Raw genomic sequence first — 55,808 nt, 5'->3', positions numbered from 1 at the left:
AAGCTCGATCCTGAAAATGATCTACGGCAACTACCGCTGTGATCAGGGTCAGATCCTGGTGACTGTTGGTGATGAGATCATCAACGTTGCAGATGCGGAGCCGCGCCAGGTCTTGCAGCTACGGGACAACACAATCGGTTATGTCAGCCAATTCCTCCGCACGATCCCGCGCGTGTCTGCTGAGGAAGTGGTCGCTGAACCACTTATTGCCCAAGGCACAAGCGAAGCGGAAGGGCTCGATACGGCGCGCAGCCTGCTCTCCCGGCTGAATGTTCCCGAGCGGCTATGGAAGCTCCCACCAGCAACCTTTTCCGGTGGCGAACAACAACGGGTGAACATTGCTCGCGGTTTCATCGCGCACTACCCGATCCTGCTCCTTGACGAACCCACCGCCTCGCTGGACGCCGCGAACCGCGCCGTTGTTGTTCGCCTGGTGGAAGAGAAGAAGGCCAAAGGCGTTGCCATGGTAGGGATCTTGCACGATGAGGATGTCCGGCAGGAAATTGCCGACCGGATCATCGACGTCACCAGCTTCAGCGCCGACGTGGCTGCTCAACCGAAATAACTTGCCCGGAGCGATGGCATGTCACAGAACAGTCATCGCTTCTGGTTAAGGGCTTTGCTTCGGCCAAGTCCGGTCTCCTAATTCGCGACTTTTTCCATGCGCTACGCCATCTATTTCGCAGCCGACGCTGACGCACCGCTCATGCAGCTGGGCAACACCTGGTTGGGCCGTGATCCCTTCACCGGATCACGCCTGCAGCAACCTTCCATTCCGGGCCTGGATCCCGCTCGCTTCGAATATCTGACAACCAGCCCCCGGCGGTACGGATTTCATGGCACGTTGAAAGCCCCATTCTCGCTTGCAAAAGATGCAACAGAAGACGCCTTGATCGCTGCCTGCACGGGTTTTGCAAAGACAGTGTCTCCCTTCGATCTGAAGGGACTCAGCGTGAATCAACTTGGCAAGTTCCTCGCGCTGACCCCGGCGCAGGCAGAGCCAGATCTGGAAGCCTTTGCGTCTCTTTGCGTGCGCCAGTTTGAACCGTTCCGCGCGCCTTTGAGCGCCGAGGATCTGGACCGGCGGCGCCAGGCAAACCTCACGCCCAAACAGGACGCATATGTCGAGGCCTGGGGCTATCCATATGTTTTCGACGAGTTCCGCTTCCACATGACGCTGTCCAACAAACTGGAGAGCGACGAGGAGGCCTCGCTCTTGGCACGAACCGCGGAAACGCATTTTGAAGCCGTCACCGCAACGACACTTACCTGCCGCCACTTCGGTCTTTATGTCGAACCAGAGCGCGGCGCCGCGTTTGAGGTCCACCGCATATTTGAACTGATGGGCCCGCAAAGCCCTATCTCTGCGCTTAAAAACACGCTGGCAAACTCCAACGAGGAAGTCTTATGAGCACGCATCCGAAACTCTTCAAAAATGCCAAGCTGGTTCTGGCGGAAGACGTGATCAACGGCTCTCTGACCGTTGATCAGGACGGCCTGATTTCCGATATCGGATCAGCAACTGAGGCCGTGGGGCACGACTGTGAAGGCGATTTCCTTCTGCCGGGCCTGATCGAGCTGCACACCGATCACCTCGAAGTTCATTATGCTCCGAGGCCGAAGGTCCGGTGGAACCCTGTTGCGGCCGTTCAGGCACATGATGCCCAGATCGCCTGTGCCGGCATAACAACCGTGTTTGACGCCCTTCGCGTTGGCATGGATGAGGATGACGACAGCAACGATACCATGAAGGTTGCGGACATGCGGGCCCTCGCAGATGCGATTGAAACGGGTCAAAAGGAAAACCGACTGCGGGCCGATCACTATATCCACCTGCGCTGCGAAGTCTCCGCGCCGGATGTCATCCGGGCCTACAACTACTTTGATGGGGATGACCGCGTCCGGCTCGTCTCCCTGATGGACCACACACCCGGTCAGCGCCAGTTCGTGTCGCTCGATTCCTACATCAGCTACTATCAGGGCAAGCGCGGCTTCACCGACGAGCAGATGGCCGAATTCATTGAAATGCGCAAAGCCAGGGCCGACAAGAACACCCCGGGCAACCGTAAGGCGATTGCCGCACATGCGGACAAAAATACAATCGCAATTGCCAGCCATGATGACGCGACCATTGCCCATGTTGATGAAGCGATTGCGCTGAACACCAAGATTGCGGAATTCCCGACCACAGTGGAAGCTGCCAAAGCCTCGCATGAGGCCGGCATGGCCGTTTTGATGGGCGCACCGAACGTTGTGCGCGGAGGCTCCCACTCCGGCAACGTATCGGCCCGTGAACTGGCAGAAGCTGGGTATCTGGATGTTCTGTCGTCAGACTATATCCCGGCATCCCTCCTCCAGGCTGCGTTCCAGCTTGCGGGCGAGATCGATGGCATCACCCTGCCAAAGGCGGTTTCAACAGTGACCTCAACACCGGCGACTGCCATTGGTCTTTCCGACCGCGGAATACTGGAGCCCGGCAAACGGGCAGATCTCATTCAGGTCAAGCTGGTTGGCAATGTACCGATCGTGCGCGGTGTCTGGCGCGAAGGCCGCCGTGTTGCCTAACGCTCAAATGCACGCGCAGGACAAACTCGGCCCGGGACGGATGGTTCTCGTTGTAGGCCCGAGCGGGGCAGGCAAAGACACGCTCATGGCCGCCTTGAAGGACCGCCTGAAGGGCAACGACAGCGTTGTTTTTGCCCGCCGCGCGGTCACCAGGGATGTCGACGCCAGCTCAGAGGATCACGACACACTGACCCGGTCGGAGTTCGAGACCCTTGTCACAGCCGGAAACGTGGCACTGTCCTGGGAAGCCCATGGATTGGGGTATGTGATACCCCAGTCTTTTGACCATGCAATTCAGGACGGCAAAACGGTGATCGCCAATGGCTCTCGCAAGGTGCTGCAAGAAGCCTCAGACAAATATGAAACGGCGGTCGTCCTTCTGATCACCGCCCCAGTCGAGATTTTGGCCGGACGCCTTGCCGCCCGGGGCCGGGAAAGCCGTGAAGACATCGAGGCCCGTTTGAAACGGGCGGATCTGGAACCGCAGAACGTTCCGAACCTCATCCGGATCGAAAACACCGGCACCATAGAGACGGCGGTTTCCGCAATGATGACGGCACTCAAGATCCAGAGTTAGTTCTGGCCCTGGCCTTGCTCCGGCTCTTGCGATTTCTGGCGCCCGAAAACGTTGCCCAACAAGCCGGGTGGCAGCCCAAAGCCTTCTTCGACGGCCTTCAGGACGTCTTCGTCGTTAACGTCCCCTTCGATCACTTTCTCGATGTCGATCTGGGTTTGACCACCAGTCGCCCGTTGGATCACCTGATTGGCGGTATCGGTCAGGCTTTCTGGCACATCCGCTTCGCCCTTCAGGATCGAGATCAGTTCACCACCGACTTGTTCCAATTGCTCGTAGGCCGCCTGCGGATTTTCCAAGATGCCCGCAATGTCAGGATAAATGCGCGGATCACTCCAGGACCCATCCACCACGATCGGTACACCCAGCCCAGCCATTTTCTTGTCGGTGCCTTTCGGGCGCGGCATGGGAGCCTGGCCTTCCAGTGTCGCCACAATTCTTGGCTCCACACGCCAGGACAGCCGTTGATTCGGCATATCCGTGGTGCCGCCGCCGCTCATGCGGATCAACGGCCCGATCAGAGACAGGTCACTGGTGGTCGCAATTCCGTTTTCGATCTGAAAAGAAGCCCCGAGCGAAGAAAAATCCGTCTTCTCGGAAGGGCTCGCCTGCCATCCAAGCAAGGTCTCAACTGAGAGGCTGCGCACCATCTGCGGAATATTGATCCCGCGGATTGCGCCGTCTTCAAACATGTAGCTGGCAGTGCCTTTGAGGTTCTGAACCATCTGCTGCTCGCTGGCACCTGACGTTGTTACATCCAGGCCAATGAGCGTTTTGCCTTCGATCCAGGTGAAGTCCGCCGCGTCCCGAAGAAGCGGATAGGCATTGAGGCCGGAGAGGTCAAACTTTGCCGACAATGCAGGTGTTGCAGCTGCGCCATTCAGCCTGACGGAGCCCGTGCCTGTGCCGTCGTAAAGCGACAGTTTCTCAAGATCCGCCGTCAAAACTCCATCCTGGATCGCAACCGAGAGAGCGCTTTGTCCAATCCGGATCTTGTCCATACGGATCTCGTTTGCAGTTGCCTTGAAGTCGACATTCGCTGCTCTCAGGCCCGAAAAATCGATGGGCTCAGTGCTCCAGGATTTGCTCGCCGGAGGTGCCGCCGCCGCTGGTGCCGAACCACTGCCGCTGCCAGATTGAGCCGCGGGTTGTCCGCCGGCCGATCCACCGCCAAGGTAAGGATCCAAGACGAGCTCGCGCAAATCAAGACGCGCCGTCACCGTCGGCTTGCCGCCCAGGGTCACACGGCCATTGGCTTCGCCGGAGGTTTCATCCAGCGTGAAGCGTGTCTCCTCAAACGAAATCGTGTCCCCTTGAAACCCGAAAATTCCGGACGCACTGAACGCCCCCAAGCCACCACCAGCCGCCAAGGGCTGCCCCATCCAGGCCATCAAACCTCGAAGGTCGGCCGTTTGCATCCGAACTGCACCATCCACGGTGCTTGGCAGTTGAGCGGAACCATCAAATCCAACGCTCAGCCGATTGCCCTTGAGAGAGACAGAAACTCCGCCGGATTGGCCTGCCAACAGTTTGGACGTATCGGCTTCACCAGTCAGACTGAACCCTTCTCCGCGCCAGGTCAGTGCACCGCTTGCAGACAGTGGGGCTTCAAGTCCTTGCATCTCTAGAGCAAGAGACAGTCCGGTAATCCGGTCGGCTTCCGGGTCGCCGCCCACAGCATCTGCCAAGCCAAGTCCGCCAATTTCGCCTTCGGAGATGTTGACCGATCCGTTGACGTCCAGTCCGGCCAGCATTTCTTCACCTGTCAGGCCAACCGTTTGAAATGCCAGATCGGCGCTCAACAGCCCGCTTGCCGGCAGCTCCTGACCGGCGAGAAGCAACAAATCCGCAATCGACCCGTCTTTCAGGACAAGCCGGCCGGAGACTTCCGGCACCAATCCAGAGAGATCCGCATCGGCCGCACCGCCTAGGGAAAGCTGTCCCAATTCCAAATGAAGATCTGATACTGAAACGGCTGCTTCAGAGCCCAGCACCTGTGCATCAAACTGGTAGGCGCCTGGATCCGCATCCAGCGACTGACCGCCCAGCGCGGCCAGGGTTTTCAACGAGGGCCCTGACGCCGCAATTTCCAGTTGAGCGCGCACAGGCTCCAGCCCCGTGGTCCCCTTGAGAGTGATGGAGTTTTCCGACGAGGTCAAAGCCAAATCGACCGGCACCTGGTCGCCGGACGCCAATCCCAGAGGGTTGGACAACGTGCCGGAAATCTCGAGAGGAACGTCCTGAAACTGGAAATCGGAGGTAAGCTGGACATCCCCGGTTAAGTCCGGTGCAGCGAGTGCAAGGTTGAGGGCCTGAATGACAAATTTCTGATCTGCCGTGGCATCAATGTATGTCAGCTGACCGTTGGTGATCTGGAGACTATCGACACCAATGCTCTCCAGATATCCCTCACCGCCGGAACCGGCCGCGTTGTTCTCTGCAACGCTGTCCGGCGCGGATTGTAAACTATCGCTTGCCAGAGCGCTGGTTTCTTCAGCTTCGCCGGTCAGAACTTCTAATGACCGGCGCGGTGCCCAGCTGGTGGCGCCGTTTGCGTTCTTCTCGAGATAAATCAGCGGTTCGTCGAGCGCGATGCCGGTGACTTTCACATTGCCCGACAGCAGACCGGACCAGGCGAGACCGAAGTCCATGCGTTTGGCTTTGGCGAACTCAATGCCATCTGCGCCAGCGGCACCGGAAATACCAATATCCTCCGCCGTCAACTGAAAGCCGGGAAAGAGTGACAAGGAAACAGGGCCATCGAGCCGCACGCGCCAACCGAAGCGGTTGTCTATCTGTTGGACCACCTGCTGCTTGATCTGATCCTTAGGCAGGAAAAACGGAACCACAAGAAGAGCGGTGACAACCAGAAACAGGAAGCTGCCCAGACCGATCAAAAGCCGTTGCATATCAATGTCTCCTCGTGGCGAATCGCCACAATGTAGACCAAACCGACCGACAACATGCCGGTAGATTTTGACAAAAGGTGGAAAAACGGCGGTTTATCAGGAATTTCCGTTGTAAGGCAAGTTTGGCAGGACCGATTTGGTCTGCTTAAATCCGGAAAGCCGTCATGTGGTTGTCCCACGCAAAACCGGCAGGCCGGGCCAGTATTTCCGCCCGCTCTACTGGATCTGAGAGATAAGAAACGCCACCATTTCCATCGGAGATTAGAAAACTTCCCTGATCGATAGGTGCGACACCGCACCCATCAGCGATGTTTTGGTGGCCAAGATAGGCTCCGGTCTCCGCATTCCAGAACAAGGTCTTGCCGCCACGCGGCGCTGATGTTGCGACGACACTTTGATCCGTGGTCGCCGTCACAGACCCGATATAGTTTTCAAGCTGGCCCACAAGCTTCCCGGGCAGGTCCAACAAAACCGGCGCTTCATCCCTTGAAATGACGGCAACCAGCGGCGGAGTGTCTGTCTTCGAGCCTTCAAACTGCCCACCAACCCAGGCCCGGCCTGCCCCGTCCAAAGCCATGTGACGCAAAGACAACTGGTGCAGGGATTTATCCAAACGATGCTCTGCCAGCAGGTCTCCGGTTTTGACATCCAGGAACACCACGGATGGCGACATTGTCTCCAGATTTAGCTTCTCGCGCCCGTGTTCGGGGTGCGTTTCAATCCCGCCGTTCGCAACGATCAGGGCATTGCCATCCGGGCTCAACAGAACCTCATGCGGGCCGATGCCGTGACTGTCGAATTCGCCCAGCCGGGTAATGGTCTCTCCGCTCACGTCATAGACGCCGACAACACCGCGAGCAGACGCAAAATCATTTTCCGCCGCGTAGAGAATTCGCCCGTCCTTTGAAAAACAGCCGTGCCCGTAAAAATGCCGGCCGGGCGCAGCAACGATTGTCTGCATTGGCTTGCCGGAAAATGGCCAGGCAACGATCGCGAAGGTTCCCGGACGGCGGGCAAACGCGGCTAGGCAATCTTCTGTATCGGACACCGCAATGCCGTGACCGCGCCCGGGCAGTGAGATTTCCGCCTGGATCTGGCCCAGATCGTCGAGCACGGCTATGCCATATCCGCCCGCAGACTTTTTGAAAGCGCTGGCAAAGAGCGGTGTATCTGAAGAACTCAGCAAACTCGCCCCGAGGCTGGATCCAGAAAAGGCCGGGAGCGCAGCCAGTCCGCCTAATGCGGACAAAAACCCGCGCCTGGTAAACTCGACCGGCTTAGTCGCCATCAAGGGCATTGAACCCTCCGGCCAGTCCCAACGCGCCCGCGACACGCTCACCAACAAGCCGCTGAAGGGAATTCAAAGAGATGACCAAGAGCGAAAACTGGCTATGGGCACCAGATGCTTCAAACGTCTCCCGCAAAGGCGACTGGAGCTGATTGAGTGTTTTCAAGGCGTTTTCGAACTCAAAGGTCATCGACCCGATCAGCCAGGCGTGTTCCTCCGGCATCATGGGTTCGAGATCCATGCTCTGGATCGCGTCCAGAATGCCGTTCATTTCGGATGTCAGAAATACAACGCCATTGCCGGACCGGGAGAACGGGATCCGGTTCGGCCTCGCCTTCTCTTCCGAGCTTCCAAGCGCAGGTGCAATGTTTTGATCCCGAACGACGATCAGCGCCGTGGACAGCGTTTGAAACACATCTTCCAAGGCTTCCTGATCGGTCTGATAACGGGCGTTGTTGCCGCCTGTTTCCAGAAGAGTTTTCGAAAAACCATCCGCATCGAGCCAGGAGAGCATGACGTCCCGGGCAATGTCGGCAATATTCTCGGAGATGGCCAGCGCATAAGAACACGTGAAGTCCCCGCGCTCCCCCTCTTCGCCCAGCACGACGGCGCCGGTCTTGTCGAATGCAATCAACTGAAGCGCTGTCAGCCCTTGCAAAGCAACACTTTTTTCCGACAGGCTTTCCGCCGTCCTTACGCTCTCATCTTGACCGCCATAGAGCTTGCGGATCTGCCTTTGCGCAATGCCGCGTGGATCCGGCTGGAAGGCGAGACGGCTGATGCGGTCGTCTTCAATCAGGGGGCCAAGCCGCAGGAAATGGATGCGGGCAAACTGACTAACAGCATCTGAGAACACAACCTTGAAATCCGACTTCGCCTCATCCGTCGGTGCTTGGCAGACCTCTTTGACCGCCTCCGGCAAGCGGCTTGCAACATCAGCAAAAATCCTGGCTTCAGGCTGAATGTAACCGGCAATCATCTTCTCGATCGGCTGCGTAAGATCAGCAGCAAGTGCCGGCCATGTCATCAGGGCCGCAGCCGCGGAGACAAGAATTCGCTTCATTACAGGGACTCCAGAAACCGGATGAGAGAGACGCGGTCGTCCGGCTCCATAGCGACCACCTGATTGCGGGCAGCTTCCGCTTCCCCGCCGTGCCACAGAACCGCTTCGAGCAAATTGCGCGCCCGGCCATCGTGCAGGAAACGGGTATGATTGTTGACCGTTTCCGTCAAGCCAATGCCCCAGAGCGGCGGGGTCCGCCATTCGCGGCCCGTTGCATCGCCAACCGGGCGGTTGTCGGCCAGACCTTCGCCCATGTCGTGCAGCAAGAGATCCGTATAGGGCCAGATCAGCTGAAACTGATGCGCCTTTGTTTCTGCATCACGGCTCGTGACAAACTTCGGTTGATGGCACTTGGCGCAGCCAACGTCGTAGAACAGCTCTTTGCCGCGCAGAACTTGCGGATCAGATACATCGCGCCGGGCCGGAACTGCCAGGTTCTCCGAATAGAATGTCACCAATTCCATGACCGGATCTGGCGCTTCCGACACTCCGAGATGCGCCTGTTCGCCGTGCAGCAAAACCTGGCATTCGGTCTGGCGTTGTGTGCAATCGCCATAATTGTCCGGCTTGTCAGGCGAACTGATGCCGATATCGCCAGAAAAGGCGCCAGCCGTCTGATCACGGATGTTCGGGTTGGACGCCTTCCAGCCGAACCGGCCGATGGCCAGCTCGCCTGTCCGGCCATCTCGAACCCGGCTTACCTTGCCGGAAATTCCGTCTCCATTCAGATCATCAGGATCCGCCAGGGCTTCAATATCCCCGGGGTGAATCGCCTGAAGCAATCCGAGACCAATCATCGGCGGTGCGACCCGCGGCGAGATCAAGGTTTCGGGATGCATGTCGCCGAATCCGAGATCCCGGATCCTGTAGAAGGGCTTTTGCAAAGTAGCCGTCTCGCCGCCATTCAGCGGCACCACGATCTCTTCATGTTCAATATCGAAGCGCCCTTCCCCGGCAAGGCCTGGGACAGCAAATGCCTGAAACTGCCCGCCATATGTGGGCTCTGGGATGCGGAGCAGTCTTTTGTCCTGAAGGGCCGCCCGTTCTTCATCGGTTTGTGGCGGAATGGAAATGCGCAGAAAGAGGGAAACAGCCTCATCGCCCGGACGCGGCGGCCGCCCGCGGCCATCCTTCAAGTGGCAGCCCTGGCAGGAGCGCGCATTATAGAGGGGCCCCAAACCGTCGGACGCCTTGGTCGACGCGGGCGACGAGGCCCAGAGCTTCTTGAAAAGCCCGTTGCCAACCTTGAAATTTTGCTCTTGCTCGAACGTCAGATTTGCAGTGGCATGAGAAAAAGCATCGCGGTTGATGCGCTTTCGGGACGTGCCTGCCCCGCCTTGCATCTGTTCAAACGCTTCGGCCTTGGAAAAATCGTCGGGGAAAGGGAGTACGTCTGAAACCTTGGCCCGGTCTTGCTCTGACAGATCATCGCGATGGCTCAACTGCCCATCGGCCAAGGCGGTCTGGCCAATCAGGCCCGCACATAAAACAGCAGCGCCCAAAATGGCACTTTGTCCTCGGACAGTCATAAGGTTCGCATCCTGATTTACGCCCGCCCGAGCCCCAATTCCGGCAGGCAATAATGGCGGGCAGCAGAGCCACCCGCCATTAGGGTCTTACTCAAAAACTGCAGTCGGGTTGTCCAGGCTGTCGGAGCCTTCGAAAGCAATCTCATCAAGTTCGAGAACTTTCACGACACGCTCGATCGACGCGGTCTGGTCAACCAGCGCATCAACAGCAGCCTGAACGACGGCGTTGCCCTCGTCGTTGCCTTCGCCGATCATCTGATCATACGCTTCACCAGCTTCGGCGCGTGCTTTCATCGCTTCGAATGCAGCCAACGTGGCGTCCAGCTTAGCCTGCATTTCTTCGGCCAGAGCCGGATCTTTCGCCGCGACCATCTCTGCAAGGGATGCGCCCTTCACATCGTTGCCGAGCGGGCTCTTGTATTCACCGAAATAGACGTTCCGGATGCCGACAACATCGTTGTAGTGCGACATGTGCGTGTTGTCGGAGAAGCAGTCATGCTCTTCTTCCGGATCGTGCAGCATGAGGCCAAGCTTCATCCGCTCACCGGCCAGTTCGCCATAAGAAAGAGAGCCCATTCCGGTCAGAATGGTCGCCAGACCGCCGGCTTCCCCCTTGCCGCCCAGTTCTTCGCGCGCAGCTCCGCCCGGTGCCCAGGCAGCAACCATTTCCTCAAGATCGGTAATCAGAAGTTCCGTCGCAGCTTTGAGGTATTGCGCACGACGCTCGCAATTGCCACCCGTGCAATTGGCTGCATCGAAATCACTGGCCGGACGATTTCCGGCACCCGCATCTGTGCCGTTGAGATCTTGCCCCCAAAGCAGGAATTCGATGGCGTGGTAACCTGTGGCCACGTTGGCTTCCACTTCACCTGCTTCCTGCAGGGATTCGGCCAGAAGGGCCGGCGTAATCTCACTGGCATCGATGGTCTCGCCCCCAACTTTCAGTGTCGGATTGGCGATCACGTTGGCTGCATAAAACGCGTTCTCTTCTGAATCCTCTCCATAGGAAACGTCGACATAATCGATCAGTCCCTCATCCAGCGGCCAGGCGTTCACCTTGCCTTCCCAATCGTCGACGATGGCATTGCCGAAACGGTAGGCTTCTGTCTGCTGATACGGGTTGCGAGCTTCGATCCAGGCTTTGCGCGCCGCGACAAGGTTGGCGTCTGTCGGCTCGGCAATCAGCTTGTCGATCGCACTCTGCAGCGTTTTTGCTGTTTCAAGAGAGTCGGAATACTTGGCAAAGGCAATATCGCTGTATGTGCCGAGCACATCGGCAGGCGCTGCGGCCATTGCAGGCGTTGCCAGAAGGGTTGTTGCCGCAAGAAGCGCGCGCGTGAAGGATTTCATTGGAGTGTTCCTAAATCCGGGGCAATGCAGCCGGCCGGAAACCCGATCTGCATGCTTTTTTGAAAAATCCGCAGCGCAATCCTGCGCCGCCCGGACAGTGAAAAACATTTCATGAATAAAAAAGTCAAGTTATAAACTTGAGAAAAATCAATAGATTAGAATGATTCCAAAAAAGTTGAAGGTCAAAACCCACTTTTCTGCACTATTCAAAAGTTTTAAACCGCTTCCCAACTGTTTGATGCTAAACATGGAATAAGCCCAGTCGGGCAAAGAGAGAGTTTGAGACTACGTAGTACACCTAAGTGCACTGCCGAATGGCTGGTCCGCCGGCCAAACAACAGGGACTGACCGTATGCTGAACGCGCTGAAGAGTTTCGTCCGGGAGATCACGTTCGGAGACAGTGGCAAGAAAACATTTGCCGAGGACGACAAGCGGCTCGCAGCAGCCGCACTGCTGTTTCACCTGGTAGACATCGACGGCATCATCGAAGACAGCGAAAGCGAGAAACTTCGGCAGATCCTGCAGGCGCGTTATGAGCTCTCGGACGAAGAGACCAGCGAACTGATCGCAGCGGCCAAACAGCGCGATGAAGAGGCGGTCGACCTTTACGGCTTCACCTCCGTTTTGAAACGCACGACAGACGAAGCAGAACGCCTCGCCATCATCGAGATGATGTGGGAAATCGTTTATGCGGACGGCCACGTGCATGAATTTGAAGACAACACTATCTGGCGGGTTGCCGAGCTGCTGGGAGTTTCGTCCCGGGACCGGATGACACTGCGCCACAAGGTGGCCAAAACCGCGCCGGAAGCTGACGAGGCTTGAGGCTCACAAATCTTAAGGCTTTATCACAATCGCGGCGCAACCAAACCGCGCAAGAGACTCGATTTTTTCAAGCTGCTCGCTAATATTGGATCTATGGATTTTTCTTCGAACCACGGAACGTATCGCCCCAAAGTGCTGATTGTCCTGCACCAGGAACATTCCTCGCCCGGACGGGTGGGGCACGAGCTGGTGAAACGCGGTTTTGCACTCGACATTCGTAAACCCCGCTTCGGTGACAGCCTCCCGGATACCATGCGCGACCATGCCGGCGCCGTTATCTTTGGCGGACCGATGAGCGCCAATGATCCGGACGGGTTCGTTCACAAGGAAATCGACTGGATCAAGGTTCCGCTTCAGGAAGAAGCGCCGTTTCTCGGCATTTGCCTTGGTGCGCAGATGATGGTGAAGCAGCTTGGCGGCACCGTTTCCGGTCACCGGGATGAGCTGGTTGAAATCGGCTACTACCCGCTGAAACCAACCGATGCGGGCAAAGACCTGATGGATTGGCCCAAGAAAGTGTACCAGTGGCACCGGGAAGGGTTCAATCTGCCGTCGGGCGCGGATCTGCTGGCAACCAGCCCAACTTATCCCAACCAGGCCATTCGCGTTGGGCCGGCGGCATACGGGATTCAGTTCCACCCGGAACTCACCCACCAGATGATGGTGAAATGGACCACAAAGGGCGCTCCGAGGATGGAACTGCCCGGCGCACAGCAACGCCGCGACCATTTTGCTGGCCGCTTCGTCTACGACACCGCGGTTCGCGCCTGGCTGGACCGGTTTCTGGACCTTTGGATCGGCACCGCCGAAGCCCCTGTTCAGCACAACCGCTTAAAAGCAGCCGAGTAAGCCGCTCTTTGCATCGCTTTGAGGAGTAAAAGGGCCGCTTGCGCGGCCCTTTATTTATGCCTCGAACACCACCAGGAGGTCTTTGGCGTCGATCTGGGCACCTGGCGTGACGAGCACTTCGGAGACCTTGCCATCGCGCTCGGCGTGAAGGGCGGTTTCCATCTTCATGGCTTCGATCGAGACGAGCACATCTCCGGCCTTAACCTCCTGTCCGGCAGCAATCGCAACCGTGGAGATGACGCCCGGCATTGGTGCACCAACATGGGCCGCATTGCCGTCTTCGGCCTTGCGCATGGCAGCAGCCCCGACAGCACCATGCGCCCGGTCCGGAACCTTGACGTTGCGCGGCTGGCCGTTGAGCTCGAAGAAGACTTTCTTTTCGCCCTTCTCATCGGTTTCGCCGATCGCCTGACAGCGGACCACAAGCGTTTTACCTGGCTCCAGATCAACAAAGATCTCGTCGCCTGATTCAAGACCGTAGAAATAGACCGGCGTCGGCAGCACGGAAGTCGGTCCATATTGCTGCTGCGCCTTGTCGAAGTCGGTGAACACCTTCGGGTACATCAGATAGGATGCCAGCTCCGTATCATCGATGTCATGACCCGTTGCGGTCGCGGCGGCTGCCCGTTCAGCTTCAAGGTCTGCCTCTTCCAGCAGGGACCCAGGGCGAACGGTAATCGGCTTTTCCCCTTTCAGCGCCTTTTCCTGAATTGCCTTCGGCCATCCGCCCGGAGACTGCCCGAGATCACCGTGCAGCATCTTCACAACACTGTCCGGGAAGGCAACATCCTTGGCCGGGTCTTCAACATCGGCAACGCTGAGCCCCTGGCTCACCATCATCAGCGCCATGTCGCCAACAACCTTGGAGGATGGCGTTACCTTGACGATGTCGCCAAACATCTGGTTGGCATCGGCATACGCTTGCGCAACTTCGTGCCAGCGGGTTTCCAGGCCGAGGGACCGTGCCTGTTCCTTCAGGTTGGTGAACTGGCCGCCTGGCATTTCGTGGAGGTAAACCTCTGAAGCTCCAGAGCGAAGGTCGCTTTCAAAGGCCCGGTATTGCGCGCGAACGGCTTCCCAATAGAAGGAGATCTGGCGGATTGTCGCCGCATCAAGGCCCGTATCCCGATCCGTGCCCCGCAGCGCCTCCACAATAGATCCAAGGCACGGCTGCGACGTCAGACCGGACAACGCATCCATGGCCGCATCGACTGCATCGACCCCGGCTTCGACGGCTGCCAAAATGGTGGAGGCCGCAATGCCGGAGGTGTCATGGGTATGGAAGTGGATCGGCAGGCCGACCTCTTCTTTCAGCGCTTTCACCAGGATCTTGGCCGCCTGCGGCTTCAACAACCCTGCCATGTCCTTGATGCCGAGGATATGGGCACCGGCTGCTTCCAGTTCCTTCGCCAGATTGACGTAGTATTTCAAATCATATTTCGGACGCGCACTGTCCAGCATATCGCCAGTGTAGCAAAGCACGCCCTCGCAGAGTTTTCCGGTTTCCTGGACCGCATCCATGGAAACGCGCATGTTCTCAACCCAGTTCAAGCAGTCAAAGACGCGGAAGAGATCCACGCCGTTTTCGGCCGCCTGATGGACGAAGAACTTGACCACATTGTCCGGATAGTTTGTGTAACCAACCCCGTTGGAGCCCCGCAGCAGCATCTGAAGCAGGATATTCGGCGCACGTAAGCGGATCTGATGCAGCCGTTCCCAGGGGCTTTCCGTCAAGAATCGCATGGACACGTCGAAGGTCGCACCGCCCCAGCATTCCAGGGAAAAGAGCGTCGGCAGACCGGTCGCATAAGCATCAGCGATGTTGACAATGTCGTGGGAGCGCATGCGCGTCGCCAGCAGCGACTGGTGGCCATCACGCATCGTCGTGTCGGTGAGAAGCGCCCGTTTTTCCGACTTCATCCACTCGGCAAAGCCTTTCGGACCAAGCTCGTCCAGCAATTGGCGCGTACCCTTGGGCTTGTCGTCGCCGAAATCCGGCACGACTGGAGCAGCCGCATCCTTCACCGGCCGGACCCGGTCCTTGGTTTCCGGATGTCCATTGACCGAGACATCAGCAATATAGGTCAACAGCTTGGTTGCCCGGTCTTGTCGCTTTGTTTGTTCAAACAGCGCAGGTGTGTCGTCGATGAAGCGCGTCGTATAGGTTTGGGCGCGGAAATCGGCGTGATCGATGATATTTTCCAAAAACACCAGATTAGTCGCAACACCGCGGATCCGGAACTCACGCAAGGCGCGGTCCATGCGTTTGCGCGCATCTTCGGCCGTTGGCGCCCAGGCCGTCACTTTTTCAAGAAGCGGATCATAGAACCGGGTGATCACCGCCCCTGAATAGGCGGTCCCGCCATCGAGGCGAATACCGAAGCCGGTCGCGCCGCGATACGCGGTGATGCGGCCATAATCCGGAATGAAGTTCTGCTCCGGATCTTCCGTGGTGATCCGGCATTGCAGCGCATGACCGTTGAGGCGAATGTTCTCCTGCGCCGGGACACCGCTCTCCGGCGTTCCGATCTTTTCACCATCGGCGATGTGGATCTGTGCCTGGACGATATCGATGCCGGTGACTTCCTCGGTCACCGTGTGCTCGACCTGCACCCGGGGATTGACCTCGATGAAATAGATCGCGCCCGTGTCTGCATCCATCAAGAACTCGACAGTGCCCGCGCCGCGATAGTTCACCGCCCGGCCAATTTTCAGACCGTATTCGCAAAGCTCTGTGCGCTTGGCATTATCGAGATAAGGCGCTGGTGCCCGCTCGACCACCTTCTGGTGGCGCCGCTGGATCGAGCAATCCCGCTCGAAGAGATGAACAACGGTTTCACCGTCCCCAAGGATCTGGACTTCGACGTGGCGCGCCCGTTGAACCAGTTTCTCCAGATAAATCTCGTCCTTGCCGAAGGCGGCCTTGGCTTCCCGCTTGGCAGCCAGCACTTCCTTTTCAAGGGTCGCTTCATCCGGAATGACGCGCATGCCCCGGCCACCGCCGCCCCAGGACGCTTTCAGCATCACCGGGTAGCCGATCTCCAGAGCTTGTTTCTTGATCTCATTCAAATCGTCAGGAAGCGGGTCCGTTGCCGGCATGACCGGCACGCCAGCCTCGATTGCCAGGTTGCGGGCGGCCACCTTGTTGCCCAGACGGCGCATTGTCTCGGATTTCGGTCCGATAAAGGTGATCCCGGCCGTTTCGCAGGCGTCCACGAATTCCGGGCTTTCCGACAACAGGCCGTAGCCCGGGTGGATGGCATCAGCGCCGGAATGTTTGGCAACACGAATAATCTCGTCGATGGACAGATAGGCCTCGATCGGGCCAAGCCCCTTGCCGACCTGATACGCCTCATCGGCCTTGAACCGATGCAGAGCCAGTTTGTCTTGCTCGGCATAGATCGCAACGGTCTTCAGACCGAGTTCGTTGGCAGCCCGGAAAACCCGGATTGCAATTTCAGACCGGTTCGCAACGAGAATTTTTCTTATCGCCAAACGCCCACTCCCCCTAATAATCCGCAACATGCAAGGCACATTTCGGCAAGATTTCTACTTACGTCGAAGCCAATTGAAAAGGGGCAGCATGCTTGTCCTTTTTCCAGAAAGTGAAATATTTTTGCTCTGACGGCGATAAACGTTGGAAAAATGGGCACAAATCCTACGCCAGGGGATGAGCACTTATGGGAGATTTTTCTGCTGGCGGCCCGCCTCACTTCGCAGTGCGAGCGCCAAACCACGCCCCAATCTGAAACACTCTCCCGTCACCGACGCGGAAAATCGTAAACACCCGGGAGATTTTTTAGGCGCCCAATTGGTCTTTCGAGAAGACAACCTACCAGATCGGGTAGGAACAAATCAAAAACATGATCAAAACACCGATTCGTCAGCGATTCGTTCTGCATGTGTCCATGGTTAATGGCGAAAGGCGCAGCATGCCCAAAAAACGAATCTTTTTTTGGTTTGGAGATTGACAGGCTTTTTGCCCCAAAATTCAGACTCAAGGTGATTTGGCGCAAATCCCTGAGCAGATTCAGCATTTCGTACTGAAAGATGGATTCAAATCCACATTTCGTAGGGAACAAATCCTGAATCCCCAAGAGTCCGCGATTCGGTTTCGGTTTGTTCCAGAGTCGTTCTCCACAACTTTCTAGATACACATTGATCCAACGAAGGAATAGCGAGAGCGCGTCGAAAAAGGGCAGGACAGAGCCACAACCCCTATGCTAGACACGCGCATCCGAGTTCAGGGCATGTGCCTTGGGAGAGCAGGCCGCCAGAACGGCGCGCCAAACACTGAGATTTCTGACCGCATCACCTCTATGTCCCGCCCCCAAACCCTGCAATTACCGCCGAGCGCCCGCTCCCGCACGGTCACAGCCGTGCTTGGGCCAACCAACACCGGCAAGACGCACCTTGCGATCGAGCGCATGCTGGCGCAGCCGTCGGGCTTGATCGGTCTGCCGTTGCGGCTCTTGGCACGGGAGGTTTATGGGCGGATTGCCGAACGCGCCGGAACCGATGCCGTTGCCTTGATCACCGGCGAAGAGAAGATCATTCCGAAACAGCCGCGGTTCTGGGTGTCCACGGTTGAGGCAATGCCACTCGATCTGAACACCGAGTTTGTTGCTATCGACGAAGTGCAGCTGGCCGGCAATCTCGACCGCGGCCACGTCTTCACGGACAGGATCCTGAACTTGCGCGGCCGCTCCGAAACACTCCTTTTGGGATCTGCCACAGCACGCCCGCTTCTTGAAAGGCTGATCCCGGGGCTGAATGTTGTCACCCGTCCGCGCATGTCGATCCTCTCCTATGCCGGATCGAAAAAGGTCTCCCGCCTGCCCGCACGATCAGCAATCGTCGCGTTTTCATCCGATGAGGTTTACTCGATCGCCGAACTTTTGCGCCGCCAGCGGGGCGGAGCGGCGGTCGTCCTTGGCTCGCTGAGCCCAAGAACCCGGAATGCGCAGGTCGACCTGTTCCAGAACGGCGATGTCGATCATCTGGTAGCAACTGACGCAATCGGCATGGGCCTGAATCTGGATGTCCATCACATCGCCTTTGCCGGCAACCGGAAATACGACGGGTATCAGTATCGCCAGCTGACGCCTTCGGAAATGGGTCAGATCGCCGGACGGGCCGGTCGCCACACAAAAGACGGCACCTTTGGGGTCACCGGCCGCGTCGATCCGCTGGACGATGATTTGATCGAACAGATCGAAAGCCACCATTTTGACAGCCTGAAAGTGCTGCAATGGCGCAACAGTGCTTTGGATTTTTCATCCACCAATGCATTGCGCCGCAGCCTTGACTTGCCGCCTCGGGAAGAGGGTTTGGCCCGCGCGCCTACAGGCGACGACATCACGGCGCTTGAACATTTATTGCGCGATAGCGCAATTTCTGACATGGCAAAGGGCGCAAAATCAGTAGAACTGCTATGGGATGTGTGTCAGGTCCCCGATTACCGGAAGATCGCCCCGGCCAATCATGGGGACCTTCTGGCAACCATTTACAACCACCTGATGCGCCACAATGCGATTGAAGATGACTGGTTCTCCCGTCAATTGGCCTTCGCAGACCGTGTAGATGGTGATATCGACACACTCGCGAACCGGATCGCTCACATCCGGACCTGGACGTATGTTGCGAACCGCCCTGACTGGCTGGCCGATCCGGCCCATTGGCAGGACGTGACCCGCGGCATAGAAGACAAACTATCTGACGCCCTTCACGACCGGCTGACACAGCGGTTCGTGGATCGGCGGACAAGTGTATTGATGCGACGTTTGAGAGAGAACGCAATGCTGGAAGCGGAAATTACATCGAGTGGGGATGTGCTCGTCGAAGGTCAGCACATCGGAAATCTGCTTGGCTTCCGGTTTGCCCCTGATGCGGCGGCCGAAGGCCCGGACGGAAAAACGGTCCGTGCTGCCGCACAAAAAGCCCTGACCACGGAAATCGAATCCCGTGCGGAAAAGCTTGGCAAATCAGAGAACAGTGATTTTGTCCTGACATCGGATGGCGCCATCCGCTGGCGCGGTGAACCGGTGGCCAAATTGTCCCCGACCGACGATGTTCTGGCCCCGGCAGCTCTGCTCTTGGCCGACGAGCACCTGACAGGCCCGGCGCGCGATACCGTACAAAACCGCCTGGATCTTTGGGTCAAGGCCCAGGTTGATACTCTTTTGAAACCACTGATGGACCTGAAGTCAGGTGAAGGGCTTGAGGGCTTGGCGCGCGGTATTGCGTTCCGGATTGTCGAAGGCCTCGGCATCCTGGAGCGTCAGGACGCGTCTGACGAAATCCGTCAGCTGGACCAGGACATGCGCGCGTCCTTGCGCAAGCACGGTGTTCGCTTCGGCGCTTACACAATTTTTGTTCCGGCACTTTTAAAACCGGCTCCAAGCCAGTTGCTTGCCCAGCTTTGGGCCCTGAAGCACGGCGAGCTGGACATGAACGGCATGGAAGAGCTGCCGCAGTTGTCCGCTTCAGGCCGGACATCCATTCCGGTCAACCCGGAAATCCAGCCGGCGCTCTACAAGGTCGTTGGGTTTCGCGTGTGCGGCCCGCGGGCTGTGCGTGTTGACATCCTGGAGCGTCTTGCCGATCTCATCCGGCCGCTGATTGCCTGGAAACCGCTCGACAGTGAAGTCGCTCCCCCGGAAGGGGCAATCGAAACCGGTGGCGGCTTTACCGTGACGGTTGCGATGACGTCTTTGCTGGGCTGTGCCGGCGAAGATTTTTCCGCTGTTCTGAAGTCCCTCGGCTACCGTCTTGAGACCAAGGAAGTGCAGCGTCCGGCAGCACCAAAAGCCGAGGCGACAGAACTGACGCCAAACACAGCCGAACCCGCTGCAGTTGAGGACACACCTGCGACAGAGGAAGAGGCGCCTGCCGAAAGTGCTGAGACCGAAGCTGCTGCAACGGAAACAGCAGAAACCTCTGACACTTCTGCAGCAGAACAAGCTGCCGAAGAAGTGCCTGCGACTGCCGACGCTGAAACGTCCGCAGAGGCACCAACTCCAGAAACCGAGGATGTCCAGACGGCAGAACCAACGCCGGCCGGCGAACCGGAAATGGAAACTGTCACCATCGAAATCTGGCGCCCAGGCCGTCACGACCGCCGCCCGCGCGGCCGTCAGGACCAACGCCGGGGTGGTGACAATCGCAAGCAGCAAGGTCCCAAAGGCGCTCCAGGAGAACGCCGCCACGGTAAACCTGGCAAAGGCGGTCCGAACAAGGGGCGCGCCGGTCAGAAACCCTTTGATGGGGGCAACCGCCGCGACAAAGCACCGAAAGACAAGCCGATCGACCCGAACTCGCCTTTTGCAGCCTTGATGGCGCTGAAGGAGAACATGGGCGACAAGGACAAGAAGTAATTCCGGGCGACGATCAAAAGTCGGCTGCCGCCTCAAATCAGGGGAGCCTGCGTGTCGACAAGTGGCTCTGGTATGCCAGGGTCACAAAATCCCGTTCCCTTGCACAGAAACTGGCTGCAGGCGGACATGTCCGGATCAACAAGGACAAGATTTCCTCCGCCAGCAAGACCATCAAAACCGGCGATGTTTTAACCATTGCCTTGGAACGCCGTATTCTTGTTTTGAAAGTGGTTGCACTTGGCTCCCGGCGCGGACCTTACGAAGAAGCAAAAAAACTCTACGAAGACCTGTCTCCGCCACCGCCGCCAAAGGCCGAAGCGCCACCTCCCCCCCCTGGCCAGAGGGAGCCTGGCAGCGGGCGGCCAACAAAACGTGACCGGCGCAAAATGGATGCTTTCAGGCAAGAGGATGAACACTAAAAGCTCTATGGGCCTGATCCGTTTTATGAATCTTGAAAAAAAGGAAATAGCTTTCTCAAACAGAGCTGCGATGCGACCTGTTGAACGCTTGCACCCGCCTGCCAAAAGCGATACCCAACTGCAATAATAAAGGCAGCAGAGGTCAGAGCCTGCGCATCAAACCGACGCCAGATGACTGCATCCGGTTACAACTTTCGTACCCGATGCTCTGACTAAAGAGGATTGCGATGACCTACGTCGTCACAGACAACTGTATCAAGTGCAAATACACCGATTGCGTTGAGGTGTGTCCAGTTGATTGTTTCTATGAAGGCGAAAATTTCCTCGTCATCAACCCGGACGAATGCATCGACTGCGGTGTTTGCGAGCCGGAATGTCCGGCTGAAGCAATTCTTCCGGATACGGAACCAGGTCTCGAGAAGTGGATCGAAATCAACGCCGAATATTCGGAAAAATGGCCGAACATTACGGAAAAGAAAGATCCAATGCCCGATGCAGATAAATTTGACGGGCAGGAGAACAAACTGGAGAAGTACTTTTCTCCAAATCCGCCGGCATGATTCGCTTATCTGAAGTTGCGATAAATTCGTAAATCTCGATATCCGCAACCTGAGATAAGTTCAAAACACTATTGACTACAGCTGCCTGAGCGGAAACTTCGCTCGGGCCTTAATGCCGTTTCGCGCCCGCGAAAGAGTTCCTCTTTAATTTTCCACAAGAGTATGTTACATTGTTTCGATAGTCGCCAACCACGAGAATAACCCCAAAAACGGAGTCGTGCTTACGTGTCCCGTGATCTTGATCTTCCGGGCCGCGAGTGATCCCGACAGCTTATGTATACAAGCAAGGTTCTAGAGTGGAATTCGACGACTGACCAGCCCGACACGCCGCATATCAACAGGCGTTCCAAGATTTGGACGTCAAAGCGATTGCGTGCCGCACAAACAAGGACCGTTTCAGCGGTCCATTTCTGGTCTGATATAGACCGCTAACTGCGCAGGAGAAACTACGAGTATGGCAACAAACACCAAAAAGACCGCGCAGCGTCAAGGTTTCAAGACTGGCGAGTACATCGTTTACCCGGCTCACGGCGTAGGCCAGATTACCGCCATTGAAGAACAAAACGTAGCAGGTCACTCTTTGGAGTTGCTCGTTATCGTTTTTGAACAGGATAAGATGACACTTCGCGTCCCGGTCGCGAAAATCGCATCTGTGGGAATGCGGAAGCTCGGCGACCCGGCTGCTGTCAAGAAGGCACTCGAAACAGTCCAGGGACGTCCGCGCATCAAGCGGACAATGTGGAGCCGCCGTGCCCAGGAATACGAAGCGAAAATCAACTCCGGCGATCTGATTGCAATTTCGGAAGTTGTCCGGGACCTTTTCCGCTCGGAGAGCCAGCCGGAGCAGTCCTACTCCGAACGCCAGCTTTACGAAGCTGCCCTGGATCGTATGGCACGCGAAATTGCCGCAGTGAACAAATGCTCGGAAACCGAAGCAATCAAGGAAATCGAGCAGAACCTCGCGAAGTCACCAAGCCGCATTAAAGCAGCCGCCGCAGCTGCTGCCGCGGCAGAAGATGGCGAAGATGGCGACGACACTGAAGAGGCCGCCTGAAAGGCTGCTGATCGCTGATCTTTCATTTGCGAAAAGGCCCGGAGCAATCCGGGCCTTTTTCTTACGTCCAACGGCGAGCACCCCTCTTCGAGATCAACGGGCAGTCATATCGAAACGCTTTCACGCCCGCTGATCTAGACCGCAGCAATTCTCTCCCCTCCTGTCACGACATTGTGCGTATTCGTGCGTCCGTGCGTTTTCGAAGTGATCTATTCTGACTTTGGGTCCGTAGTATCACTAACGTCACGCCTGGAGTGCTACATATGTCCACGTCTATGAGTGAAAGAAGGCATTTGGTGAAAGCGGCGATGAAAGCGCCGTATTTGACCCGTGAGGAAGAGCTTGAGCTCGCCATTCAGTGGCGGGACAACAAAGACGAAAAGGCTCTGGAGAAACTTTCTCTGTCCCACATGCGGTTGGTCATTGCCGTTGCCTCGCGGTTCAAGAACTTCGGCCTTAATCTCGGTGACCTGATCCAGGAAGGTCATGTTGGGCTGCTGGAGGCAGCTGCGAGGTTCGAACCAGAACGTGAGGTTCGCTTTTCGACCTACGCCACTTGGTGGATCCGTGCCTCAATCCAGGACTACATCCTCAGGAACTGGTCCATCGTTCGGGGCGGCACGTCCTCCTCTCAAAAGGCGTTGTTCTTCAACCTCCGCCGGCTGCGTGCGAAGCTGTCCAGCAATCAGACACCTTTGACAGACAGCGAGCTGCATCAAAAGATCGCAGACGCCATTGGCGTGAAGCAGTCTGATGTTGCTGTCATGAATGCGCGTTTGTCCGGACCCGACACGTCGCTGAACGCACCGGTAACAGATACAGAAGGGTCCAGCGCCGACCGTCAGGATTTCCTCGTTTCTGATGCACCGCAACCGGATGAGATCGTCACAGAGAACATCGACGCAGAACGGCGCAACACTTGGCTCGCATCTGCGCTGGACGTCTTGAGCGAGCGGGAACTCAAAATTGTCCGCGAACGGCGCTTGTCTGAAGACGGTGCGACACTTGAATCACTCGGCAAGAAGCTCGGCATTTCCAAGGAACGCGTGCGCCAGATCGAAAGCCGTGCACTTCAGAAGCTGAAGTCTGCACTGCTGGCAAACCAACCGGACAAGTCGGTTTACGCCATTTCGATGTAAGATAAGCCCGGGCCATCGCCCGGGCTTTTTTGATCGTATTTCTCGAGGTGGTCAGTCTACAACCAGCTTGACCGAAGTCCCTGCCGGAATTGGCTCATTCGGGCTCAGATCATTCAGAATTGAGAAAAATTCCAGGCGCCGGGACGGCTCGACACCGCTCATGCCTACGGCGAGCTTCCGCGGCGTATCGCCCGCCTGAGTGGTCACCACCTTGATCCTGAGAGATCGCAGGCGCGCACGTTCTGTCGGCGTCAATTGCCGAAAGCTCTCAATCGTTCTCCGGAAATCCTGGTCAAACTGATCCGACGGAGACCGGCTTGCAAAGATGAACCGGTATCCGGTCTTGCCGATCCGGACCACAGCAATGCGGAAGGACCAACCTTGGGTGATGGCAGCGCCTGTCACGGCCGGCAGACCACCAATCGTTGTTTCGCGCACACTTTGCGGCAACAGTCCATTGATCCAGCCGGACGTCATGTAATCGGCAAGACTGGAATAAGTGCTGACGTCAGCCCCATCGAAGCGGATTGCTGTACCAGACCCGTTGCTTGCAAGGACGGCTTCCGGCGAGTTCTCCAGAATATACCCGGACGGCACCGTGAAACCGATGCCAAGCGCCTTGTGCAGGAAGGATCTGCCCCGCACAAACCCTTCAAGGGGGTCATCTCCATACAACATACCGTCGATCTGGCTGAGGTACCGGGTGCGATCCCGCTCACCGATACCAGGAGCGCCGATTTGGCGCGCAGAGCGCACTGCGATTTGAAGCCGTTCGGGCGTAGACGGGTGCGAAGACAGGAAATCGGGTGCTGAACTGCCTTCTTTTCCAGCCGTTTGGTATTGCGCAAATTTCGCCATGGACCGCAGAAAGCGGGCCGCCGCGTACGGATCAAACCCGGCTTTTGCCAGAGTTTTGACACCTATTGCGTCCGCCTCAAGCTCCTGAACCTGGCTGAAACGCGCGAAAGACAGTTGGGAGGAGACAATGGCCTTGCGGGCCACTTCCGTGTCCTGAACCACATCAGTTAGGATTTGATCTGCAAGTTCCCGCGCTTCTGCCCGTTGCTGGCGTTTGATGGCGTGATTTGCGGTCACGTGCGCCATTTCGTGAGCCAGCACCGCCGCCATTTCGGACGTGTCATTGGCCAAGGCCAAGAGCCCTCGCGTGACATAAAGATACCCGCCCGGAAGCGCAAAGGCATTGATCGCCGGGGAGTTCAAAATAGTGATTTTGTAGCTTTGCGACGGATCCTGTGAAGCAGCAACCAGACGGCCGACCACGCTGGCAACGGCACGCTCCGCCCCGGGGTCTTCGTAGACGCCACCATAGGTCGCCACGACCCGCGGGTGTTCCCGCGCCCCGATGTCTGCTGCAAGGCTTGGCCGAAGAGTGCCAGGCGCGACAGTTCCAACCGAGGTTCCATCGCCAAGCAATTGGCATCCGGCAAGCGCAAGGGCCGCGCCGGCAAGGACAGCCATCCGCAAACGCGCCTTCAAACGCTTACCAAGCCTGCTGCCTATTGGAACAGAAGCCGGTATATCAGCCAAGTTTTCAGTCCCGGTTTTGGCCGTCACGACCTGCCCTTTTTTGCTCGACAACAATCAGCTGCTCTGGATGATCCCACGCCATGAGCGGCCCATCTTTCACATCCAAAACACCGCGAATTTCGACAGCCTTCTGAGCAAGGTCCTCAAATGACAATCCGATCTCAGACAGATGCGTGGCAATCGCGTCCTCTTCGCTGCGCGCGATCGTCACCGTGAAATCCGTTTTCCAATGTCTTCCAAAATTCAGATAGCGGGTGCGCGGGGTTTTTCCAAGGGAAACAATACGGCCTTGGACAATGACATAGTCTCCAGCAGCTTCCAGCAGCAGGTTCGGATTGCCCGCCCAGTATACCGGCGCAGCACGGTTCTGCCCCCACAGACCATGCCCAGCCTGGCGCGCAGCTTGTTCACTCTCGCGAAGGAGCTTTGCGCACGCAGCACCGGAGGCTTGCGGCATGAAAATCGCCTCGCCCGCGGCCAGAAGTTCTTTTTGAAACAACGTCGGAGTTGAGTTCGCATTCCTCACGATCATCGCAGGTGTCATTTGCCAGCGGTTTTTAGGACCAATCGGCAATGCCTGAAAGTTGGCCTCATTGGCGGTCGTTCCAATACTCTGGCGACTTCCCATCAGAACCGGCAAGACTTCACTGGCGTAGTAGTGCTGCCCAGCAGCATCTGAAAATACACCAGTTTCTCCGCTCTCAACGACCGGGACAGGCACGACGTTTTCTGAGACACAGGAGCCAAGCTCGGCATGAGCGCTGGTGGCAAGGAAGACAGAGAACGCGGCAACCACGGCAACCATCCACATTTGTCGTTGCCAGCAAGCCACGACGATTCGCCCTCCCTTGTTCTCTAAACTTCCGCGCCCCCGTTTTCTGACCTGAAAGACAGGCAGAAAACTCTGACAGCGCACCCTACCGATGAGCCCTTCCTTCGGGCTAAGCGGGAAATACGGCGCACCTAAGACAGACGCGGATTTCGGGCAGAAATATCTGCCGATCCGGACCCACCTGCCTTAACACTCGCCATGCCGGACAATTCATGATACTCGAGCAGGCGATAGGCCCCGTAGCTCAGCAGGATAGAGCATCAGATTCCTAATCTGAGGGTCACAGGTTCGAATCCTGTCGGGGTCACCAATTATTTCAATGACTTATAGTATTCCACAGTGAATTTTCACTCCAAAATGGCGCCTTGGTAAGCGCTCGGTTCAGCAAACTACGATCGCACAGAACCTACACCCGATGCCGTTTCATGTCAGCGAGGGCCTTGATCTCCAAACTACATCACTTAGTGAGCCGATCGATTATCGGAAACGGAAACAACCCTCACGCCTCATGATCCAATGCCAGGTGGTCGGCGACGTATGCGCCACGTTCACCCATTGGGCGGTCCTTGCCGACTGTGGTGTCAACGCTCGTCTGGTGTTCCAACTCGGCATTGAGTTCGGCGCCAAAGATGGCGACCACTGCGGAAAACCAGAACCACAGCAAGAGAACGACGATTGACGACAGCGCGCCGTGAATCTCTTCGTAATTGGCGATTTTCTCAACATAGGTCGTAAAGAGCAAAGAGCCGGCAATCCACATCAGCGCGGCGGCGACAGCGCCAACTGTGACCCAACGTGCTTTTGCCTGCCGGCGCGACGGGGCGAACCGGTAGGTGATCGACAGGCCGGCAATGACCGCAACGATCAGCAACGGCCAGCGCAAGAACCGCGCAATTAACTCACTGCTTCCTGACAGCGGCAACAGCGATAAGGCGACTGGCAGCGCAAGAAACGCAATTACAGCCACCAAACCAATCAGCAATGCCGCGATCGTCAAACCAAGTGCCGTGAGGTGGAACTCCCAAAGCGGCCGCTCCTCGTCCTCCCGGTAGGCGACGGTGATTGCCGTCATCATCGCCCGCACAGCGGCCGCCGCCGCCCAGAATGACAGGGCCAAGCCAAAGACAGCCTTCAACGTCAGAGCCGTCTGCCGTTCATGTTCATCCAGGACAGTTTCAAGTTGGTCTTTGATGAGCTGGCTGGAACTCTCAGGCAGGATCGGTCCAACCTCGTTTACCAAGTCCTGCACGGCCGCTTGAGGGATCAGGAGGTTGGCAATCGCCGAAAAAGCCGTCAAGGCCGGAGCCAGAGCCAGCAAAAAGAAGAAGGCAACGCCTGCAGAGATCAGAAATACATTGTCAGCTTGAACCTGGGTGAAGGTCCGCCGAAGAATGTCAATCCAGCCTTTCAACGGCATGTCTCGTACCGAGCGCGCGCAGCTTCCGCGCTCTGAGCGATGGGTTTGATCGCGATTGTTCATGTGCGTAGAACGCCGCCGGAGCACTTTCGTTCCGCAAAAACAATTCTTGGACCCAAAACCCTGGCTGACCGATTGACGATGATTTCTGTTCACGTGACCAGCACTCCTCCGGCCTAGAGCAGCCAGCAAGTTTGAGCGTTTGTTTGCATATCGACTTGAGGTAACGCTCAACAGAATTTGCGACGGTATGTTGAGGAACGGAAACGAAAAACGGGCCGCTTTGCGGCCCGCTCTTTCGTTGGCAATCTTGGTTATCCGTTCAGCGTTTCAGCGTCGGGATTTTTCTTGTAGGCGGCGGGTTCAAAAGTCTTGGCGTTCTCAAGCTCAGATTTGGTGAACGGTGCCACGACCAAAAGCGCGCCGTTTTCAGATTCATACATCTGAAGGCTGTCATAAGACACGGCGACAGGTTTCTCGTTGAACCCCAGAAAGCCACCAACGTCGATAATAACAGCTTCGGCCTTGCCGTCTTCGTTCAAAAGCACCTGCGATATCTCACCGATGTTCGCATCAGCGCTGGAATGAACAGAGGATCCGATCAAGGCTTCAGATGACACCGTGGTGCTCTGGACACGGGTCTTTTCAGCCGTCCATGACGCAATCGTTTCGTTGAGCCGTTTTTTCGCCGGATCAATCGCTTCGGTCCGGACCGTTTCATAGGTCTGTTTTGCGCTCTCGGAAATGTTGTCGATCTCGGTCTGAACCGCAGAAACCGTCATCCAGTCCGGAATATAATCCGGGCGTTCAAAACCATCGGCGTTTTCCAGCTCTGCGCGGGTGACATCGCTGACAACGTCAAACTCACCGTCTGATTTTGCTGTGAAAGACAGGCGATCATAGTCGATCGCGACATCTTTTTCGCCGAGACCGAGAAACCCGCCAACTCCGACAATTGCCGCGCGGATCGAACCATCACGGCTCAAGACCAGGTCGTTCACGGTGCCAATTTCAAACGCCTCACCAGTGGAGGTGTTCAAGACCGATTTACCAATCATGTTGGAGGCGAGAAAGCCTGTTGCCGTGTCCGGCTTCACTCTCGACACGTCAAATTCATAAATAACGCGATCGTTTTGAAAATCCTTTGAAGTAGTACCGGTGTCCTGAGCCAATGCTGGCGTAGTCAGAACGGCCAGAACAGCTGTAGAGGCAAGAAGGTTGCGGATCATAGTCTTCTCCTTCACTTGTAAAAATGAGGTGGCCGTGATTGGCATCTCGTAAACATCATCAGTTGGGAATGGTTCCAAAAAAAACGCGCCGGTAAGGCGCGTTTTCTAATTAAGCAAGCTGTCCGCTACCCCGGGGCCCGGCAAGCAGCCAGACAATGAAACCCACCACAGGGAAGAAAAGGATGCCCAGGATCCAAAGGATCTTTGCGCCGGTAGAAGCGCCGCTCTGGATGATTTTTATGATTGCATAAATGTTCGCGATCAGGACCAGCAAACCGAGAAGACCATATTCCATGATTGAAACTCCTTGTTCTGTCATGTTGGAAACGGTCCGATAGAGGTTTTGGTTCCATCACACCTGCTGTTGGAAAGGAATCTCCGAAGCGGTTTGAGCAAGACGAGAACAATTTTCGAAAGAAGAAATGGAACTTAATTCATTCCCGAGCGTTTAAGAACTGTTACTCAAACAGGAGGATACAATGCTTTCTTGGGCACTCATGTTTCTCGTCGTTGCACTTGTTGCAGCAGTACTTGGCTTCGGCGGTATTGCCGGTACTGCGGTATCAATTGCAAAACTGATTTTCTTTGTCGCGATCGCACTATTTTTGATCTCTGCGATCATGCACGTGGTTCGCGGAAGAAGCGCATAAGCAAAAACTGGGCGCCACTGGCGCCCTTTTTTGTGCCATTTATGATCTTCGTGAAACACTCTGACTTAGCTGCTGTGCTCGCCAGAGGCTGGTTGCAATCTGGGATCTGTCGGCAGGGCTGTTCAACTCAAGATTTGCATCCCGGGCAATATCATAGAGTTGGCGTTTGATCAGAGCCTTGTGCTCTGGACGGCAGACGATAGCCATTTTCCCAAGCGCTGAAATGAGATGGTCCAGAACCAGTACGTTGGATCTTGCGCATTGGCGCAGCGGGGCCATCGCAGTGTGCAGGATGTCCTTCACGGAAATCAGATCCAGCCACACACGCGGAGTGCCATCCTCATCGCACAACAAGGAACTTGGCGCACCGCGTTGCAAGATACGCGCAAAACTCGCCGACAAGTGGTCGATCGCGCTGATTGCCGTGTAGGAATCATTGATGCCGGGAGATAACGCCCTCAGGCCGATTTCCACCAGCAAATGAACTGAGAACTGAATATCTCCCTCCGGGGCCCGGGCTTTGGCGAATTGAAACGCCAAAAGAACGGGATCGGTGTCACAGCCGTCATCCTGACATCTCACCTCGGCGATCGGCATGCCCTCGATCACAAATGCTCCGGGCGTCACAAGCACCTCAATGAACCCATTGTAATGCTTGGCTGTTTCGATCAGATAATCGATGTCAATCGCAGTCACATAACCGCTTCGTTTGCCGTGCACCTTGGTCACCGGCAAGTCCGGGATTTCCTGACGGTCTGACGGTTTTTCAAGTGGCTCATGGGCAAGAAGAGCGTCAATGGACTGGCGCAACGACGTTTGAATACGCCCAATCTCGGCATCCACCCGAATGCGGCCCGCCACGTCGTTTACAAAATAGACCAGCCAGAAAAAGCTCGCCGCCGCCAAGAAAATTGACACGCCAACGGAAAATCGAACTTCTTTCCCGTCCTCGACAACGAATAGTACAAGCAAGGCGTACAAAAAGGTGGCGCCCAGAAGACCGATGGTGATCTGGGTTGTGCGGTTGCTGGCAAAGGTCTCCAGCAAACGGGGAGCAATGTTGCCGGCCGCCAGAGTGAAGACAACCAAGGTCAGCGAATAGACCAAGCTGATGACCGACATCATCGCGCCGGCAATTGTCGAAAGAACGCTCCGCGCTCCTTCGACACTCAGTGTATTGTATCGGAGACTATCGAAGACTTTAGCAAGCAGCTCGTTATCGTCGATAAACAAGGTGATTGGGGCAAGCACTGCGCCAAGAAGCGCAATGCAGACCGGTATGAAAAGAAACCCTTTGATCAGGCGGTAAAGCGCCTGCTCCTTCGCGTTATTCTGGTAGGCAAGCGCCAATCCGTGTGCTCCTGATGTCAGATTTCTTTTCGGACCTGCGCATGCGCAATCAAAGCAAAGAGCGCGGTTCCACCAACGATGTTACCCAAGAGCGTCGGGATCAGGAAAGCTGCAACATCCAAAACACTGGAATGACCGATCCAGACGGCAAACACCGCCTCCACCGATCCGGCGACCACGTGTGTGAGATCAAGAGCTGCGATCAGCCAGGCCATGAGAAGGATGATGGCGACCTGCGAGTTTTCAGCGCTTGGCAGCAACCAGACCAAGGTTGCGACAATCCACCCGGCCAGTATGCCACGCAGGAACATTTCATACTGCGGGATTTCCATCATGTGTATGGAAAGAGATCCAACCGCGTCATAAACCTGGGGCGGCAGAAAAAAGCCGCTTGCGATCGCGGAGCCGAAGACAAAGGTCCCGATCATATTCGCACAGAAAACGATGGCCCACAGACGGACGACGCACAGATAGGTGTGACGTTTGCCTGTGCTGATTGCCGGTAGGACCGCCGTTAGCGTGTTTTCTGTAAAGAGTTGCTGTCTGGCGAGGATAACAATCAGAAAACCTACGCCATACCCGAGATTTTCAACCAAATGGCGCCAAGGAGAATCAGGCAGATAGGCCCGGAACAACGCTTCGCCGAGCACGGAAAACCCGATCGAGAGTCCGGCTGCAATGCCCGACCACCAAAGGCTTTTCGGTCCCCGTGCGAGCTCTTCTTCGCCTTCTTGACGGATAATTTCGTAAACAACGGCGGCTTTCAAACGAAGCCGGTCATCCACCTCGGCAAGATCGTCCGAGGTGAGCCGCGTGCCTTCGTTGTCGAGCCTCTCTTCGGTAATCGGGCTTTTATTGTCTGCCTTTTCGCCGGCAACACGCTCCGGTTGGCGAGCCATAGCTTTCCTCCTGTCCGTAGCGCGAAACTGAGAGAATTTTTTGAAGTTAGGGTTGGGCCGAGAGAGCGTTTTGGATCAGTTCGGCAGATTCAGCGACCGCGAGCTCCGAGCGCTCAAAGCTCTCCTGACCGCTCATCAATTCCTCTAACCGAGCACGTGCCCGTGAGACCCGGCTTTTGACTGTGCCTGGCCTCACACCCAAGATGTCCGCCGCTTCTTCATATGAGAAGCCGCTCGCCCCAATCAGAATGAGCGCCTCGCGCTGATCATCGGGCAGGACCTGCAATGCACTCAGGAAGTCCTTCATCTCCAAATGGCCTGCCTGCTGCGGCTTTGATTCAAGGCTTGCGGCATGTTCGCCATCGGGATCAGCGACCTCGCGCTGCATTTTCCGGCCAACCGAATAATACTGGTTGCGCAAGATGGTAATCAGCCAAGCCGTCAGGTTCGTGCCTTCGGTGAACTTGTCTTTGTTGGCAATCGCTTTGGCCAGAGTTTCCTGGACGAGATCGTCTGCGCGGTCCCGGTTGCCACTGATGGAACGGGCAAACGCTCTCAGGCGCGGAATGGTATCAACCAGGTCCTGCTTGAACTTTGCATTGTTCATCCCTGCGCCTCCCCACCGGAGTTGCCATCAGACTGATCGGCATCATCAAGCGCGGACAGGAGCTCAAGCATGTCATCGGGAACGTCTTCCGAAAGGGCTTCGTCGTAGACCTGTTTCAGCTGATTACCGATCCAGTCTTCCTTGGTCTTTGCGCCCATGTTCGGCCGGATGATACCAGAGCCGGCAATCGCCTGATCCGGTAAGTTTTTGGTTGGCATGGCTAATTCCCGATATTTGCAGCTTCAGTGGCATGTGAATTGTAGCAGAAACGTGCCAGGCAAAAAAAAGTTCCATCTGGCTGGAACTTTTTTTTGCCTGGCGCATTTTCTGGTTAAGGGGACGGTTCACGTCATCTGGATGGCCGCGTAGATGCGGCATTTCATTAAGGAAAAAATGAATGGCCACGAGTCTTTCTCAAGATATTGCACCTTTGCTTCCCTACCTGCGCCGCTATGCTCGCGCGCTCGCAGGAACCCAGCAAAGCGGAGATGCTTATGTTCGCGCATGCTTGCAGGCATTGGTTTCGGATCAAAGCATCATCGATACAGGCGACGGCGTGAAGATTGGCCTTTACAGGCTGTTCCATGTTCTGTGGAATGCGTCCGTCGTTCCGCCCCCAACCACAGACGGCGCGGCATCAATTTTTGAACAGACCGCACAACAGCGCCTTGCCAGCATGGCGCCGGAAAGCCGGCAGACCTTGTTATTGACGACACTCGAGGGTTTCTCGGTGCCCGAAGCCGCGCGGATTATTCAGAAAAGCCCGGAAGAGGTCACTGAACTGATCAAAGACGCCGTAGCTGAAATTGATCGTCAAACGAAAACAAATGTCCTGATTATTGAGGACGAGCCTTTGATCTCGATGGATATCACCCAGATCGTTGAGTCGCTAGGCCACACTGTCCAAGGTGTTTCGCGGACCGCAGACGACGCCATAAAGGCAGCGAAGGCCAACGCTCCGGGGTTGGTGCTTGCCGATATTCAGCTGGCGGATGGCTCGTCCGGGATTGATGCGGTCAAGGCCATCCTGGGCGAAATGTCGGTCCCGGTTATCTTCATTACATCGTTCCCTGAACGCCTGTTGACCGGAGAGCGGCCGGAGCCGACGTTCCTCATTACCAAGCCGTTTAATCCCAATACCGTGAAAGCGGGCATCAGCCAGGCTCTGTTTTTCAAAGGAACAGATGCGGTTGCAGCATAGGGCGAAGTTTATGGAAGACAAAGGCGGGGAGTGTCCCCGCCTTGTCGAAGAGCTCAGTGCTTGGACATCCATTGGTCGACTTCGCGCTCAGCCTCTTCGCGTGTTTTGCCGTACTTCTGCTGTATCAGACCTGCCAATTCCGTTCGACGGCCGTCAACCCGGTCAATCTCGTCATCGGTCAACTTGCCCCACTGGGCTTGAGCCTTCCCTTTGAATTCTTTCCAATTGCCTTCGATTTGATCCCAATTCATCTTTTGAAACTCCCTTTGGTGTCAGACAACTAGAAAACGAATTTCAGCTTGGTTGGTTCCCGAAGAAATCAGCCAACTGCTCCAAAACAGCACATGGCTGCGGACGGTGTAGATCAAAAGGTTCACAAGCCGGCGCTCCAGAAACATCCGGTGAACAAAACGGAAGCCCGACATGCAGGACATCATCAACTATCTCTTTGGGGCCGCATCCTTCATGCCTCATGGATATTGCCTCTTATGGCGGCCTGACCTGGTCGCACTGCATGCGATTTCCGATGGTCTGATCGCCTTGGCCTATATCGCTATTCCAATGGCGATTTTGACGTTCTTGCGGCAACGGCCGGATATCACGGGAACGCCGCGCAGAACCGCCTATCTCTTCGTTGCGTTTATCTTGGCCTGCGCACTGACACATCTCACCGCTCTGGCAACGCTTTGGGTTCCGGCCTATGGCGCTCAAGGGCTCATAAAAGCGACAACAGCCATCATCTCCGTAGCGACAGCATTTGTAGTGTGGCGTTTGCTGAGCCAGTTGATCGACATGCCCTCGGTCAAACTGCTGGAACAAGCAAACGAACTGCTCACAAAAGAAAACCGCGCGCTTAACACAGCCGTCGGCCGGACTAAGGCTGAGCTTGCCCGAACCAACGAGCTCTTCGAAACGGCACTTACCGGAAGCAATATTTCGGTTTTTTCTCAAGACCGGGACCTCAAGTATACATGGATCCACAATCCGCGTTTCGGGCTTGAGAAGTCCGAAATTCTTGGCAAATCAGATGTTGATGTGTTGCCGGATGCAGCTGCCGATCAGGTCGTACCCGTAAAACGCCGGGTCGTCGAAACAGGCGAACCCTCTTCAACCTATATCGGCATAGAGCGGGAAGACACTGAGCCCCTTTACTTCGACCTGATCGTCCACCCAACCTTTGGTGAGGACGGCAAAGTAGATGGCGTGTTGTGCACGGCCGTCGACATGACGGAGAAGAATTTTTACGAGATCCGGCTTGCGTCCATGGCCGCGCAATTGGCGGAAGCGAACAAACGGTTCGAAACAGCCTTGGATGGCTCAATCATCACCGTGTTCGAGCAGGATCGCGACCTCAAATACGTTCATATGGTCAATCCACCGAACGGATTGAAAGAAGACGTTTTCATCGGCAAGACAGATGACGAGATCTTCAACGAAGACGATCAGCTCAAACTTATTCCGGTCAAGAAAAAGGTGCTGGAAACCGGAGAAAGCGCCGTTGTTGAAGTTGATATCGCGATGGACGGAACCGCGAAGTTCTACAATGTCCGCTTCGATCCGGCGCGGGATGCAGAAGGAACAATAACGGGCGTAATCGGCACAGCCGTCGACCTCACCTACAAGAGGGACAATGAACGCCAGATGCACTTGGTCATGCGGGAGTTGACTCACCGGTCCAAGAACCTGCTTGCCGTCATTCAGGCGATGGCCCGGCAAACTGCCGCAAGATCCGATAATCCCGACGAGTTCGTCGAAGTGTTCTCTGCGCGCCTTCAGGCCATGGCCGCAAGCCACGATCTGTTGGTTTCACAGTCCTGGTATGGGGCGGATATTAAAGAATTGATTGTCGCGCATCTTTCTCAATCCATAGATCCGCAAAGCCCGCAAATCATTCTTGAAGGCCCTGGAAAATCCATTACAGCGGATGCGGCTCAAAATCTGGGATTGGCCCTGCACGAACTAACCACAAATGCTGCGAAATACGGAGCATTGTCCGTGCTAGATGGGAAGCTGAAAGTGACCTGGGCTGAAAATGAGGGTGTGGTCGAACTCAAATGGGAAGAGACTGGCGGCCCGGAAGTTGTGCCCCCAAAGCGGAATGGGTTCGGCCGTATGCTACTGGAACAACTCGTTGGGCCTGCGCTGGATGGGGAAGTTAAAGTCGAGTTTGCCTCGGACGGTGTAAAATGCACCATCACCTTTCCTGCCAAACAACTTGTCAATTGAAGCAACGAGCCGATTATGCTGACGCTGACGGCTCGGGCCGACTTACAGACCTACGTCTTCAGCCGCTGAAGCGCGTCTTCGATATCGTGCAGTATTGCCTGACGGTCTACGGCACCTTCAGTCATGTTGGGGGATTGCAGGAGTCTGGTCCGCCAAGACAAAAGGGCTGATTTCTTTTGAGCTCGGTTCAATCCCAGATCGTTCAGAAGGCCTTCGACAGACCGGAAACCGGCGAAACGTTGGGGAACTGAATTCATAACATCGCACATTTGTTTGCAGTTCTAAACTGGGCCTGCCGCCACCCGGAAAAACGGATGGCGGCAGGGTTTTAATTCGTTCTATCTGAACGCACAGCTTATTCGGTGATGAGTGCCCTCAGCATCCAAGCGGACTTTTCGTGGAACGTGATCCGCTCCGTCAAAAGGTCTTCAGTGACAACATCACCGTTGTCGCCCGCGTAAGTCGCCATATCCCGCATCTCCGCGGAGATCGTTTCATGGCTCTCGACAAGGTCGGCAATCATGTCATGGGCGTCCGGCATGCCGCCAGATGGCAACTGGATGGTGAGGTTGAGTTTCCCATCCTGAACGTTTACCGGAGCCCGGTGCCCAAGGGCTCGAATGCGTTCCGCAAGCTCATCGGTGGCCGCAAACATGTCTTCATAATGCTCTTCCGTCAGGTCGTGGATCGACTTGAAGAGCGGGCCGACAACGTTCCAGTGATACAGGTGAGACTTCACCGTCAGCATGTAAGTTTCCGCCAGCATTACCGACAAGTGTTTGGCAAGTTGAGCGCGTACGTCAGCGGAAACGCCGGTTTTGATGGGTTCACTTTTCGGTGTTTCAACCTTCAATACGTTAGACATTTGATTTCCCTTGTAATTTCAGCGCTCTAGACAAGATCGCAGTGGTTCGCCGCATTAGTATTTCTCGGGCGACTCGATGGCACCGATTGTCGGGACCACACCTGCGGTCTGAAGAATTCCAAGACCGGCAAACGTCACAACAGCCAGGAACAGGCTTGCGGCGAGTACTTTTACGACCGGCCGCCCGCGTTCACCCTGACGGGCTTCTTCTGCAGTTCGCTTCGTGTGTTCTGTGACCATTTCGACCACCTCCTAAGCGTGAGTTTCTAGAACGGGCTCGGTGTGTAAATGCAAAGATACGAAAAGCGTTCCGGAAAAAATTTTAAGTTTTTTTGAATTCATATGAAAAAATATATCTAGTTCGCATCGAAAGAAGACGGCATCAGATGCGAATTACACAACATAGACGCCGTCTCATTTAATGGATATACGGAACCGGAAACAACTTCGCGCGTTCTTATATTTAAACGCATGGAGGTTAGATTGAAGAAAAACAGTGTGATTGATGATTTGTTAGATGAAATTACTAGCGCAAATCCTGACCAGCCAGAGTTTCTGCAGGCTATAGACGAGATGGCTCAGTCCATCGGTGGCTGGTACGGAAAGCAAAAAGACTTTCGAAAATCACGAATTTTTCAGCGGCTCGCGGAACCGGATCGCGTCATTTCGTTTCGCGTTTCCTGGCGCGATGACAAAGGCGTGCTCCAGCATAACAGAGGCTGGCGTGTCCAGTTTTCTCATATTCTCGGCCCCTATAAGGGCGGATTACGGTTCGCGCCGAGCGTTACGGAAAGTATTCTGAAGTTTCTCGGCTACGAGCAGATTTTTAAGAACGCCTTGACCGGTCTGCCAATGGGTGGGGCGAAGGGCGGCTCAAACTTCGATCCCAAAGGAAAAAGCCCGGCCGAAATCGAACGTTTCTGCCAATCCTTCATGACGGAGCTATCACGTCATATCGGCCCGGACATCGATGTGCCGGCGGGCGATATCGGCGTAGGTGAACGGGAAATTAGCCTGCTCTACGGCCACTATCTCCGCCTTTCCAACACATGGCATGGCGCTTTGACTGGGAAAGGCTGCAATTTCGGCGGTAGCGCTGTTCGAACGGAAGCGACCGGCTACGGCTGTGTCTACTTTTGCTGTGAGATGCTGTCCCACAACGATATGGAAATCGAGGGCAAGAGGATCGCCATCAGTGGCTCTGGCAACGTCGCGCTTCATGCTGCGGAAAAGGCCATCGATATGGACGCCACGGTATTGAGTGTGAGCGACTCCGATGGGGTGCTGGAATTCAAGGACGGCCTGACTAAAAAAGATCTCGGCAAGGTCAGAAACCTCAAAGGCAAGGGTGGACGCTTGTCGGATCTGTCTATTGGCAAGTTCCACGAAGGCAAAACACCTTGGAACCTTGAATGCGACATCGCCATGCCCTGCGCAACACAGAACGAGTTGGACGAAGATGCGGCCAAAACACTCGTAGAGGCCGGCGTTTCAGCTGTCTGCGAAGGCGCCAACATGCCTTTGACTGCAAAAGCTTCGGAGATCTTTCGACTAAAACGCATCCTCCACGCACCAGGTAAGGCCGCAAACGCGGGTGGTGTCGCCGTCAGTGGTTTGGAGCAGAGCCAAAATGCGATGCGGCAAAGCTGGAGCGCGGAAAAGGTCGACCAGGAGCTTCGGGACATCATGAAGCAGATCCACGGCGAGATCGTTTCTGCAGATACGGGCCAAAAGCAGCTCAGCTACGTCGACGGAGCCAATTTGGCTGCATTCAAACGTGTCGCACATGCGTTTCATTCATTCGGAAGTTTCTGACCCAGTGCGGCTGTGAAAAGGAGAGTGAAAAACAATGACTGAAAAGCACGAACCGTTCAGCAAGGGAGACCGGGTCGCTTGGAACTGGGGTGAGGGTACGGGTGAGGCCACGGTGGTCGACACGCACACGGAGGACATCTGTCTCAACATCAAGGGCACGGATGTGAAGCGGCGCGCGACCCCTGAAGACCCCGCTTACACGCTGCGACAGGATGATGGCGACAGGGTTCTCAAATCCGCGAGTGAACTGACGCTGATCAAGAAAGGAGATGGAAAATGAGCAGCAAGGATCGCCCGAGCATCAAGGACGAAGAAACCTATGACGCCTTGCGGCGTGAGGGCTACGGAAAGTCAAAAGCGGCTCGTATCGCCAACGCACAGGCGAATGAAAACCAATCGCCTTCTGAAAAGGGTGGGTCACAGCGACCCTTTGAGGATTGGACCAAGGAAGAGCTCTACGAGCGGGCGAGAGAACTGGAAATCGAAGGCCGATCAGAAATGTCCAAAGACGAGTTGATTGGCGCCCTTCGGGACTGATTGATGTTTCCAATTGAATTTTCCCAAGTGCTGGGAACTTTTGTCTGACCTCCAAGTTTACAGAGGGTTGGACCTATGCGCTCCAGCCCCAATCGAGCAGCATGGAGCTGCTTGAACACAACATTTCCCACCGGCGGTTCGGGGACATTCCCCGGGTTTTCCGGAGCTAATTGGAGGCATTTCATGGCAACTGCCAAAAGCACTTCCACTTCTTCGACCAAGACTGCAAACGACGCGGTGAATGCCAGTGATATTGAAGCCGACATTCAGCGCATCCGCGAGGACATTGCCGCGCTTGCCGGCTCACTCAAAAATTACGGGTCTGGTAAAAGCCAGGAATACAAATCGCGTGCGACCGCGGCAGGTGAAGATCTAACGCAAATGTCTCAGGACGCGCTCGATGATCTGACCCGTGAATTGAAATCCTATGAGCGGGCCGTGACCGATGAAGTCCGCCGCCACCCCTTGCAATCCCTGGGAATTGCGGCCGGTGTCGGTTTCCTGATTGCAGCTTTGATCCGCCGTTGATCATGCGGTCGGTCCCCCTCGCCTTCTCGGCGGCATCCCGCGACCTGCGCGGGATGGTGCGCCGGACGAAGCGCAACATCGTTATAATGGCGATTGCTGCCGCGTCTTTTGGCACGGCCTATCTGGCCGGTCTTGCCGCACTTGGCATTTATCTTTCTGAACAGCTCGGAGCCTTGAGCGCTGCTTTGGCCATCGCCCTGGGAATGATTGGCGTCGGTCTCGGCCTTCTCATTGTTTTAGCGGTCTTGAAGAAAATCGACGAGCGGCGCAGCGCGAAACGCCGCGCGGCTCAAAGGCTGGCCATAGCAGCAGCAGTTTCAGTCCTCCCACAACTGACCAATCGAAAGAGCATCATCGCCCTTGCCGCATTGGGTGGACTTGCGCTTTTTGCAGCGCGGGGCGGCGGAGATGACGGGACCTGATATGGCACACCACGCTCCACCCGAAGCTCACGCAAATGTATCAGCCTCACCAGTTGGGATTGCAGATCCAGCCACGCGTATGTCCCTTGTCATACTTGCGTGTCTGGCTCTTGTGTTTGCGCTGGATGTGGGCAAGGTCATTCTTGCGCCGGTCTGTTTGTCGATCGTGGTCGGTTCCTTGTTCGGACCTGCGGCGGATCGTCTTGGCCGTCTTGGCATACCGTCATGGGTGTCGGCGGCCTTAATGGTGGTTTTGTTTATCTTGCTCATCACGACCGCCGGCGCAGCATTTATGGTGCCGTTGTCTGACTGGCTCGACAAACTGCCGTTGATCTGGGCCAAGCTGCAAAGCCAGCTCGTTTCCTGGCAGGGGTTGTTTGCCTCCATCAGCAGTCTGCAGGAAGAACTCCGCAATGCGATGGGCCAATCCGGAAACATGCAGGTTAGCGTCGATGAAACGTCGCCGGTGGAGAGCGTTTTCTACTTCGCCCCGACTTTCATGGCACAGATAATATTGTTTCTCGCTAGCCTTTATTTCTTCGTCCTGACCCGGCCGCGAGTTTTCCGATCTACTGTCGATTGGTCAACTCCGGCAACAAAACGGTATCGCATGGCAATTGCGTTTCAACGGATCGAAAAGCGGCTCTCGACTTACCTGTTGTCCATTACTTGCGTGAATGTCGGTCTGGCAGCCGCCGTTTCAGCGGCTCTTTGGCTGATCGGTGTGCCGTCACCGGTCTTGTGGGGCGTTCTGGCGGGTGTGCTTAACTATGTAATTTACATCGGCCCGGCCATCATGGTGCTGATCATGACAGGTGTGGGGCTGTCGATTGGAAACTCAATTCCGGAAATTCTCCTGCCGCCAATGGTCTATCTGCTTATCAATCTTTTTGAGGCGCAGTTCGTCACGCCAACGGTTCTCGGCCGGACAATGACGCTCAACCCATTTCTCGTATTCTTGACAATCGCATTTTGGATTTGGCTTTGGGGTCCAATCGGTGGTTTCATTGCCGTTCCAGCCCTTTTGGCAGGGGTAACGCTATATGAAATTTCGAATGATCCGTCTGAATGACAGGCGGATCGTTAGAATAAAAAAACAGCTGCTCGGACTTTTCCGAGCAGCTGTTTTTTATTCAGTGTGCACGCAAATCAATCTGAGTTTAGCGCAATCATACCATTTGCAAGCGGCCAGCCGATACATGTTGTCTGCTGCATGCTGGACACACAGCGGACCGGGCGTTTGTGAACATCGTCGAGGGAAATCTTCAAGTCACCTTTCCCGCTAGAGAACGTGTCTTGCACCTCCGCAGCTGCAATAACTGGGTTTGTATCAACACCCTCGTCTTCATAAAGGTATTCTGTAGCAGCAAGAGCACTGGTGAATAGAGTTCCCACAATAACCACAGGTGTACTGAGCGTAAGAACTCGCTTGCGAAAAGTAATCATATCACTACCTCCGCTTATTAAACGCACAACTTAAGATAAAGTTTCACTCAGATCACTCTGACACGCCATAAGTGGAAAAGAGGTGATTTATCAAGCGCATATAACTTATGTTAATGCGCGATATGAGGCATTGTGCAACGTTGCTGTCTTGGCAGCGGGCGTATGGCGAGCACATGAATGACCGATGAAATGATAGCATCTGACGTAAAGCCGAGCGGCGCAGCGTTGATTGTTGAAGACAATCCAATCATCGCGCTCGACACCCAAATGATGCTGGAAGAAATCGGCTTTGCGCCTGTGGTTGTGTTGAACAAATTGTCTGATGGATTGGACGCGCTGACAGGCAACCTTTTCAGCTTCGTTATCCTTGACGTGCGTATGGGCGACGAAACGAGCCTAAAATTCGCCCGGCTATTGATTGAACGCGGGACGCGATTTGTTTTCGCCAGCGGCTACGGCGATACTGATACTCTGCCGCATGAGTTCAAAAGCCACGCTCTTCTCAGCAAGCCCTACACAAAGGAACAAATTCTGGAATTGCTGTAGGGGAAAGCTGCTCGGGCCACTATGTTAAATCAACGGCCGGAGTGTTTTGACATCGCGTTCATAGGCAGCAAGATCCTCCAAGCCTTCCCTGTTCAGAATACGGATCCGGTTCTGTTTCCAGCTGAAATAGTTTTCGCTCTGCAATGTTCGGATGGTTCTGTTGGTGTGGACCGGTGTAATACCGAGTGCATCTGAAAGGTGTGCCTGCGTAAAGGGTGCATCAAACGACTGGTTCTGAGCGTATCCGACTGTTTCTGCACGGTCGTGGAGATGCAGGAGCAAATAGGCGAGCCGTTCTTGAGCGTTGCGACGGCCAAGGCTCAGAAGGTGGCCGTCAATCAGCTGTTCTTCGCGCGATGCCATCCAGGTCATGGAAAATGCAAGGCCGGGATAATCCTTGAAAACCGACCAGACCTTGTCCTTTTGAAAGACACACAACGTCGTGTCAGTCAGCGCCGTAACTGTGTGTTGCATTTCATTCAAGACAGCGAGCTGCAGCCCAAGAAGATCGCCTGGCAGGGCGAAATTCAAGACTTGGCGCCGACCATCTGCCAGCGATGTGTGCCGGAAGGCCCACCCTTCAAGGAGGGTGTAGATGTGGGGCGTCTTGTTGTCTTCCAAAATGATGGTTGAACCGGCCTCGACCTGAAGTTCGCCCGTTTTGAATTTGGTGACGAAGTCCAGTTCCTTGTCTTCAAACGGGCGGAAAACGTTCTTTTGCCTGAGGGGGCATGCATGGCACTTTGTTTGAAAATTCATGCTGTCCGTCATTGGTTGGTCTCCGCATCCCGTGGATCGCGCCCCCACACCTTTATGAGCACCTTGACCGGTCATACGGCGCAGTCGGGATTGCGAATAGGTCAGTTAAACACCTGAAGAAACGGTCGGAAAGCATATCCGTTCCAAATTTTTCCGTCAGCAAAGCCCAAAACCTGCTCCATCCGAACCTGATTAAGCCAGGTCTCTTTGGAACCGAATCGATCCTCGCGCGTTAACTGGTCAAATGACGAAAGCGATGATGACAGATATGCGTGAAGACAATGACCATGATGCAGACGCGGTTTTTGCCGAATTGAATTCAGGCGATCGCCGCGTAGGCGTCGAAATCGAATTCGGCGGATTGTCTGCCTCAAAAGCGGCAAAAGTGGTCCACGAAATCGTCGGCGGAGATACCAAGGAAGTAGACGCCCATCGTTATAAAATCCATGGCACGTCTCTCGGCACCGTCACGATCGAGCTTGACAGCAAGTATGTCCATACCAGCAAAGACGATACGGACGCCCAGAAAAAGGCGCGCCAAATCGCTGGTGACCTCGGCACATCAATTGTGCCGACCGAACTCATCACCGCGCCCATCTTCCTATCCGATCTCGGGACCGTGGATACGCTTGTACGGGCCCTCGCGAATGCAGGCGCAATGGGTAATGAGCAGCCACACTTGGCTTGCGGATTGCACCTGAACATCGAATGGAAGAGCGAATCCGTCGAAGCCCTATTGAGGGTCCTGCAGGCTTACCTGCTTATGGCCCCGAAGTTGCGCGAAGAAATTGAGCCGGATCCGACCCGAAAGCTTTTGCCGTTCATTGCAAGGTTCCCGTCTGACTATGAGCGGACTGTTCTTGATCCGGCTTATCAGCCGGACCTGGAAACATTCATACGCGACTATTGCGCAGCCAACCCCAACAAAAACAGGGAGTTGGATCTCCTGCCGCTTCTGGCGTCGCTAAATGCAGGATGCGTGGAGGAGGCGATTGGCAAAGAGCCGAAGGCCGTCCGTCCGGCATTTCATTACCGGCTACCCGACGCACGCATTGGAGACGCCACATGGTCCGTTGCCGAGGAATGGAAACGATGGAAGCGCGTCGAAGAGCTGGCAGCCGACCAGCAGGAACTCATGAACCAATTGGAAAGTTGGCGTGCTGAAAACGAACAGCCGGACGGGCTTCTGGGGGCTGCCAAACGATTGATCAACCGGGTAAAAAGCTCATGAAACCACTCATTGGCGTATCGACATCGGCAACCGGCGGCTGGCGATCCTATCTTGCCATATCTTTCGCGATATGGCGGGCCGGCGGGCAGTCTCGACGGATCACCCCGAAAACCGGGTATTCGATCACTGAGCTGGACGGCGTGATTGCTGGCGGCGGCGATGACATCAGCGCCTCTGTCTATGGTGGGGAATTGCTCCCGAATGTGCGCCTTGATCCGGATCGCGACGCTTTGGAGACAGAGCTCATCCCCGAGGCTGTGAGACTGGAAATCCCGGTACTTGGAATTTGCCGCGGCGCGCAAATGATCAATGTGAGCCAGGGCGGGACGCTGCACACGGATATTTGGGAAGTCTTTGAGACCGCGCCCAAACTTCGCACGGTGTTGCCTCGAAAGGAAATTGGTATTGCCAGTGATGCATGGCTTGCATCTGTCCTTCAAACGCGGCGGTGCCGGGTCAATGCGCTCCATCATCAGTCCATCAAGAAGACAGGGCGTGGTCTGCGGGTTTCAGCCTTGGACGACCACGAGATCGTGCAAGCGATCGAAGCCAGATCCGGAAAACCCGTGATCGGTGTCCAATGGCATCCGGAATTGATGCCGTTCTCGAAGACACAACAACGGTTGTTCCAATGGCTCGTTGAGGCCGCAAAAAATCGGAAAGACACCGGCGAATATTTCGAACTCGCGGCCTGACAGGCGCGCTTGATCTGCCGGCAAACCATCTGAACCGAAACAAACACCTGCCTGGACCAGACCCACTCTGGCCGGGCATAGAAGGAGAATTTAATGACCGATAAGGTTGAAATCCTGGAGAAATCCAAAGTCACTCATGATGTTTGGGCACTCACGACAGCCCGCCCTGATGGGTTCTCATTTGAACCAGGTCAGGCGACCGAAGTGCGGATTGACCGTGAAAAGTGGCGGGAAGAACCGCGGCCATTCACCTTCACTTCCTTGCCGGACGACGACGTTCTGGAATTCACCATCAAAGCATATCGGGACCATGATGGCGTGACCAACAAGCTCGATGATGTAAAAGTTGGCGAGAAACTTCTGATTGATGATCCATGGGGCGCAATCACCTACAAGGGACCAGGGACATTCATTGCAGGTGGTGCGGGAATTACGCCGTTCCTGGCGATCCTCCGGGACCTGAAGCAAAAGGGCCAACTGTCCGGGCATCGGCTGTTGTTCGGCAACAAGACGTCAGATGATATCATCTTGAGGGATGAACTGGATGACATGGCCGGTCTTGAGGTCATTTATGCGCTGAGCGACGAGAGCAAAGACGGCATGCGTGAAGGGCATTTCGACAAAGCCGCGTTGAAGGACATTCTCGGGACCACGGATCAAATGTTCTATGTCTGCGGTCCGCAGAAAATGGTCGACGCTGTAATCGAAAACTTGAAAACACTCGGCGTCTCCGCCGACATGATCGTCACGGAAGACTGATGTCTGGTCAGGCATGTGCGTGGACTGCAGGCGAAAGGTCGGGCAAAAGCCCCAACGTTTTATGCGCAAAAAGGATGTCCTTCTGCTGTAGCCGAGGCAACTAAACCTCGCAGAATCTGCGCACAAAGAAGTCTGCAAACGCTAACACTGACTAAGCATTGGCGAGCTCGGTCTAAACGCAGATCCTGGCATTTGCGAGTGGGACTGTGTCAAACAGAGCTTGCCGGAACCGCGCCTTCTACGATGCACAGTCCCGGCAAATGTTTTCAGCAACACTCAGGCCCAGCTTGAGCTATGCGTTGATAGTTTCCAGCACACGATCCGGCGTGAACGGCATATGCCGCAAACGCCGCCCGGTTGCCCGGTGGAAGGCATTGGCAATCGCGGCCGACACCATCGGCGTGCCCACCTCCCCAACCCCGATCGGCGGGGCGTCGACCTCGGCCATATAGATCTCGATCGGAGGGATTTGGTTGGCCCGCGCAATCTCGTAATCCCAGTAGTTGTTCTGCACGACTTCGCCATTTTCGATATCGATTTTTTCGCGCAACGCCATTGAGATGCCGAAAATGATGCCGCCTTCGATCTGGTTATGCGCGTTGTCCGGAGAGACAATGAGACCCGCGTCGACCGCAGCCCAGAAGTGTTTCACGGCAATATCGCCCGTGGATTGATCCACTTCGATCTCGGCGACACCCGCGGCCATCGAAGAACTGTAGCCGGCAAAGGACAGTCCGAGGGCACGGCCATCCTGATTGGACCAGTTCGACATCTCGGCGACTTTTTCCAGAAGATGGCGGCCCCGCGCATTGTCAGCCACAAGATCCATCCGGAAGTCGAGTGGATCGCGGCCTGCTTGCTCCGCGAGTTCATCCATGAAGGCTTCGGCGGCAAAGCTGGTATAGGCTGCCCCGATCCCCCGGTAAGGTGCCAGACGCGCCTGCCGCGGCGTGATGATGTGATCGGCCCGGAAATCCTTGATCCCGTAGAACTTGCTCTCCGCACCGCGCATGGAGATCACATCATTTGGTTTGACCGCATCCCAGCGCACCGGGTTGAAAAACCCTATCACCGTTGGCGTTGCCACCTTGTGATGCCAGCCATCCAGTTTCCCGTCGGCCGTGAGGCCTGCCTCCAGCCTTTGGGCAGCCGCGGGACGGAATGTACCGTTCTTGACATCATCTTCCCGGGTCCAGATAACTTTCACCGGACGTCCAACCGCCTTTGAGCTGAGCACGGCGTCGCGCACATAGTCTTGCGCGAAGGCAGTCCGCCGGCCGAAGCTGCCGCCCATGGTCATCATGTTGAGCCGCACCTTGTCTTGCTCGATGCCCAGGACGTCCATCACCGTTCGGGTTGTCCAGGACTGGGTTTGGGTCCCGGCCCAGACTTCGGCTCCCTGACCGTCAGGATCAACACTTGCGACGGCAGCCATCGGTTCGATCTGCGCATGATAGGCGTAGTCCGACAGATAGAGCTGGCTATAGGTCTGATTTGCAGCTGCAATGGCTGCTGGCGCATTTCCTTTTTCCGCCCAGACAGCCTGTTCGGCCTCGGGATCTCCCGCAGCTTCGGCGTAAAGCCGGAGCGTTTCTTCGCTGTTGAAGGCTCGCGCCGGTGCGTCCTCGCTCCAGGTCACCTCCAACATGGACCGCGCGCCCAAGGAACTCCACAAGCTCTCTGCGACGACCGACACGCCATCCGGCAGCGCGACGACATCCAGAACCCCCGGAACGGCACGCGCTTGCGTGTCGTTGATGGTCAAGGGGCGCTCGCCCTCCACTGGGGCTCGCAAGACCGTGGCATACGCCATGTCCGGCAGATCCACATCGATGGCAAAGACCGCCTTTCCAGTTGACTTTGCCACCACATCCCGACGCGGCACATCATGCCCGATGATCCGGAACTCGGATAGATCCTTCAGCTTGACCGCATCGGCTTCCGGGACAGACGTGCCGTCTGCACCGCGGGCGACCAGCTCGCCGTAGCCAAGGCGGGTGCCATCCGGCGCCACAACGGCGCTCGGCTCGGTCCGCAGTTCTTCTTTTGAAACGCCAAGCTCGCGCGCGGCAATCTGCAGAAGGACGTCGCGCGCTTGCGCACCGGCGCGGCGCATCGGGTCAAAATAGGCCTGCACACCCGTGCTGCCGGCCGTATAAAGCACATTGCCGAACAGGGGATTGCCGAACCGGCGGTCATCAGCATTCAGTTGTTCGATGACCACATCATCCCAATTGGCATCAAGTTCTTCTGCCAGGATTTGCGGTAGGGTCGAGTAGCTGCTTTGGCCCATTTCCGTTGACGGAAAGACGATGGAAATCGTGCCGTCGGGCCTGATTGTCAGCCAATGATTGACATCCAGAGACGACCCGGCGGAGGTGGCCGCACGCACCGCGGACACACCGCTCAGGTCGATGGCAAAGGATAGTCCAGCGGCCATTTGCACGAACCGTCGGCGGGATATGGTCAGAGCTTCATTCGCCTTGGTCATGATCAAGCCTCCTTCGCAGCACGTTCGACAGCTTTGAAGATGCGGTTGTAGGTCCCGCACCGGCACAGGTTCGCGCTCATCGTGTCGACGATTTCTTCGCGGCTTGGCTGCGGGTTTTCCGCAAGCAGGGCAGCCGCGCGCATGATCTGGCCGGACTGGCAGTAGCCACACTGGGGAACCTGCTCTTCGACCCAGGCCTTCTGGAGAGGATGCGATCCATCTTCGGACAGACCCTCGATCGTGGTGACCTCAGCCCCTTCAACATCGGCAAGCGACATTTGACAAGAGAACATGGCTTCTCCGTCGACGTGGACAGTACAGGCACCGCACATCGCTGCGCCGCAGCCGTATTTGGTCCCTTTCAGATTTGCCGTATCGCGCAGGATCAGAAGCAGTATTTCTTCAGGCGGATTGGTGTACTCAACGGGACGACCGTTCAGGATAAACTTTGTCATTCCAAAATCTCCTAGATTGGCTGCGGTGTTGCGGACTGGGGCACGACAAAATGCCGGACCACGGGACCGCTTTCGCGGATATCGAATGTGCGCACGCTTTGCTGCAAGTCAGCATCATGACGCGTTACGCGGGCGTGTTGTTCCAGGTGCTCGGCCCAACTCGGCAGATGGAAGCTTTCGATCCAAATCTCCGGGTCCTCCACGCTCTGGTGTAGATCCCATCGCGTGGCCCCATTGCGTAGGCGCTCTTTTGCAAAGTTTTGAAGGGCGGCTGTAAAACCGGCACGATCCGCCTCGGCGATTCGGTATTCAACCGTGACCATGGCAGGCTGATCCACCGAACTGCCGGGATCCAAGGCTGGAGCCTGCGGCCAGACGTTGGCGGACGACAGATCCAGGGATTCGGCCTGTCCGACCTCCACCTTGCGCGTCAGGATCATTCCGGCGATCAATCCTGTCGCCGCGATAAGCAGCGTGATCGGTACCGAAGTCGCAGTCGCAATCTGTCCCCACAGAATGGACCCCAGGGCCATGGACCCGAAGAACCCCATCAGAAAAACGGCGAGACCACGGGCACGGACCCAGTCAGGCAATGCCAATTGGGCAGACACGTTGAACGAGGTGAGCACGGCAATCCAGCTGAGACCACCAAGGAAAGCCGCAGCCATCAGGGCGAAGGATTCTGCCGACAATGCGAGTACTGCAAGGGCAGCCGCTGTACCGAGCGTGCCGAGCTGCACTGTCTGATTGGATGTTAGTTTGCCCGTCAAACGCGGTAGAAACAGGGCACCGGTGACAGCTCCTGCACCGATCAAGGCCATAAGCATTCCGTAGAGTTCTGATCCCCCGTCAGCCACACCCCGAGCGATGAGCGGCAACAGGGACCAATACGCCGATGCGAACACAAAGAAGGCGACCGCACGGACTAGAGTGGCGAGCATCGGGCCGTTGTACCGGACATGACGCAGGCCGGTCACCATTTCGGACAGAATGGATCCGTGATGGGTTCGTTTGGGCGCAGCTTCGGGCCGCCAGAAAACAAGAGCCGCGATGATCACCAGATGTGTGGCCGCATTCAGTGCGAAAGGTGCCGCCAGACCAACCCCGGCGATCAGGATACCGGCCAGCGCCGGGCCGATGGCCCGGCTGATGTTGATACCCATGGAGTTAAGTGCGATCGCTGGCTTAAGGGTTTCGCGCGGGATGAGTTGCGGCACGACCGCCTGCCAGGCCGGTGCCATAAAGGCCGCGCCGGTGCCGATCACAAAGGTGAACACAATCAACAAAACGGGCGTCATCTGCTCTTGCCACACAAGCAAGGCAAGCACGGAAATTACTCCGAAAAGCCCGAGGTTGATCGTAATCAGCATACGCCGTTTGTCCAGCCGGTCTGCCAAGGCACCTGCCAGTAAAGCAAACAGAAAAAACGGCAGCGTCGTCGCCGCTTGCACCAGTGTGACAACCGCAGGGCTGGAATTCAGCGTCGTCATCAACCAGCCAGCTCCGACATCGTGCATCCAGGTGCCGATGTTTGAGATCAAGGTGGCGACCCAGAGCAACGCAAAAGCACGATACCCAAATGGTGACCATGCAGATACGACCGGTTTGGCATCAGTGAGTGTTGACATGGCAAGCGGCCTGTTCCTGTTAAACGCTTGAGAACTTCGGTTTTCTAGATGCTCGCAATCGGCTTACTGCGTTGCCGATCCGCTTCTGATCACCTCTGACAAAACACGGACCCGCATACCCGGGCGCAAGACCCCCGCACTGTTTTCCAGAGTGGTCCAAACGCGTATTGTCCCAGTATCAGGATCCACCCAGACGGCTGTCGCGGTGGGAGTAAGACCGCGGGCTAGAAGTTCCCCATCAGTCGTCATGACTTGCAAACGGACACTTTGAAGAAATTCATCCGCGGTAGACGCCCCGGTTTCCTTCATTTGGCGCAAGCGGATTTCGTATGGAACTTCGTAAACAATCCGAACCGGGTCTAAATTCACGATTTGAAAGATCGGTGGGTCTCCAGAGCTGAACTCCAACAACGCGCCCACCCGAACTCTTGGATCTTCAACGAAGCCGGCTATTGGCGCTCGGATCACGGTATCGTCGAGCGCCGTACGAGCAAGTGAAAGCTCCGCGCTTTCAGCGCGTTGAGCCGCTTCGGCCAACACGAGATCCGTCTTCGCTTCCGTGAGTGCAACATCTGATGCAGTTCCGGATGTCGTAAGGCGTTGTATTCTCGCCAACCTACCGTGGGCCTGCTCAGACAGCGCATTCGCCCGCGCAAGCCTGGCTTGTGACACAGCAACCTTCAGCCTCGGCACATCTTGCTGCAGTCGGGCAAGTACCGTTCCTGCATCCACAAAATCCCCTTGCGATACCAGTACTTCGGCAACGATCCCTTCGACGCGGCTGTAGACGTCCGCTTGATGAACAGCCTCGACCTGACCATCGAACTCGAGCGTTTCAGCATCCGCAGACACCATAAAGCCAATGGTGCAGAGCCCTGCCAGTAACAGAGCTCGAGCCTTTCCCATTCTATGCATCCGAAAAACAGCCATGATTTTTCGCTCTCCCACACCGAAAGCCTATTCCGCAGCGACAAGCGACGACCCGCTTAACCGACTTTTGGGCGCCCCTGGCGCACCGAAGACGGGGACGGGTGACCAGTCGGGCAGTTCTGGAAGCGGCGCCGGAGCGTGGTCGGCAAACGGACCTTTAGCGTGGACGATCTTGCCGCCCGAGAAGGTCATGTCAGCTTCGATTTCAATGATCTCGTCTTCCGGGATCGCGAAATAGTCACGATCCAGAACGGCAATATCGGCAAACTGACCGGCCTTGATCTGGCCTTTCTTGCCCTGCTCGCGGCTGAACCATGCCCCGGCCGCAGTCCAGTGCTGAAGCGCATCCTGCCGCGAAAAGCGGTTTTGGGCCTGCCAGATAACATCGCCGCCACGGCCCTTTCCGGACACGGCCCAGTGGATCGCAAGCCACGGATTATAAGACGACACCCGCGTCGCGTCGGTGCCTGCCGCAAGCGGCGCCCCGGAGGCCATCATCTTCTTGACCGGCATGACATCATTCAGTGCAGCTTCACCATAGCGGTCGCGATAAGCCGTGGCCTGGAACGCGATCCGGTTCTGGTAACTGATCCCGCCGCCCAAACGCGTCACCCACTCCATGGTGCTTTCTGAAATGGTCTCACCGTGATCGAAGATCCAGTTGAGCTCCTCAAGACCTTTGTCACGACCGACCTCTTCCAAAATGGTCAGCAGGCGATGTGCACTCTCTTCGTAAGTGCAGTGGAAGCGAATTGGCCAACCGTTCTCCAGGAGAAATTCCAGTACCGGCCGCAGATCCCCCTCCATGCGTTTCGGCAATTCGGGGCGCGGGTAGGAAAAGTCTTCGAAATCGTAGGCCGATGCCACGAGCATTTCGCCCGCACCGACGCATTTTAGATAGTCGTTGCCCTGGTCCGGTTTGACAATGTCGTTCCAGCGCTTGAAATCGTCGAGCTCAAACAGCGGCCGCTGCGCAAACAGCTGATACCCAATGCGCACGGTCTGTTCACCGCGTTTGTTCAGCTCGGAGATAACGCCGTAATCATCCGGGTAATTCAAAAAGCCGCCGGCACAGTCGAGTGCCGAGGTCAGGCCAAGCCCGTTCAGGGCCCGGAAATAGTGCTTGGTCGACGTGATCTGCTGCTCGAAGTCGAGCTTCGGCGCCATGTCGAGCAAAGCGTAAAGCGGCTGCGCGTTCGGGCGCGCCATGGCCAGGCCCGTAGGGTTGCCCTGATCGTCCCGCTCCAAACGGCCGGAGACGAATGGTTCATAAAAATGCTTGTCGATGCCGAGGGCACGCAGCGCCGCCTTGTTGAGCCACGCCCGGTCATAAAGGTGCAGAACATAAACGGGCACTTCCGGCGCGACCGCATTGATCTCGTCGATGGTCGGAAGGCGCTTTTCAGCGAATTGATCGGCCGACCAACCACCGACCACCCGGATCCACTGGCCTGCAGGCGTGCGTTGCGCCTGGGCTTTGAGCATCGCCAGGCCATCAGCCAGGGACGGCACGTGGTCCCAGCGCAACTCCATCGCAAAGTTGTTACCCTGACGGATGATGTGGGTGTGGCTGTCGATCAGGCCGGGGATGACACGCTGGCCATTCAGGTCGATCACCTCGGTTCCGGCGCTCTTCAGCCGCAGGATATCGGCATCGCTGCCAACCTCCAGGATCAATCCATCCTTGAGAGCGATGGCAGTTGCCTCCGGTTGTTCCGGATCCATCGTCGTGACCTTGCCGTTAAAGAGGATCATGTCCGCCATCACCACACCTTTCGAAAACTATTATGAGAGAAGACCGTCCCGGCATCCGCCGGGACGGAAAAGACTTGCCGGATTACTCGGCCGCGATTTGCGTGGCCGCCGGAACAGGCGATTGTGTCTCGCCGGTGTGCGAGGTGCGAGAGGGCGCTTTGTGCACCATGGTGTAGGCGTAATCGACGCCCATGCCGTAGGCGCCAGAGTGCTGTTGGACGGTTGCAATGACGGCGTCATAGGTGTCACGACGGGCCCAGTCACGTTGCCATTCCAGAAGCACTTGCTGCCATGTCACCGGGATAACGCCAGCCTGCACCATGCGGTCCATGGCATACTTGTGGGCATCTTCACTGGTGCCACCGGACGCGTCAGCAACCATGTAGATTTCGTAGTCCGTGTCAGCCATGCAGCTTAGCGAGAAGGTAAGATTGCAAACCTCGGTCCAAAGACCGGAGACGACGATCTTCTTTCGGCCTTTGGCGGCGTTTTCTGCCAGAGCATCCCGCACTTTTTGATCGTCCCAGGAATTCATCGATGTCCGCTCGAGCAGCGGCGCATCCGGGAACACATCAAGCAACTCTGGATACGTGTGACCGGAAAAGGAGTCCGTTTCGACGGTGGTGATGATGGTCGGGACATCGAAAATCTTTGCCGATTTTGCCAGCGCAACTGTGTTATTTTTCAAAACCTGTCGATCGATCGATTGCACACCAAATGCCATCTGCGGCTGGTGGTCGATGAAGATCAACTGGCTGTTTTCCGGGGTTAGAACCTGAAGCTTAGACATAGAAACACTCCGTTAGTTTGGTCAGGATTGGCTTTCACGTTTATCGTCGCTGGAAGCGTCGCGATCCGCGACGGAAAAGCTCTTCGTGTGAAGACAGTTTGACAGGATATCGTTGTGGCCGCGTACCCACTGGACGGCGGCCTCGCCTGCCAGCATGCCCAGGAGGCCAAGCAGGGCGATGATGGGTGGGGCGGGAGAGCGCACGGCAATAAGGCCGTAGATCACGCCGATTCCGATGCCAGCGGCCAGTGACAGGACATAAGGTTGCCAGGTCATTCGCATTGTTCTCCTGAAACGGGCAGCTGAAAGCTGGAAACCCTGTTTTTCACGTAATTGTACGTACTCGCCTGGGGCATAAGTGGAGCGCTATCTTTTCTGGACAAAGCAGAAGATTTGGGCTTACAGTTTAGTTTAACTAACCCATGAAAGCCGCCGCCATGCCGCTGAGCCGTTTGCCTTCCCTGTCCAGTCTGCGCGCCTTTGAGGCTGCGGCCCGCCGGGGATCTTTCAAGGCCGCGGCCGCCGAGCTTCATGTGACGGCGGGAGCAGTTAGCCAGCAAATCAAAGGACTTGAGGCGGATCTTGGGGTGATCCTGTTCACCCGCAAGATCAGGGCGGTTCATCTCACACCCCATGGTCAAGCGCTGCAACCGGTCCTGAGCGATGCCTTTTTGGCGATACGCCAGGCGGTCGACGCGATCCGTCCCGGCAAGACGCCCCCGCGCCTGCGCATCAATTCCAGCGGGCCGATCATCGGCAAATGGCTGTTGCCCCGACTGCATCGATTCACCGAGTTCAGACCCGATACTTTCGTGAACATCGAGACTGAAGGGGGTGTGAACGCGATGACCGAGGACGGACCGGACATCGTCATCCGCTACGCTCATGCGGCTCCTAGCGATCTTTACAGCATCAAGTTGCACACTGAACTTCTGATCCCCGTTGCCAGCCCGCAACTTCTCGCAGCGCGTGGCATTCGCAGCCCGGAGGATCTGCACAAAGCGCCCATTTTGCATGTTGCAAACCCGATGCGGATGCGCCAGCGGCCGGCCTGGGCACGCTGGTCCGACGTTGCTGGCCTTGCCGACCAATCGACCCGGCAAGACTCGGTAATGTTCGAACCTCTTGCTGCCGACCAGGTGGTCGACGCCGCGGCTTCTGGTGTCGGCATCGCGCTGGCCCAATCCCTGCTTGCCCACGGCGCGCTGTCCGATGGACGGCTGACCTGCCCCTTCGGACCGGTCATACCCTCGGGACTGTCTTATTATCTGTGCTGCCGGCCTGGCCGGGAAAGCACCCCCGACGTAGCCGCCTTTTTCGATTGGGCAATGCACGAAGCCGCCGTTTTGACAACGCTGAACGCCCTGCATTCTGGATCTTGACCGCATCAGTCTGCAAAGCCTCGCACCAGTGCTGCCAGTTCACTGTCACGCAACTCATGTCCGCCGTCATGAACATCAGTCTCGACATCGGCGCCTGCGCGTTGCAGGTCTTCGATCAGGTGCGCGCTTTTTGGCCAAGGCGTGATCGGGTCGTTCCGGCCTGCAGTCAACACGACCTTGCGCCCCGATAAATCAAGGTCTTGCGGCATCTCCCAAGTGACCAGTGGGTGCAGAAGGCCCACACGGTTAAACAAGTATGGCTGCTTCAGAAAGACAGCCGCCAAAATGTTGGCACCGTTGGAGTATCCGAACCCATAGGCTGGACTGTCCGGGTAAACGGCACGGTGAGCCGATATGAAATCCGCCATCTTCGCTGTCGCGCGAGACAGGTCCTCACTGTCGTAGACGCCCTCGGCCGTGCGTTTGAAAAAGCGTGCTGCGCCTCGTTCAGAGACATCACCGCGTGGTGAGACAACGCCGGCTCCAGGGGCCAGCTGGGTAGCAAGCTGAAACAGCTGCCGCTCGTCACCACCTGTGCCGTGGAAAGCAAAAATCAGCGGACGGCCCGGCTCGGGTGCCTTGGTCAAGGTTTCATAGAGATTGGTCAACATTCTTCGTCTCCGGTCACTGATCAAGCGGCGGCAACTGCGCCTCGATCTGCGCACGATGAGGTTCGTACCGTGTGGGCAATTTCAGTGCTTCACCGAGGTGAGCGGTGTCCTCGTCCCGGTCAAAACCAGGTTCATTTGTGGCCACTTCAAACAGGACGCCGCCGGGGGTGCGGAAGTAAATTGCCCAGAAGTAATCGCGATCGATCACCGGTGTGACCTGATAACCGGTGTCCATGAGCGCCTTGCGAACAGCCAGCTGTGCATCTCGGTCTTCCACGGCAAACGCAATGTGGTGAACAGAGCCTGCCCCCTGACGGGCTGGGGCGGCTTGCGGGGCTTCCTCCAGATCGATGGTCCGGGCGGCATTGCCGTTCTCGATCCGGTACCGCGTGACCGCGCCTTCGGTTTCATCCTTCTGGTAGCCCATGAAGCTCAGCAGCTCGCCAGTGGCCGCTGCATCACGTAGACAGAACCGCGCGCCGTGAAAGCCAAGAATGCCGACATCCTGTGCAACGCCTTCGCCAGTCCAGGGAACGCGCCCCTCATCCTCCGTTTCAACCAATGCGAAGCTGTCCCCGTCCGGCCCTGAAAACGTCAGCCGGTCTTCATTGAGAAAGCGTTCTTTCCGCAGGTCGGAAACGCCATGAGACGCCAGCCGGTCCGTCCAGAAGCCTAGTGATCCGCGGGGTACTGCAAATTCTGT

Annotated in this window: 54 protein-coding genes and 1 tRNA gene (2 of these 55 only partly in view); 26 read left to right on the top strand and 29 right to left on the bottom strand. The window is 56.3% G+C overall.

The window, feature by feature from the left end; all coding sequences use genetic code 11:
• The 4 genes from phnL to phnN all read left to right on the top strand — a co-directional run.
• On the top strand, window positions 1-565 hold the 3' portion of the coding sequence (phnL, locus tag AC0J4F_RS06635; RefSeq protein ID WP_473025774.1) for a phosphonate C-P lyase system protein PhnL. The gene continues 149 nt to the left of window position 1, outside the view; the window shows 565 of its 714 coding nt (coding positions 150-714); the start codon falls outside the window, past its left edge; its stop codon occupies window positions 563-565.
• 96 nt (window positions 566-661) lie between these two features.
• Window positions 662-1,411 (top strand): DUF1045 domain-containing protein, encoded by a 750-nt coding sequence (locus AC0J4F_RS06630; protein WP_473025773.1) that lies wholly within the window; start codon window positions 662-664, stop codon window positions 1,409-1,411.
• Complete coding sequence (locus AC0J4F_RS06625; protein ID WP_473025772.1) at window positions 1,408-2,565, top strand: alpha-D-ribose 1-methylphosphonate 5-triphosphate diphosphatase; 1,158 nt, start codon at window positions 1,408-1,410, stop codon at window positions 2,563-2,565. Before AC0J4F_RS06630 ends, AC0J4F_RS06625 begins: the two co-directional genes overlap by 4 nt.
• Window positions 2,555-3,142: a phosphonate metabolism protein/1,5-bisphosphokinase (PRPP-forming) PhnN gene (phnN, locus tag AC0J4F_RS06620; RefSeq protein WP_473025771.1), complete on the top strand. Its 588-nt coding sequence runs from the start codon at window positions 2,555-2,557 to the stop codon at window positions 3,140-3,142. Before AC0J4F_RS06625 ends, phnN begins: the two co-directional genes overlap by 11 nt.
• On the opposite strand, the gene AC0J4F_RS06615 is transcribed toward phnN, so the two are convergent.
• The 5 genes from AC0J4F_RS06615 to AC0J4F_RS06595 form a co-directional block, all read right to left on the bottom strand.
• Window positions 3,139-6,048, bottom strand: a complete 2,910-nt coding sequence (locus AC0J4F_RS06615) for an AsmA family protein (RefSeq protein ID WP_473025770.1) — start codon at window positions 6,046-6,048, stop codon at window positions 3,139-3,141. The two genes, phnN and AC0J4F_RS06615, sit on opposite strands and share 4 nt — an antisense overlap.
• A gap of 145 nt (window positions 6,049-6,193) precedes the next feature.
• Complete coding sequence (locus tag AC0J4F_RS06610; RefSeq protein ID WP_473025769.1) at window positions 6,194-7,345, bottom strand: DUF1513 domain-containing protein; 1,152 nt, start codon at window positions 7,343-7,345, stop codon at window positions 6,194-6,196.
• The gene (locus AC0J4F_RS06605) at window positions 7,326-8,399 is read right to left on the bottom strand and encodes an imelysin family protein (RefSeq protein ID WP_473025768.1); all 1,074 of its coding nucleotides are present in this window, start codon (window positions 8,397-8,399) and stop codon (window positions 7,326-7,328) included. The genes AC0J4F_RS06610 and AC0J4F_RS06605 overlap by 20 nt, the downstream gene beginning before the upstream one ends.
• Window positions 8,399-9,928 (bottom strand): di-heme oxidoreductase family protein, encoded by a 1,530-nt coding sequence (locus AC0J4F_RS06600; RefSeq protein ID WP_473025767.1) that lies wholly within the window; start codon window positions 9,926-9,928, stop codon window positions 8,399-8,401. Before AC0J4F_RS06600 ends, AC0J4F_RS06605 begins: the two co-directional genes overlap by 1 nt.
• An 87-nt stretch (window positions 9,929-10,015) precedes the next feature.
• Window positions 10,016-11,278: an imelysin family protein gene (locus AC0J4F_RS06595; RefSeq protein WP_473025766.1), complete on the bottom strand. Its 1,263-nt coding sequence runs from the start codon at window positions 11,276-11,278 to the stop codon at window positions 10,016-10,018.
• A gap of 352 nt (window positions 11,279-11,630) precedes the next feature.
• On the opposite strand from AC0J4F_RS06595, the gene AC0J4F_RS06590 reads away from it, so the two are divergent.
• Both AC0J4F_RS06590 and AC0J4F_RS06585 read left to right on the top strand, forming a co-directional pair.
• Window positions 11,631-12,104 (top strand): tellurite resistance TerB family protein, encoded by a 474-nt coding sequence (locus tag AC0J4F_RS06590; protein WP_133952485.1) that lies wholly within the window; start codon window positions 11,631-11,633, stop codon window positions 12,102-12,104.
• Window positions 12,105-12,197: 93 nt separating this feature from the next.
• On the top strand, window positions 12,198-12,953 hold the full coding sequence (locus AC0J4F_RS06585; RefSeq protein ID WP_133952486.1) for a glutamine amidotransferase: 756 nt from the start codon (window positions 12,198-12,200) through the stop codon (window positions 12,951-12,953).
• Between the two features lie 54 nt (window positions 12,954-13,007).
• Here AC0J4F_RS06585 and pyc read toward each other — a convergent pair whose 3' ends face one another.
• Entirely contained in the window at window positions 13,008-16,448 is a 3,441-nt protein-coding gene (gene pyc / locus AC0J4F_RS06580) for a pyruvate carboxylase (protein WP_473025765.1), read from the bottom strand.
• 824 nt (window positions 16,449-17,272) lie between these two features.
• Here pyc and AC0J4F_RS06575 point away from each other — a divergent pair.
• From AC0J4F_RS06575 to AC0J4F_RS06555, 5 genes are all read left to right on the top strand, one after another.
• Window positions 17,273-20,329, top strand: coding sequence for a helicase-related protein (locus AC0J4F_RS06575; protein WP_473026409.1), 3,057 nt, complete (start codon window positions 17,273-17,275; stop codon window positions 20,327-20,329).
• Window positions 20,330-20,376: 47 nt separating this feature from the next.
• A complete protein-coding gene (locus AC0J4F_RS06570; protein WP_286183873.1) occupies window positions 20,377-20,748 on the top strand; it encodes an RNA-binding S4 domain-containing protein in 372 nt (123 codons plus the stop codon).
• A gap of 227 nt (window positions 20,749-20,975) precedes the next feature.
• Window positions 20,976-21,308 (top strand): ferredoxin FdxA, encoded by a 333-nt coding sequence (gene fdxA / locus AC0J4F_RS06565; protein ID WP_008192880.1) that lies wholly within the window; start codon window positions 20,976-20,978, stop codon window positions 21,306-21,308.
• Between the two features lie 454 nt (window positions 21,309-21,762).
• Window positions 21,763-22,362, top strand: coding sequence for a CarD family transcriptional regulator (locus AC0J4F_RS06560; protein WP_133952489.1), 600 nt, complete (start codon window positions 21,763-21,765; stop codon window positions 22,360-22,362).
• Window positions 22,363-22,625: 263 nt separating this feature from the next.
• Complete coding sequence (locus AC0J4F_RS06555) at window positions 22,626-23,501, top strand: RNA polymerase factor sigma-32 (RefSeq protein ID WP_473025764.1); 876 nt, start codon at window positions 22,626-22,628, stop codon at window positions 23,499-23,501.
• A 51-nt stretch (window positions 23,502-23,552) separates the two neighbouring features.
• Here the strand turns inward: AC0J4F_RS06555 and AC0J4F_RS06550 are convergent, their stop codons facing one another.
• Window positions 23,553-24,980, bottom strand: coding sequence for a M48 family metalloprotease (locus AC0J4F_RS06550; RefSeq protein ID WP_286183874.1), 1,428 nt, complete (start codon window positions 24,978-24,980; stop codon window positions 23,553-23,555).
• Between the two features lie 73 nt (window positions 24,981-25,053).
• Window positions 25,054-25,860 carry a hypothetical protein gene (locus tag AC0J4F_RS06545; protein ID WP_473025763.1) on the bottom strand — a complete coding sequence of 269 codons (807 nt, stop codon included), beginning with the start codon at window positions 25,858-25,860 and terminating at the stop codon, window positions 25,054-25,056.
• A 254-nt stretch (window positions 25,861-26,114) separates the two neighbouring features.
• Between AC0J4F_RS06545 and AC0J4F_RS06540 the strand changes: the two genes are divergently transcribed.
• Window positions 26,115-26,191: transfer RNA gene (locus AC0J4F_RS06540), tRNA-Arg, on the top strand.
• Window positions 26,192-26,380: 189 nt separating this feature from the next.
• On the opposite strand, the gene AC0J4F_RS06535 is transcribed toward AC0J4F_RS06540, so the two are convergent.
• The 3 genes from AC0J4F_RS06535 to AC0J4F_RS06525 all read right to left on the bottom strand — a co-directional run bounded on the left by AC0J4F_RS06535 (window position 26,381) and on the right by AC0J4F_RS06525 (window position 28,822).
• Window positions 26,381-27,361, bottom strand: a complete 981-nt coding sequence (locus tag AC0J4F_RS06535; protein WP_473025762.1) for a YihY/virulence factor BrkB family protein — start codon at window positions 27,359-27,361, stop codon at window positions 26,381-26,383.
• A gap of 251 nt (window positions 27,362-27,612) precedes the next feature.
• Complete coding sequence (locus tag AC0J4F_RS06530) at window positions 27,613-28,527, bottom strand: PRC-barrel domain-containing protein (RefSeq protein ID WP_473025761.1); 915 nt, start codon at window positions 28,525-28,527, stop codon at window positions 27,613-27,615.
• A 109-nt stretch (window positions 28,528-28,636) separates the two neighbouring features.
• A complete protein-coding gene (locus tag AC0J4F_RS06525; protein WP_473025760.1) occupies window positions 28,637-28,822 on the bottom strand; it encodes a PLD nuclease N-terminal domain-containing protein in 186 nt (61 codons plus the stop codon).
• 184 nt (window positions 28,823-29,006) lie between these two features.
• On the opposite strand from AC0J4F_RS06525, the gene AC0J4F_RS06520 reads away from it, so the two are divergent.
• Complete coding sequence (locus AC0J4F_RS06520; RefSeq protein WP_133952494.1) at window positions 29,007-29,177, top strand: DUF1328 domain-containing protein; 171 nt, start codon at window positions 29,007-29,009, stop codon at window positions 29,175-29,177.
• A 39-nt stretch (window positions 29,178-29,216) separates the two neighbouring features.
• Here AC0J4F_RS06520 and AC0J4F_RS06515 read toward each other — a convergent pair whose 3' ends face one another.
• Genes AC0J4F_RS06515 through AC0J4F_RS06500 form a run of 4 tightly spaced genes read right to left on the bottom strand, consistent with a single transcriptional unit; the run spans window position 29,217 to window position 32,251 of the window.
• Entirely contained in the window at window positions 29,217-30,527 is a 1,311-nt protein-coding gene (locus AC0J4F_RS06515; RefSeq protein WP_133952495.1) for a DUF2254 domain-containing protein, read from the bottom strand.
• Between the two features lie 17 nt (window positions 30,528-30,544).
• Window positions 30,545-31,426, bottom strand: coding sequence for a formate/nitrite transporter family protein (locus AC0J4F_RS06510; RefSeq protein WP_473025758.1), 882 nt, complete (start codon window positions 31,424-31,426; stop codon window positions 30,545-30,547).
• Window positions 31,427-31,472: 46 nt separating this feature from the next.
• Window positions 31,473-32,033, bottom strand: coding sequence for a sigma-70 family RNA polymerase sigma factor (locus AC0J4F_RS06505; RefSeq protein WP_145347629.1), 561 nt, complete (start codon window positions 32,031-32,033; stop codon window positions 31,473-31,475).
• On the bottom strand, window positions 32,030-32,251 hold the full coding sequence (locus AC0J4F_RS06500) for a NepR family anti-sigma factor (protein ID WP_133952498.1): 222 nt from the start codon (window positions 32,249-32,251) through the stop codon (window positions 32,030-32,032). Before AC0J4F_RS06500 ends, AC0J4F_RS06505 begins: the two co-directional genes overlap by 4 nt.
• Before the next feature lie 179 nt (window positions 32,252-32,430).
• On the opposite strand from AC0J4F_RS06500, the gene AC0J4F_RS06495 reads away from it, so the two are divergent.
• A complete protein-coding gene (locus tag AC0J4F_RS06495) occupies window positions 32,431-33,234 on the top strand; it encodes a response regulator (RefSeq protein WP_133952499.1) in 804 nt (267 codons plus the stop codon).
• Window positions 33,235-33,287: 53 nt separating this feature from the next.
• On the opposite strand, the gene AC0J4F_RS06490 is transcribed toward AC0J4F_RS06495, so the two are convergent.
• Window positions 33,288-33,485 carry a CsbD family protein gene (locus AC0J4F_RS06490; protein ID WP_008189145.1) on the bottom strand — a complete coding sequence of 66 codons (198 nt, stop codon included), beginning with the start codon at window positions 33,483-33,485 and terminating at the stop codon, window positions 33,288-33,290.
• A gap of 172 nt (window positions 33,486-33,657) precedes the next feature.
• Between AC0J4F_RS06490 and AC0J4F_RS06485 the strand changes: the two genes are divergently transcribed.
• Entirely contained in the window at window positions 33,658-35,460 is a 1,803-nt protein-coding gene (locus AC0J4F_RS06485; protein ID WP_473025755.1) for a sensor histidine kinase, read from the top strand.
• A 355-nt stretch (window positions 35,461-35,815) separates the two neighbouring features.
• Here AC0J4F_RS06485 and AC0J4F_RS06480 read toward each other — a convergent pair whose 3' ends face one another.
• Window positions 35,816-36,325, bottom strand: coding sequence for a Dps family protein (locus tag AC0J4F_RS06480; RefSeq protein ID WP_209176282.1), 510 nt, complete (start codon window positions 36,323-36,325; stop codon window positions 35,816-35,818).
• Window positions 36,326-36,379: 54 nt separating this feature from the next.
• Window positions 36,380-36,565: a hypothetical protein gene (locus AC0J4F_RS06475; protein ID WP_133952502.1), complete on the bottom strand. Its 186-nt coding sequence runs from the start codon at window positions 36,563-36,565 to the stop codon at window positions 36,380-36,382.
• Window positions 36,566-36,796: 231 nt separating this feature from the next.
• Between AC0J4F_RS06475 and gdhA the strand changes: the two genes are divergently transcribed.
• The 6 genes from gdhA (at window position 36,797) to AC0J4F_RS06445 (ending at window position 40,699) form a co-directional block, all read left to right on the top strand.
• Window positions 36,797-38,140, top strand: coding sequence for an NADP-specific glutamate dehydrogenase (gdhA, locus tag AC0J4F_RS06470; protein ID WP_473025754.1), 1,344 nt, complete (start codon window positions 36,797-36,799; stop codon window positions 38,138-38,140).
• A gap of 34 nt (window positions 38,141-38,174) precedes the next feature.
• The gene (locus AC0J4F_RS06465) at window positions 38,175-38,420 is read left to right on the top strand and encodes a hypervirulence associated TUDOR domain-containing protein (RefSeq protein WP_133952504.1); all 246 of its coding nucleotides are present in this window, start codon (window positions 38,175-38,177) and stop codon (window positions 38,418-38,420) included.
• A complete protein-coding gene (locus tag AC0J4F_RS06460; protein ID WP_473025753.1) occupies window positions 38,417-38,677 on the top strand; it encodes a DUF7218 family protein in 261 nt (86 codons plus the stop codon). Before AC0J4F_RS06465 ends, AC0J4F_RS06460 begins: the two co-directional genes overlap by 4 nt.
• 183 nt (window positions 38,678-38,860) lie before the next feature.
• The gene (locus AC0J4F_RS06455) at window positions 38,861-39,205 is read left to right on the top strand and encodes an ElaB/YgaM/YqjD family protein (protein WP_473025751.1); all 345 of its coding nucleotides are present in this window, start codon (window positions 38,861-38,863) and stop codon (window positions 39,203-39,205) included.
• Between the two features lie 2 nt (window positions 39,206-39,207).
• Window positions 39,208-39,627 carry a hypothetical protein gene (locus AC0J4F_RS06450; RefSeq protein ID WP_473025750.1) on the top strand — a complete coding sequence of 140 codons (420 nt, stop codon included), beginning with the start codon at window positions 39,208-39,210 and terminating at the stop codon, window positions 39,625-39,627.
• Window positions 39,614-40,699 (top strand): AI-2E family transporter, encoded by a 1,086-nt coding sequence (locus AC0J4F_RS06445; RefSeq protein ID WP_473025749.1) that lies wholly within the window; start codon window positions 39,614-39,616, stop codon window positions 40,697-40,699. Before AC0J4F_RS06450 ends, AC0J4F_RS06445 begins: the two co-directional genes overlap by 14 nt.
• Window positions 40,700-40,776: 77 nt before the next feature.
• Here the strand turns inward: AC0J4F_RS06445 and AC0J4F_RS06440 are convergent, their stop codons facing one another.
• Window positions 40,777-41,073: a hypothetical protein gene (locus tag AC0J4F_RS06440; RefSeq protein WP_473025748.1), complete on the bottom strand. Its 297-nt coding sequence runs from the start codon at window positions 41,071-41,073 to the stop codon at window positions 40,777-40,779.
• Window positions 41,074-41,250: 177 nt separating this feature from the next.
• Here AC0J4F_RS06440 and AC0J4F_RS06435 point away from each other — a divergent pair, with 177 nt between their 5' ends.
• Window positions 41,251-41,619 carry a response regulator gene (locus tag AC0J4F_RS06435; protein WP_209176290.1) on the top strand — a complete coding sequence of 123 codons (369 nt, stop codon included), beginning with the start codon at window positions 41,251-41,253 and terminating at the stop codon, window positions 41,617-41,619.
• A gap of 24 nt (window positions 41,620-41,643) precedes the next feature.
• On the opposite strand, the gene AC0J4F_RS06430 is transcribed toward AC0J4F_RS06435, so the two are convergent.
• A complete protein-coding gene (locus AC0J4F_RS06430) occupies window positions 41,644-42,390 on the bottom strand; it encodes a Crp/Fnr family transcriptional regulator (RefSeq protein ID WP_409686739.1) in 747 nt (248 codons plus the stop codon).
• Window positions 42,391-42,646: 256 nt separating this feature from the next.
• On the opposite strand from AC0J4F_RS06430, the gene AC0J4F_RS06425 reads away from it, so the two are divergent.
• The 3 genes from AC0J4F_RS06425 (at window position 42,647) to AC0J4F_RS06415 (ending at window position 45,063) form a co-directional block, all read left to right on the top strand.
• Window positions 42,647-43,609, top strand: coding sequence for an amidoligase family protein (locus AC0J4F_RS06425; protein ID WP_473025747.1), 963 nt, complete (start codon window positions 42,647-42,649; stop codon window positions 43,607-43,609).
• Complete coding sequence (locus tag AC0J4F_RS06420) at window positions 43,606-44,304, top strand: gamma-glutamyl-gamma-aminobutyrate hydrolase family protein (RefSeq protein ID WP_133952512.1); 699 nt, start codon at window positions 43,606-43,608, stop codon at window positions 44,302-44,304. Before AC0J4F_RS06425 ends, AC0J4F_RS06420 begins: the two co-directional genes overlap by 4 nt.
• 93 nt (window positions 44,305-44,397) lie before the next feature.
• Entirely contained in the window at window positions 44,398-45,063 is a 666-nt protein-coding gene (locus AC0J4F_RS06415; RefSeq protein ID WP_133952513.1) for an FAD-binding oxidoreductase, read from the top strand.
• A 292-nt stretch (window positions 45,064-45,355) separates the two neighbouring features.
• Here the strand turns inward: AC0J4F_RS06415 and AC0J4F_RS06410 are convergent, their stop codons facing one another.
• From AC0J4F_RS06410 to AC0J4F_RS06380, 7 genes are all read right to left on the bottom strand, one after another.
• Window positions 45,356-47,554 carry a molybdopterin cofactor-binding domain-containing protein gene (locus tag AC0J4F_RS06410; RefSeq protein WP_209002579.1) on the bottom strand — a complete coding sequence of 733 codons (2,199 nt, stop codon included), beginning with the start codon at window positions 47,552-47,554 and terminating at the stop codon, window positions 45,356-45,358.
• 2 nt (window positions 47,555-47,556) lie between these two features.
• On the bottom strand, window positions 47,557-48,009 hold the full coding sequence (locus tag AC0J4F_RS06405) for a (2Fe-2S)-binding protein (protein WP_473025745.1): 453 nt from the start codon (window positions 48,007-48,009) through the stop codon (window positions 47,557-47,559).
• Between the two features lie 11 nt (window positions 48,010-48,020).
• Window positions 48,021-49,637: an MFS transporter gene (locus AC0J4F_RS06400; RefSeq protein ID WP_473025744.1), complete on the bottom strand. Its 1,617-nt coding sequence runs from the start codon at window positions 49,635-49,637 to the stop codon at window positions 48,021-48,023.
• Between the two features lie 63 nt (window positions 49,638-49,700).
• Window positions 49,701-50,543, bottom strand: coding sequence for an efflux RND transporter periplasmic adaptor subunit (locus tag AC0J4F_RS06395; protein WP_473025743.1), 843 nt, complete (start codon window positions 50,541-50,543; stop codon window positions 49,701-49,703).
• A 51-nt stretch (window positions 50,544-50,594) separates the two neighbouring features.
• The gene (locus AC0J4F_RS06390; RefSeq protein ID WP_473025742.1) at window positions 50,595-52,331 is read right to left on the bottom strand and encodes an amidohydrolase; all 1,737 of its coding nucleotides are present in this window, start codon (window positions 52,329-52,331) and stop codon (window positions 50,595-50,597) included.
• A 73-nt stretch (window positions 52,332-52,404) separates the two neighbouring features.
• Window positions 52,405-53,112: a hydrolase gene (locus AC0J4F_RS06385; RefSeq protein ID WP_133952518.1), complete on the bottom strand. Its 708-nt coding sequence runs from the start codon at window positions 53,110-53,112 to the stop codon at window positions 52,405-52,407.
• 21 nt (window positions 53,113-53,133) lie between these two features.
• Complete coding sequence (locus AC0J4F_RS06380; RefSeq protein WP_133952519.1) at window positions 53,134-53,388, bottom strand: DUF1427 family protein; 255 nt, start codon at window positions 53,386-53,388, stop codon at window positions 53,134-53,136.
• 146 nt (window positions 53,389-53,534) lie between these two features.
• Here AC0J4F_RS06380 and AC0J4F_RS06375 point away from each other — a divergent pair, with 146 nt between their 5' ends.
• Window positions 53,535-54,494, top strand: a complete 960-nt coding sequence (locus AC0J4F_RS06375; protein ID WP_473025741.1) for a LysR substrate-binding domain-containing protein — start codon at window positions 53,535-53,537, stop codon at window positions 54,492-54,494.
• A 5-nt stretch (window positions 54,495-54,499) separates the two neighbouring features.
• Here the strand turns inward: AC0J4F_RS06375 and AC0J4F_RS06370 are convergent, their stop codons facing one another.
• The gene (locus AC0J4F_RS06370; RefSeq protein WP_473025740.1) at window positions 54,500-55,105 is read right to left on the bottom strand and encodes an alpha/beta hydrolase; all 606 of its coding nucleotides are present in this window, start codon (window positions 55,103-55,105) and stop codon (window positions 54,500-54,502) included.
• A 13-nt stretch (window positions 55,106-55,118) separates the two neighbouring features.
• Window positions 55,119-55,808: the 3' portion of a ring-cleaving dioxygenase gene (locus AC0J4F_RS06365; RefSeq protein WP_133952522.1), read on the bottom strand. 243 nt of this gene lie beyond the right edge of the window; the window shows 690 of its 933 coding nt (coding positions 244-933); its start codon lies beyond the right edge, outside the window; its stop codon occupies window positions 55,119-55,121.

Source organism: Roseibium sp. R5 (assembly GCF_055755305.1).
The sequence above is the reverse complement of the archived record's forward strand: the minus strand, read 5'-3'. Positions and strand labels throughout refer to the sequence as shown.

Excerpts from the sequence above, each read along its gene's own strand:
- AC0J4F_RS06630 (WP_473025773.1), top strand. The coding sequence starts at position 662 with ATGCGCTACGCCATCTATTTCGCAGCCGACGCTGACGCACCGCTCATG.
- AC0J4F_RS06625 (WP_473025772.1), top strand. The coding sequence starts at position 1,408 with ATGAGCACGCATCCGAAACTCTTCAAAAATGCCAAGCTGGTTCTGGCG.
- AC0J4F_RS06615 (WP_473025770.1), bottom strand. The coding sequence starts at position 6,048 with ATGCAACGGCTTTTGATCGGTCTGGGCAGCTTCCTGTTTCTGGTTGTC.
- AC0J4F_RS06610 (WP_473025769.1), bottom strand. The coding sequence starts at position 7,345 with ATGCCCTTGATGGCGACTAAGCCGGTCGAGTTTACCAGGCGCGGGTTT.
- AC0J4F_RS06605 (WP_473025768.1), bottom strand. The coding sequence starts at position 8,399 with ATGAAGCGAATTCTTGTCTCCGCGGCTGCGGCCCTGATGACATGGCCG.
- AC0J4F_RS06600 (WP_473025767.1), bottom strand. The coding sequence starts at position 9,928 with ATGACTGTCCGAGGACAAAGTGCCATTTTGGGCGCTGCTGTTTTATGT.
- AC0J4F_RS06595 (WP_473025766.1), bottom strand. The coding sequence starts at position 11,278 with ATGAAATCCTTCACGCGCGCGCTTCTTGCGGCAACAACCCTTCTGGCA.
- AC0J4F_RS06590 (WP_133952485.1), top strand. The coding sequence starts at position 11,631 with ATGCTGAACGCGCTGAAGAGTTTCGTCCGGGAGATCACGTTCGGAGAC.
- AC0J4F_RS06585 (WP_133952486.1), top strand. The coding sequence starts at position 12,198 with ATGGATTTTTCTTCGAACCACGGAACGTATCGCCCCAAAGTGCTGATT.
- AC0J4F_RS06575 (WP_473026409.1), top strand. The coding sequence starts at position 17,273 with ATGTCCCGCCCCCAAACCCTGCAATTACCGCCGAGCGCCCGCTCCCGC.
- fdxA (WP_008192880.1), top strand. The coding sequence starts at position 20,976 with ATGACCTACGTCGTCACAGACAACTGTATCAAGTGCAAATACACCGAT.
- AC0J4F_RS06560 (WP_133952489.1), top strand. The coding sequence starts at position 21,763 with ATGGCAACAAACACCAAAAAGACCGCGCAGCGTCAAGGTTTCAAGACT.
- AC0J4F_RS06555 (WP_473025764.1), top strand. The coding sequence starts at position 22,626 with ATGTCCACGTCTATGAGTGAAAGAAGGCATTTGGTGAAAGCGGCGATG.
- AC0J4F_RS06550 (WP_286183874.1), bottom strand. The coding sequence starts at position 24,980 with ATGGCTGTCCTTGCCGGCGCGGCCCTTGCGCTTGCCGGATGCCAATTG.
- AC0J4F_RS06545 (WP_473025763.1), bottom strand. The coding sequence starts at position 25,860 with ATGTGGATGGTTGCCGTGGTTGCCGCGTTCTCTGTCTTCCTTGCCACC.
- AC0J4F_RS06535 (WP_473025762.1), bottom strand. The coding sequence starts at position 27,361 with ATGAACAATCGCGATCAAACCCATCGCTCAGAGCGCGGAAGCTGCGCG.
- AC0J4F_RS06530 (WP_473025761.1), bottom strand. The coding sequence starts at position 28,527 with ATGATCCGCAACCTTCTTGCCTCTACAGCTGTTCTGGCCGTTCTGACT.
- AC0J4F_RS06525 (WP_473025760.1), bottom strand. The coding sequence starts at position 28,822 with ATGGAATATGGTCTTCTCGGTTTGCTGGTCCTGATCGCGAACATTTAT.
- AC0J4F_RS06520 (WP_133952494.1), top strand. The coding sequence starts at position 29,007 with ATGCTTTCTTGGGCACTCATGTTTCTCGTCGTTGCACTTGTTGCAGCA.
- AC0J4F_RS06510 (WP_473025758.1), bottom strand. The coding sequence starts at position 31,426 with ATGGCTCGCCAACCGGAGCGTGTTGCCGGCGAAAAGGCAGACAATAAA.
- AC0J4F_RS06505 (WP_145347629.1), bottom strand. The coding sequence starts at position 32,033 with ATGAACAATGCAAAGTTCAAGCAGGACCTGGTTGATACCATTCCGCGC.
- AC0J4F_RS06500 (WP_133952498.1), bottom strand. The coding sequence starts at position 32,251 with ATGCCAACCAAAAACTTACCGGATCAGGCGATTGCCGGCTCTGGTATC.
- AC0J4F_RS06495 (WP_133952499.1), top strand. The coding sequence starts at position 32,431 with ATGGCCACGAGTCTTTCTCAAGATATTGCACCTTTGCTTCCCTACCTG.
- AC0J4F_RS06490 (WP_008189145.1), bottom strand. The coding sequence starts at position 33,485 with ATGAATTGGGATCAAATCGAAGGCAATTGGAAAGAATTCAAAGGGAAG.
- AC0J4F_RS06485 (WP_473025755.1), top strand. The coding sequence starts at position 33,658 with ATGCAGGACATCATCAACTATCTCTTTGGGGCCGCATCCTTCATGCCT.
- AC0J4F_RS06480 (WP_209176282.1), bottom strand. The coding sequence starts at position 36,325 with ATGTCTAACGTATTGAAGGTTGAAACACCGAAAAGTGAACCCATCAAA.
- AC0J4F_RS06475 (WP_133952502.1), bottom strand. The coding sequence starts at position 36,565 with ATGGTCACAGAACACACGAAGCGAACTGCAGAAGAAGCCCGTCAGGGT.
- gdhA (WP_473025754.1), top strand. The coding sequence starts at position 36,797 with ATGGAGGTTAGATTGAAGAAAAACAGTGTGATTGATGATTTGTTAGAT.
- AC0J4F_RS06465 (WP_133952504.1), top strand. The coding sequence starts at position 38,175 with ATGACTGAAAAGCACGAACCGTTCAGCAAGGGAGACCGGGTCGCTTGG.
- AC0J4F_RS06460 (WP_473025753.1), top strand. The coding sequence starts at position 38,417 with ATGAGCAGCAAGGATCGCCCGAGCATCAAGGACGAAGAAACCTATGAC.
- AC0J4F_RS06455 (WP_473025751.1), top strand. The coding sequence starts at position 38,861 with ATGGCAACTGCCAAAAGCACTTCCACTTCTTCGACCAAGACTGCAAAC.
- AC0J4F_RS06450 (WP_473025750.1), top strand. The coding sequence starts at position 39,208 with ATGCGGTCGGTCCCCCTCGCCTTCTCGGCGGCATCCCGCGACCTGCGC.
- AC0J4F_RS06445 (WP_473025749.1), top strand. The coding sequence starts at position 39,614 with ATGACGGGACCTGATATGGCACACCACGCTCCACCCGAAGCTCACGCA.
- AC0J4F_RS06440 (WP_473025748.1), bottom strand. The coding sequence starts at position 41,073 with ATGATTACTTTTCGCAAGCGAGTTCTTACGCTCAGTACACCTGTGGTT.
- AC0J4F_RS06435 (WP_209176290.1), top strand. The coding sequence starts at position 41,251 with ATGACCGATGAAATGATAGCATCTGACGTAAAGCCGAGCGGCGCAGCG.
- AC0J4F_RS06430 (WP_409686739.1), bottom strand. The coding sequence starts at position 42,390 with ATGACGGACAGCATGAATTTTCAAACAAAGTGCCATGCATGCCCCCTC.
- AC0J4F_RS06425 (WP_473025747.1), top strand. The coding sequence starts at position 42,647 with ATGCGTGAAGACAATGACCATGATGCAGACGCGGTTTTTGCCGAATTG.
- AC0J4F_RS06420 (WP_133952512.1), top strand. The coding sequence starts at position 43,606 with ATGAAACCACTCATTGGCGTATCGACATCGGCAACCGGCGGCTGGCGA.
- AC0J4F_RS06415 (WP_133952513.1), top strand. The coding sequence starts at position 44,398 with ATGACCGATAAGGTTGAAATCCTGGAGAAATCCAAAGTCACTCATGAT.
- AC0J4F_RS06410 (WP_209002579.1), bottom strand. The coding sequence starts at position 47,554 with ATGACCAAGGCGAATGAAGCTCTGACCATATCCCGCCGACGGTTCGTG.
- AC0J4F_RS06405 (WP_473025745.1), bottom strand. The coding sequence starts at position 48,009 with ATGACAAAGTTTATCCTGAACGGTCGTCCCGTTGAGTACACCAATCCG.
- AC0J4F_RS06400 (WP_473025744.1), bottom strand. The coding sequence starts at position 49,637 with ATGTCAACACTCACTGATGCCAAACCGGTCGTATCTGCATGGTCACCA.
- AC0J4F_RS06395 (WP_473025743.1), bottom strand. The coding sequence starts at position 50,543 with ATGGGAAAGGCTCGAGCTCTGTTACTGGCAGGGCTCTGCACCATTGGC.
- AC0J4F_RS06390 (WP_473025742.1), bottom strand. The coding sequence starts at position 52,331 with ATGGCGGACATGATCCTCTTTAACGGCAAGGTCACGACGATGGATCCG.
- AC0J4F_RS06385 (WP_133952518.1), bottom strand. The coding sequence starts at position 53,112 with ATGTCTAAGCTTCAGGTTCTAACCCCGGAAAACAGCCAGTTGATCTTC.
- AC0J4F_RS06380 (WP_133952519.1), bottom strand. The coding sequence starts at position 53,388 with ATGACCTGGCAACCTTATGTCCTGTCACTGGCCGCTGGCATCGGAATC.
- AC0J4F_RS06375 (WP_473025741.1), top strand. The coding sequence starts at position 53,535 with ATGAAAGCCGCCGCCATGCCGCTGAGCCGTTTGCCTTCCCTGTCCAGT.
- AC0J4F_RS06370 (WP_473025740.1), bottom strand. The coding sequence starts at position 55,105 with ATGTTGACCAATCTCTATGAAACCTTGACCAAGGCACCCGAGCCGGGC.